The sequence below is a fragment of the Xanthomonas sp. NCPPB 3570 genome (assembly GCF_056725115.1).
Map to the genome: position 1 here is coordinate 4,220,383 of NZ_CM161513.1, position 56,586 is coordinate 4,276,968.

General features: G+C 68.1%; 51 protein-coding genes and 1 riboswitch (2 of these 52 cut by a window edge). Of the genes, 22 read left to right on the forward strand and 29 right to left on the reverse strand.

All coding sequences use genetic code 11. The features are described from left to right. Positions 1-1,399 carry the 3' portion of a mannose-1-phosphate guanylyltransferase/mannose-6-phosphate isomerase gene (locus AC1PLR_RS18115; RefSeq protein ID WP_019799262.1) on the forward strand. The gene continues 5 nt to the left of window position 1, outside the view, so 1,399 of the gene's 1,404 nt are visible here — the last part of the coding sequence; its start codon lies off the left edge, out of view; the stop codon is at positions 1,397-1,399. Positions 1,400-1,483: 84 nt separating this feature from the next. Here the strand turns inward: AC1PLR_RS18115 and rfbD are convergent, their stop codons facing one another. Genes rfbD through rfbB form a run of 4 tightly spaced genes read right to left on the reverse strand, consistent with a single transcriptional unit; the run spans position 1,484 to position 4,950 of the window. Then, positions 1,484-2,398, reverse strand: coding sequence for a dTDP-4-dehydrorhamnose reductase (gene rfbD, locus AC1PLR_RS18120; RefSeq protein WP_481101876.1), 915 nt, complete (start codon positions 2,396-2,398; stop codon positions 1,484-1,486). Then, positions 2,395-2,952: a dTDP-4-dehydrorhamnose 3,5-epimerase gene (gene rfbC, locus AC1PLR_RS18125; protein ID WP_481101877.1), complete on the reverse strand. Its 558-nt coding sequence runs from the start codon at positions 2,950-2,952 to the stop codon at positions 2,395-2,397. Before rfbC ends, rfbD begins: the two co-directional genes overlap by 4 nt. Beyond that, on the reverse strand, positions 2,949-3,836 hold the full coding sequence (rfbA, locus tag AC1PLR_RS18130; protein ID WP_481099058.1) for a glucose-1-phosphate thymidylyltransferase RfbA: 888 nt from the start codon (positions 3,834-3,836) through the stop codon (positions 2,949-2,951). The genes rfbC and rfbA overlap by 4 nt, the downstream gene beginning before the upstream one ends. A gap of 58 nt (positions 3,837-3,894) precedes the next feature. After that, positions 3,895-4,950, reverse strand: a complete 1,056-nt coding sequence (gene rfbB, locus AC1PLR_RS18135) for a dTDP-glucose 4,6-dehydratase (RefSeq protein ID WP_481099059.1) — start codon at positions 4,948-4,950, stop codon at positions 3,895-3,897. A 226-nt stretch (positions 4,951-5,176) separates the two neighbouring features. Between rfbB and AC1PLR_RS18140 the strand changes: the two genes are divergently transcribed. The 10 genes from AC1PLR_RS18140 to AC1PLR_RS18185 all read left to right on the forward strand — a co-directional run bounded on the left by AC1PLR_RS18140 (position 5,177) and on the right by AC1PLR_RS18185 (position 15,598). Next, positions 5,177-5,923: an electron transfer flavoprotein subunit beta/FixA family protein gene (locus AC1PLR_RS18140; RefSeq protein WP_010340209.1), complete on the forward strand. Its 747-nt coding sequence runs from the start codon at positions 5,177-5,179 to the stop codon at positions 5,921-5,923. Continuing rightward, a complete protein-coding gene (locus tag AC1PLR_RS18145; protein ID WP_481101878.1) occupies positions 5,923-6,864 on the forward strand; it encodes an electron transfer flavoprotein subunit alpha/FixB family protein in 942 nt (313 codons plus the stop codon). Before AC1PLR_RS18140 ends, AC1PLR_RS18145 begins: the two co-directional genes overlap by 1 nt. 19 nt (positions 6,865-6,883) lie before the next feature. Next, positions 6,884-7,861 carry a lysylphosphatidylglycerol synthase transmembrane domain-containing protein gene (locus tag AC1PLR_RS18150; RefSeq protein ID WP_481101879.1) on the forward strand — a complete coding sequence of 326 codons (978 nt, stop codon included), beginning with the start codon at positions 6,884-6,886 and terminating at the stop codon, positions 7,859-7,861. 106 nt (positions 7,862-7,967) lie between these two features. Further along, complete coding sequence (locus tag AC1PLR_RS18155; RefSeq protein WP_481103635.1) at positions 7,968-9,356, forward strand: UbiA family prenyltransferase; 1,389 nt, start codon at positions 7,968-7,970, stop codon at positions 9,354-9,356. Then, on the forward strand, positions 9,356-10,663 hold the full coding sequence (locus AC1PLR_RS18160) for an FAD-binding oxidoreductase (protein WP_481099061.1): 1,308 nt from the start codon (positions 9,356-9,358) through the stop codon (positions 10,661-10,663). The genes AC1PLR_RS18155 and AC1PLR_RS18160 overlap by 1 nt, the downstream gene beginning before the upstream one ends. Before the next feature lie 2 nt (positions 10,664-10,665). Further along, positions 10,666-11,394 (forward strand): SDR family oxidoreductase, encoded by a 729-nt coding sequence (locus AC1PLR_RS18165; RefSeq protein ID WP_209230761.1) that lies wholly within the window; start codon positions 10,666-10,668, stop codon positions 11,392-11,394. 1 nt (position 11,395) lies between these two features. Then, the gene (locus AC1PLR_RS18170) at positions 11,396-12,340 is read left to right on the forward strand and encodes an NAD-dependent epimerase/dehydratase family protein (protein WP_420007975.1); all 945 of its coding nucleotides are present in this window, start codon (positions 11,396-11,398) and stop codon (positions 12,338-12,340) included. A gap of 22 nt (positions 12,341-12,362) precedes the next feature. Continuing rightward, entirely contained in the window at positions 12,363-13,658 is a 1,296-nt protein-coding gene (locus tag AC1PLR_RS18175) for an NAD(P)/FAD-dependent oxidoreductase (RefSeq protein WP_481101880.1), read from the forward strand. After that, entirely contained in the window at positions 13,655-14,047 is a 393-nt protein-coding gene (locus AC1PLR_RS18180; RefSeq protein ID WP_481101881.1) for a GtrA family protein, read from the forward strand. Before AC1PLR_RS18175 ends, AC1PLR_RS18180 begins: the two co-directional genes overlap by 4 nt. Before the next feature lie 150 nt (positions 14,048-14,197). After that, a complete protein-coding gene (locus AC1PLR_RS18185) occupies positions 14,198-15,598 on the forward strand; it encodes a hypothetical protein (protein WP_481101882.1) in 1,401 nt (466 codons plus the stop codon). 244 nt (positions 15,599-15,842) lie between these two features. On the opposite strand, the gene AC1PLR_RS18190 is transcribed toward AC1PLR_RS18185, so the two are convergent. The 13 genes from AC1PLR_RS18190 to AC1PLR_RS18250 form a co-directional block, all read right to left on the reverse strand. After that, complete coding sequence (locus AC1PLR_RS18190) at positions 15,843-16,370, reverse strand: hypothetical protein (RefSeq protein ID WP_481101883.1); 528 nt, start codon at positions 16,368-16,370, stop codon at positions 15,843-15,845. Positions 16,371-16,393: 23 nt separating this feature from the next. Then, positions 16,394-17,995: a hypothetical protein gene (locus AC1PLR_RS18195; RefSeq protein WP_481101884.1), complete on the reverse strand. Its 1,602-nt coding sequence runs from the start codon at positions 17,993-17,995 to the stop codon at positions 16,394-16,396. A 77-nt stretch (positions 17,996-18,072) separates the two neighbouring features. Further along, positions 18,073-19,047: a CgeB family protein gene (locus AC1PLR_RS18200; protein ID WP_420007981.1), complete on the reverse strand. Its 975-nt coding sequence runs from the start codon at positions 19,045-19,047 to the stop codon at positions 18,073-18,075. After that, complete coding sequence (locus AC1PLR_RS18205; protein ID WP_481101885.1) at positions 19,044-21,554, reverse strand: glycosyltransferase family protein; 2,511 nt, start codon at positions 21,552-21,554, stop codon at positions 19,044-19,046. Before AC1PLR_RS18205 ends, AC1PLR_RS18200 begins: the two co-directional genes overlap by 4 nt. A 56-nt stretch (positions 21,555-21,610) precedes the next feature. After that, positions 21,611-22,711: a class I SAM-dependent methyltransferase gene (locus AC1PLR_RS18210; protein WP_481101886.1), complete on the reverse strand. Its 1,101-nt coding sequence runs from the start codon at positions 22,709-22,711 to the stop codon at positions 21,611-21,613. A gap of 61 nt (positions 22,712-22,772) precedes the next feature. Further along, entirely contained in the window at positions 22,773-23,333 is a 561-nt protein-coding gene (locus AC1PLR_RS18215; protein ID WP_481101887.1) for a CatB-related O-acetyltransferase, read from the reverse strand. Then, positions 23,330-24,667 carry an ABC transporter ATP-binding protein gene (locus AC1PLR_RS18220; protein WP_209032469.1) on the reverse strand — a complete coding sequence of 446 codons (1,338 nt, stop codon included), beginning with the start codon at positions 24,665-24,667 and terminating at the stop codon, positions 23,330-23,332. Before AC1PLR_RS18220 ends, AC1PLR_RS18215 begins: the two co-directional genes overlap by 4 nt. A gap of 39 nt (positions 24,668-24,706) precedes the next feature. Then, positions 24,707-25,525, reverse strand: coding sequence for an ABC transporter permease (locus AC1PLR_RS18225; RefSeq protein ID WP_420007986.1), 819 nt, complete (start codon positions 25,523-25,525; stop codon positions 24,707-24,709). Positions 25,526-25,549: 24 nt separating this feature from the next. After that, positions 25,550-26,749, reverse strand: a complete 1,200-nt coding sequence (locus AC1PLR_RS18230; RefSeq protein WP_481101888.1) for a cystathionine gamma-synthase — start codon at positions 26,747-26,749, stop codon at positions 25,550-25,552. A gap of 82 nt (positions 26,750-26,831) precedes the next feature. Beyond that, positions 26,832-28,202 (reverse strand): pyridoxal-phosphate dependent enzyme, encoded by a 1,371-nt coding sequence (locus AC1PLR_RS18235; RefSeq protein ID WP_010340227.1) that lies wholly within the window; start codon positions 28,200-28,202, stop codon positions 26,832-26,834. Between the two features lie 192 nt (positions 28,203-28,394). Further along, positions 28,395-28,613, reverse strand: a complete 219-nt coding sequence (locus AC1PLR_RS18240) for an HP1242/YdcH family protein (RefSeq protein WP_010340228.1) — start codon at positions 28,611-28,613, stop codon at positions 28,395-28,397. Between the two features lie 333 nt (positions 28,614-28,946). Then, positions 28,947-29,819 carry an OmpA family protein gene (locus AC1PLR_RS18245; protein WP_481103636.1) on the reverse strand — a complete coding sequence of 291 codons (873 nt, stop codon included), beginning with the start codon at positions 29,817-29,819 and terminating at the stop codon, positions 28,947-28,949. Between the two features lie 17 nt (positions 29,820-29,836). After that, on the reverse strand, positions 29,837-30,229 hold the full coding sequence (locus AC1PLR_RS18250) for a DUF4398 domain-containing protein (protein ID WP_010340230.1): 393 nt from the start codon (positions 30,227-30,229) through the stop codon (positions 29,837-29,839). 99 nt (positions 30,230-30,328) lie between these two features. Between AC1PLR_RS18250 and AC1PLR_RS18255 the strand changes: the two genes are divergently transcribed. Next, entirely contained in the window at positions 30,329-31,468 is a 1,140-nt protein-coding gene (locus AC1PLR_RS18255; RefSeq protein ID WP_209247609.1) for a PilT/PilU family type 4a pilus ATPase, read from the forward strand. A 499-nt stretch (positions 31,469-31,967) separates the two neighbouring features. On the opposite strand, the gene AC1PLR_RS18260 is transcribed toward AC1PLR_RS18255, so the two are convergent. From AC1PLR_RS18260 to AC1PLR_RS18270, 3 genes are all read right to left on the reverse strand, one after another. Then, positions 31,968-32,939, reverse strand: coding sequence for an IS110 family RNA-guided transposase (locus AC1PLR_RS18260; RefSeq protein ID WP_481101059.1), 972 nt, complete (start codon positions 32,937-32,939; stop codon positions 31,968-31,970). A gap of 431 nt (positions 32,940-33,370) precedes the next feature. Then, complete coding sequence (gene maiA / locus AC1PLR_RS18265) at positions 33,371-34,027, reverse strand: maleylacetoacetate isomerase (RefSeq protein ID WP_010343831.1); 657 nt, start codon at positions 34,025-34,027, stop codon at positions 33,371-33,373. An 89-nt stretch (positions 34,028-34,116) separates the two neighbouring features. Continuing rightward, complete coding sequence (locus AC1PLR_RS18270; protein ID WP_481101889.1) at positions 34,117-35,106, reverse strand: fumarylacetoacetate hydrolase family protein; 990 nt, start codon at positions 35,104-35,106, stop codon at positions 34,117-34,119. A 345-nt stretch (positions 35,107-35,451) separates the two neighbouring features. On the opposite strand from AC1PLR_RS18270, the gene AC1PLR_RS18275 reads away from it, so the two are divergent. The 3 genes from AC1PLR_RS18275 to AC1PLR_RS18285 all read left to right on the forward strand — a co-directional run bounded on the left by AC1PLR_RS18275 (position 35,452) and on the right by AC1PLR_RS18285 (position 38,011). Next, positions 35,452-36,816 (forward strand): DEAD/DEAH box helicase, encoded by a 1,365-nt coding sequence (locus AC1PLR_RS18275; protein ID WP_104609550.1) that lies wholly within the window; start codon positions 35,452-35,454, stop codon positions 36,814-36,816. A gap of 176 nt (positions 36,817-36,992) precedes the next feature. Next, positions 36,993-37,352 (forward strand): 6-carboxytetrahydropterin synthase QueD, encoded by a 360-nt coding sequence (gene queD, locus AC1PLR_RS18280; protein ID WP_355501418.1) that lies wholly within the window; start codon positions 36,993-36,995, stop codon positions 37,350-37,352. Between the two features lie 281 nt (positions 37,353-37,633). Beyond that, on the forward strand, positions 37,634-38,011 hold the full coding sequence (locus tag AC1PLR_RS18285) for a phasin family protein (protein ID WP_481103637.1): 378 nt from the start codon (positions 37,634-37,636) through the stop codon (positions 38,009-38,011). A gap of 269 nt (positions 38,012-38,280) precedes the next feature. Here AC1PLR_RS18285 and bioD read toward each other — a convergent pair whose 3' ends face one another. After that, positions 38,281-38,970, reverse strand: a complete 690-nt coding sequence (gene bioD / locus AC1PLR_RS18290; RefSeq protein ID WP_481101890.1) for a dethiobiotin synthase — start codon at positions 38,968-38,970, stop codon at positions 38,281-38,283. 120 nt (positions 38,971-39,090) lie between these two features. On the opposite strand from bioD, the gene AC1PLR_RS18295 reads away from it, so the two are divergent. The 3 genes from AC1PLR_RS18295 (at position 39,091) to btuB (ending at position 42,227) form a co-directional block, all read left to right on the forward strand. After that, positions 39,091-39,573, forward strand: a complete 483-nt coding sequence (locus tag AC1PLR_RS18295) for a GAF domain-containing protein (RefSeq protein WP_160948164.1) — start codon at positions 39,091-39,093, stop codon at positions 39,571-39,573. Beyond that, a complete protein-coding gene (locus AC1PLR_RS18300; RefSeq protein ID WP_481101891.1) occupies positions 39,570-39,998 on the forward strand; it encodes a TfoX/Sxy family protein in 429 nt (142 codons plus the stop codon). The genes AC1PLR_RS18295 and AC1PLR_RS18300 overlap by 4 nt, the downstream gene beginning before the upstream one ends. A 25-nt stretch (positions 39,999-40,023) precedes the next feature. Then, positions 40,024-40,241: riboswitch (cobalamin riboswitch) on the forward strand. Positions 40,242-40,355: 114 nt separating this feature from the next. Next, the gene (gene btuB / locus AC1PLR_RS18305; protein WP_481101892.1) at positions 40,356-42,227 is read left to right on the forward strand and encodes a TonB-dependent vitamin B12 receptor; all 1,872 of its coding nucleotides are present in this window, start codon (positions 40,356-40,358) and stop codon (positions 42,225-42,227) included. A gap of 185 nt (positions 42,228-42,412) precedes the next feature. Here btuB and gph read toward each other — a convergent pair whose 3' ends face one another. Next, complete coding sequence (gene gph, locus AC1PLR_RS18310) at positions 42,413-43,066, reverse strand: phosphoglycolate phosphatase (protein ID WP_481101893.1); 654 nt, start codon at positions 43,064-43,066, stop codon at positions 42,413-42,415. Between the two features lie 302 nt (positions 43,067-43,368). Next, positions 43,369-44,439 carry a DNA polymerase IV gene (gene dinB, locus AC1PLR_RS18315; RefSeq protein ID WP_010343821.1) on the reverse strand — a complete coding sequence of 357 codons (1,071 nt, stop codon included), beginning with the start codon at positions 44,437-44,439 and terminating at the stop codon, positions 43,369-43,371. 200 nt (positions 44,440-44,639) lie between these two features. Here dinB and fabA point away from each other — a divergent pair, with 200 nt between their 5' ends. Next, positions 44,640-45,155: a 3-hydroxyacyl-[acyl-carrier-protein] dehydratase FabA gene (gene fabA / locus AC1PLR_RS18320; RefSeq protein ID WP_481101894.1), complete on the forward strand. Its 516-nt coding sequence runs from the start codon at positions 44,640-44,642 to the stop codon at positions 45,153-45,155. Then, complete coding sequence (fabB, locus tag AC1PLR_RS18325) at positions 45,155-46,363, forward strand: beta-ketoacyl-ACP synthase I (protein WP_481070268.1); 1,209 nt, start codon at positions 45,155-45,157, stop codon at positions 46,361-46,363. Before fabA ends, fabB begins: the two co-directional genes overlap by 1 nt. Before the next feature lie 46 nt (positions 46,364-46,409). Here fabB and AC1PLR_RS18330 read toward each other — a convergent pair whose 3' ends face one another. The 6 genes from AC1PLR_RS18330 to AC1PLR_RS18355 all read right to left on the reverse strand — a co-directional run bounded on the left by AC1PLR_RS18330 (position 46,410) and on the right by AC1PLR_RS18355 (position 54,130). Beyond that, positions 46,410-47,300 (reverse strand): SH3 domain-containing protein, encoded by an 891-nt coding sequence (locus tag AC1PLR_RS18330; RefSeq protein WP_481101895.1) that lies wholly within the window; start codon positions 47,298-47,300, stop codon positions 46,410-46,412. 397 nt (positions 47,301-47,697) lie between these two features. Then, positions 47,698-49,722, reverse strand: a complete 2,025-nt coding sequence (locus tag AC1PLR_RS18335; RefSeq protein ID WP_481101896.1) for a M3 family metallopeptidase — start codon at positions 49,720-49,722, stop codon at positions 47,698-47,700. Between the two features lie 61 nt (positions 49,723-49,783). Next, positions 49,784-50,887, reverse strand: coding sequence for a PLP-dependent cysteine synthase family protein (locus AC1PLR_RS18340; RefSeq protein WP_481101897.1), 1,104 nt, complete (start codon positions 50,885-50,887; stop codon positions 49,784-49,786). 120 nt (positions 50,888-51,007) lie between these two features. Then, on the reverse strand, positions 51,008-51,220 hold the full coding sequence (locus tag AC1PLR_RS18345) for a heavy-metal-associated domain-containing protein (RefSeq protein ID WP_481101898.1): 213 nt from the start codon (positions 51,218-51,220) through the stop codon (positions 51,008-51,010). Positions 51,221-51,254: 34 nt separating this feature from the next. Then, positions 51,255-53,693: a heavy metal translocating P-type ATPase gene (locus tag AC1PLR_RS18350; protein WP_481101899.1), complete on the reverse strand. Its 2,439-nt coding sequence runs from the start codon at positions 53,691-53,693 to the stop codon at positions 51,255-51,257. Beyond that, entirely contained in the window at positions 53,690-54,130 is a 441-nt protein-coding gene (locus AC1PLR_RS18355) for a heavy metal-responsive transcriptional regulator (protein ID WP_481101900.1), read from the reverse strand. Before AC1PLR_RS18355 ends, AC1PLR_RS18350 begins: the two co-directional genes overlap by 4 nt. A gap of 116 nt (positions 54,131-54,246) precedes the next feature. Between AC1PLR_RS18355 and AC1PLR_RS18360 the strand changes: the two genes are divergently transcribed. Both AC1PLR_RS18360 and AC1PLR_RS18365 read left to right on the forward strand, forming a co-directional pair. After that, complete coding sequence (locus AC1PLR_RS18360; protein ID WP_481101901.1) at positions 54,247-54,654, forward strand: CopL family metal-binding regulatory protein; 408 nt, start codon at positions 54,247-54,249, stop codon at positions 54,652-54,654. Between the two features lie 119 nt (positions 54,655-54,773). Then, positions 54,774-56,586, forward strand: the 5' portion of a protein-coding gene (locus AC1PLR_RS18365) for a copper resistance system multicopper oxidase (RefSeq protein WP_481101902.1). Its footprint extends 5 nt past the window's final position; 1,813 of the gene's 1,818 nt are visible here — the first part of the coding sequence; the start codon lies at positions 54,774-54,776; its stop codon lies off the right edge, out of view.

A 56,586-nucleotide genomic window follows, 5' to 3' on the forward strand; every position in this document is an offset into this window, starting at 1 on the left:
CGACGTCCTTCCCATCATCCTGTCCGGCGGTTCCGGCACGCGGCTGTGGCCGCTGTCGCGCGAGTCGTATCCGAAACAGTTCCTGCCGCTGGTCGGCGAGCAGAGCATGCTGCAGGCCACCTGGCAGCGCGCGGCACCCGTGGCCGCGCACGCGCCGATCGTGGTCGCCAACGAGGAGCACCGCTTCGTCGCGGCCGAGCAGTTGCAGCAGATCGGCGTGAAGCCGCATGCGATCCTGCTCGAACCCAAGGGCCGCAACACCGCGCCGGCGATCGCCGTGGCGGCGCTGGAGGCCTCGCGCGACGGCGCAGATCCGCTGTTGCTGGTCCTGCCCTCCGACCACGTGATCGGCGACGAAGCCGCTTTCCAGGCCGCGGTGCGCGTGGCCGCCGTCGCGGCCGAGCAAGGCAAGCTGGTGACGTTCGGCATCAAGCCGACCGCACCGGAAACCGGCTACGGCTACATCAAGGCCGCTGCCGGCGACGGGGCGCACGCGGTCGAGCGCTTCGTCGAAAAGCCCGACCTGGCCACCGCGAAAAGCTACCTGGCCTCTGGCGAGTACTACTGGAACAGCGGCATGTTCCTGTTCCGCGCCTCGCGCTACCTGGAGGAACTGCGCAAGTTCCAGCCCGCCATCGCCGATGCCTGCACCAAGGCCTGGCAATCGGCCAAGCGCGATGCCGACTTCACCCGTCTGGACAAGGAGGCCTTCGCCGCCAGTCCCTCCGACTCCATCGACTACGCGGTGATGGAAAAGACCGCCGACGCGGTGGTGGTGCCGCTGGACGCGAAGTGGAGCGATGTCGGTTCATGGTCGGCGCTACTGGACGTGTCGCCGCAGGACGCCAACGGCAACGCCCACCACGGCGACGTGATCGAGATCGATTGCCGCAACACCTATGCCTATGGCTCGCGCCTGATCGCGATGGTGGGCCTGCAGGACGTGGTGGTGGTGGAGACCGACGACGCGGTACTGGTCGGCCATCGCGAACGCATCCAGGAAGTGAAGGACATCGTCGGCAGGATCAAGGCCGACGGGCGTTCCGAAGCCACCTGGCACCGTAAGGTGTACCGCCCGTGGGGCGCCTACGACTCGATCGACAACGGCCAGCGCTTCCAGGTCAAGCGCATCACGGTCAAGCCCGGCGCCACGCTGAGCCTGCAGATGCATCACCACCGCGCCGAGCACTGGATCGTGGTCAGCGGCACCGCCGAGGTCACCCGTGGCGACGAGGTGCTGCTGCTCACCGAGAACCAGAGTACCTACATCCCGCTCGGCGTGACGCATCGTTTGAAGAACCCGGGCAAGTTGCCGCTGGAGCTGATCGAAGTGCAGTCGGGCAGCTACCTGGGCGAAGACGACATCGTGCGCTTCGAGGACACCTACGGTCGCACCTGAGTTCGGCGCACGCCGCAAACGCAAAGAGCCGGGCAGTGCCCGGCTCTTTGTTTTTCGGCCGCGTGGTTTTACCGTGTGCGGCGGTCAGGCGGCCTGCGCTGCCGCGGCGAGTTCGCCGATGACCTGGCGCAGACCATCGCGCCACTGTGGCAGTTCCAGCGCGAAATCGCGCTGCAGGCGCGACACGTCCAGGCGCGAATACGCCGGGCGCTTGGCTGGGGTCGGATACTCCGCCGTGGTGATCGGCAGCACGCGTGGCGCGCGCGGCAACAAACCCGCCGCCACCGCCTCGGCGAAGATCGCCTCGGCGAAGCCGTGCCAGGTGGTCTCGCCGGCCGCGGTCAGGTGCCAGGTGCCGGACGGCAGCGTCGCGCGCTGTGCCAGCACGCGCGCGGTGACATCGGCGATCAGCGCCGCCGGCGTCGGCGTGCCGACTTGGTCGGCGACCACCTTGAGTTCGTCGCGGTCGGCGCCGACCCGCAACATGGTGCGCAGGAAATTGTGCCCGTGCGCGGCGTAGACCCAGGCAGTGCGGAAGATCAGGTGCTGCGCCCCGGAGGCGCGGATCGCCTCTTCGCCAGCGAGCTTGGTGGCGCCGTACACACCCAGCGGCGCGGTCGGCGCGTCCTCCGGATAAGGCTGCGTGCCCTGGCCATCGAACACATAGTCGGTAGAGTAATGCACCAGCGGCACGCCGTGCGCCGCGCACCAGGCGGCGATCGCCGCCGGCGATTCGGCATTGGCGCGGTGCGCCGCTTCGGCGTCCTGTTCGGCACGATCGACCGCAGTATAGGCCACGGCGTTGACCACCGCCGTCGGCCGCAGCCGGTCCAGCAGTTCGCCCAGGGTTTGCGGCTGGTCGAAATCGGCGCGCTCGCAGGCGCTGCCGTCGGGCAACTGGCCGCTGCGCGTGGTCGCCACCACCGGCCCCTGCTCGGCCAGCGCGCGCAGCAGTTCCTGCCCGACCTGGCCGTTGCCGCCGAAGACCAGCACGCTCATGGCTGGTAGACCGGCAGGCGCTCGACCGGGATATCGGCCAGGAACGGCGCGACCGCGTCCTTGGCCGACAGCACCGGCTCGGAGATCGGCCAGTCCACGCCGATCGCGGCATCGTCCCAGCGCACGCCAGCGTCGGCTTCCTTGACGTACACGTCGGTGCACAGATAGCTGAACACCGCGCGCTCCGACAACACGGCAAACCCGTGCGCGAAACCTTCCGGAATCCAGAACTGCTTCTTGTTCTCCGCGCTCAGCACCACCGCGGCCCAGCGGCCGAAGTGCGGCGAGCCATGACGGATGTCGACGGCGACGTCGTACACCTCGCCTTCCAGCACGCTGACCAGCTTGCCCTGCGGCCGTGGCCACTGATAGTGCAGGCCGCGCAGCACGCCCTTGGCCGAGGTGGAGACATTGCTCTGCACGAACTTGGTCGGCAAGCCATGCTCACCGAAGCGCTCGGCGTTCCAGGTCTCGAAGAAATAGCCACGCGCGTCGCCGAACACCGCCGGCTCGATCACCACGCAGCCAGGCAGATTGGTTTCAATCACTTTCACGGAACGGATCCTCGTACAGCCAGTTCATGCAGGTAGGTGCCATAGGCGTTCTTGCGCAGCGGAGCGGCAAGTGTCTCCAGCTGCGCCGCGTCGATCCATCCTTGCCCGAAGGCGATCTCTTCCGGGCAGCACACCTGCAGGCCCTGCCGCGACTGGATGGTCTCGATGAAATTGGAGGCCTCGTGCAGCGACTGGTGGGTGCCGGTGTCCAGCCACGCGTAACCGCGGCCCAGCGCTTCCAGGTGCAACTGGCCCGCTTCCAGGTAACGGCGGTTGAGATCGGTGATCTCCAGTTCACCGCGCGGCGAGGGCTTCAGCTCCGCCGCATGATCGCTGGCCTGGCCATCGTAGAAATACAGGCCGGTGACCGCATAGTTGGAGCGCGGCTTGGCCGGCTTCTCCTCGATGTCGATGACCTTGCCGGAGGCGTCGAACTCGGCCACGCCGTAGCGCTCGGGGTCGTTGACCCAGTAGCCGAACACGGTGGCGCCCTGTTCCCGCGCATCGGCGCGGCGCAGGGTCTCGGTCAGGCCATGGCCGTGGAAGATGTTGTCGCCCAGCACCAGGCAGCTCGGCTTGCCGGCGACGAAGTCGCGGCCGATCAGGTAGGCCTGGGCCAACCCGTCCGGGCTCGGCTGCACGGCGTACTGGATGTCCATGCCCCACTGTGCGCCATCGCCCAGCAGTGCCTGGAACAGCGCCTGCTCGTGCGGGGTGTTGATGATCAGCACCTCGCGGATGCCGGCCAGCATCAGCACGCTGAGCGGGTAGTAGATCATCGGCTTGTCGTACACCGGCAGCAGCTGCTTGCTGACGCCCTTGGTGATCGGGTACAGCCGCGTGCCGGAGCCGCCAGCGAGGATGATGCCCTTGCGTTGTGTCATGAGGTCTTTCCTATGGACGTGCGCACGTGGAGGTGCGGACGCATGCGAGGGACGCGGGTTATGCCGCAGTGCCGATCCGTTCCAGCCGGTAGCTGCCGTCGAGCACGCCCTGCACCCAGTCCTGGTGGCTCAGGTACCAGTCCACGGTGAGCGCGATGCCCTGTTCGAAGGTGTATTGCGGTTCCCAGCCCAGCTCGTTCTTCAGCTTGGACGCATCGATGGCGTAGCGGCGGTCGTGGCCGGGCCGATCGGCGACGTAGGTGATCTGGCTGGCGCGCGGCTTGCCGTCCTCGCGCGGACGCCGCGCGTCCAGCAGCGCGCAGATCGCCTGCACCACCTCGATGTTCTGCTTCTCCGAGTTGCCGCCGACGTTGTAGGTCTCGCCCACCTTGCCCTTGGCCAGCACGGTGCGGATCGCCTCGCAGTGGTCGCCGACGAACAGCCAGTCGCGCACCTGCTTGCCATCGCCGTACACCGGCAGCGGCTCGCCGGCCAGCGCCTTGGCGATCACCAGCGGAATGAGCTTTTCCGGGAAGTGGTACGGGCCGTAGTTGTTGGAGCAGTTGGTGGTCAGCACCGGCAGGCCGTAGGTGTGGTGGAACGCGCGCACCAGGTGGTCGGACGCGGCCTTGGACGCCGAATACGGCGAATTGGGCGCATACGGGGTGGTTTCGCTGAACTTGCCGGTCTCGCCGAGCGTGCCGTAGACCTCGTCGGTGGACACGTGCAGGAAGCGGAACGCGTCGCGGCGGCCGTCCGGCAGCGCCTTCCAGTGATCGCGCACCGACTCCAGCAAGCCGAGGGTGCCGACCACATTGGTCTGGATGAAGGCGCCGGGGCCATCGATCGAGCGGTCCACGTGGCTTTCGGCGGCGAAATTGACCACCGCGTCGGGCTGGTGCTCGGCGAGCAGGCGGCTGACCAGGTCGCGGTCGCCGATGTCCCCGTGCACGAACACGTGATCGGGGTTGCCCTCCAGCGACGCCAGCGTGTTCAGGTTCCCGGCATAGGTGAGTGCGTCCAGGTTGATCACGCGTACGCCGCGCGCCACTGCCTCGAGCACGAAATTGCCGCCGATGAAACCGGCACCGCCGGTCACGAGCCAAGTCGCCACTGTGTATCTCTCCTGATTGGGCGCCGTCGGCGCCTAATGTCCAAACCACACAGGATATACGCTTTATATGAACCGGTCGTGGTCGCCGCGGGCGGCGATCGCATCCGCCGAAGGTGCCCACCATACGCCCTCGCATGGTCCCTCGCGCCCGGTTAGAATCCTCCGACTGCCCCGTGCCAGCCGCCGCGGCCGGGCCTTCCCGCACTGCTGAAGGATCTCGTACACGATGAAAATCCTCGTCGCCTACAAGCGCGTGGTGGACTACAACGTCCGCATCCAGGTCAAGCCGGACGGCTCCGGCGTGGTCACCGAGGGCGTCAAGCTCTCCGCCAATCCGTTCGACGAAATCGCCCTGGAAGAGGCGCTGCGCCTGCGCGACGCCGGCATCGCCAGCGAGGTGGTGGTCGCCACCATCGCCCCGGCCGACGCCGCCGCGCACCTGCGCAATGGTCTGGCGATGGGCGCCAACCGCGCCATCCACGTGGTCGCCGACGCCGCGATCCAGCCGCTGACCGCCGCGCGCACCCTGCTCAAGCTGGTCGAGCAGGAGCAGCCGGACCTGGTGATCCTGGGCAAGCAGGCGATCGACGACGACGCCAACCAGACCGGGCAGATGCTGGCCACGCTGTGGGGCCGTCCGCAGGCGACCTTCGCCGGCAAGCTGGTGGTGGCCGACGGCAAGGCCACGGTGACCCGCGAGGTCGACGCCGGCCTGGAGACCCTGGAAGTGGACCTGCCGGCGGTGGTCACCACCGACCTGCGCCTGAACGAGCCGCGCTTCATCAAGCTACCGGACATCATGAAGGCCAAGAGCAAGCCGCTGCAGACGCTGGCCTTCGCCGACCTGGGCGTGGAGGCCAACGACAGCCTCACCACCACCCACTACGCCCCGCCGGCCAAGCGCAGCCGCGGCGTGATGGTCAAGGATGCCGCCGAACTGGTGGCCGCACTCAAGCAGAAGGGGTTGCTGTAATGGCCAAGATCCTCGTCGTCGCCGAACATCTCAACGGGCAGCTCAACGCCGCCACCGCCAAGTGCGTCAGCGCCGCGCAGGCGCTGTCGCCTGAGGCCATCGACATCGTGGTGCTGGCCGCCGATCCGGCCGCGGTGGCCGCCCAGGCCGCGCAGATCGCCGGCGTCGCCCGTGTCCTCACCGTCGCCAATCCCGCCAACGAGCACGCCATCGCGCAGGTGCTGGGCCCGCAGATCGCCGCCCTGGCGAAGGGCTACACCCATGTGTTCGGCCCCTCCACCACCTTCGGCAAGGACCTGATGCCGGTGGTGGCCGCCCTGCTCGGCGTCAACCAGATCTCCGACCTGATGGCGGTGGACGGCGACTATGCATTCAAGCGCCCGATCTACGCCGGCAACGCCATCATCAGCGTGCAGGCCCCGGCCGACCAGATCGTGGTCGCCACCGTGCGCAGCGCCTCGTGGCCGGAAGCGGCGCAAGGCGGCAGCGCGGCGGTGGAAGCGGCCAACGTCGACGCGACGCTGCCGAGCCACACCCGCTTCGTCGGCCTGGCCGCGGGCAAGTCCGACCGTCCCGACCTGCAGAGCGCCAAGCGCGTGGTCTCCGGCGGCCGTGGCGTCGGCTCGGCGGAGAACTTCCAGATCGTCTACCAGCTCGCCGACAAGCTTGGCGCCGCGGTTGGCGCCTCGCGCGCGGCGGTCGACGCCGGCTACGTGCCCAACGAACTGCAGGTTGGCCAGACCGGCAAGATCATCGCGCCGGAGCTGTACGTGGCGGTCGGCATTTCCGGCGCCATCCAGCACCTGACCGGCATCAAGGACGCCGGCACCATCGTCGCAATCAACAAGGACGCGGAGTCGCCGATCTTCGAGATCGCCGACATCGGCCTGGTCGGCGACCTGTTCACGGTGCTGCCGGAACTGGAAAAGGCGCTGGGCTGAGTCGCGCGGAGACCCGGGGATGATGCCGCACGGCGCCGACGGCGTGCCCGCGCCGCGCCACCGTGCGGATCATCTGGCGCTGTTCGTCGTGCTGCTGTGCGGCGGCTACCTGGCCGCCCTGTGGTGGGTGGACCGCGGCAACGGCACGTTCGCCCGGCTGGGCACGATCTGGCCGTTGCTGGCAGTGGCGGTGCTGCCGGTCTCGGCCAGCTACCTGTTCCGCTTCTGGCGCTGGCGCTGGCTGCTGCAAAGGCAAGGCCACGCCGTGCCGTTCTGGCTGGGCTGGGCCGCGTACCTGGCCGGTTTCGCATTGACCGCCACCCCGGGCAAGGCCGGGGAATTGCTGCGCATCCGCTATTTCGCCCGCATGGGCGTACCGGCGGGACGGACGCTGGCGGTGTTCGTGTTCGAGCGCGCCTCCGACCTGCTGGTGATCCTGGCGCTGTCGCTGCTGGCCGCACCGGTCTTCCCCACGCTGGGCACGCTCGCCGCGGTGGTGCTGGGCTTCGTCGCCCTGCTGTTCGGCGCCGCCGCCTGGCCGGCCCTGCTGGCCTGGTTGGACAGCGTGGGCCGGCGACTGCCCGGTCGCTGGCTGCGGAGCGCCGCGCAATTTGCGGTGTTCGCCGCTACGGAACTGCGCGCCTGCCTCGGAACGGCACAGATGCTGCGCAGCCTGATCGCCGGCACCGGCGCCTGGGGCCTGACCTCGGCGGTCTTCGTCGGGCTGTGCAGCGGCCTTGGCCTTGACCTGGACTCGCTGGTCGCGTTCGGCATCTACCCGCTGGCGATGCTGATCGGCGCGCTGTCCTTCGTCCCGGGTGGGGTCGGCACCACAGAACTGGCGATCGTGCTGATGCTGGACCGGCTGGGTGTCGCCACCGCCGATGCGATCGCGGTCGCGGTGGCCGCGCGGCTGGTCACGCTCTGGTACGCGGTCGCCGTGGGCGCCCTGGCGATGGGTGCCACCGAATTCCTGCAGCGGCGCCAGCTTGCCTGAACCGCTGGTTATAATGCGGCCCCGCTATGCATCACCAGGCCGCAGCATGTCTTCCCCCCCCAGTTCTCCCGCCGACCGCCCGGCTGTCTCAGGGCGCGCGCTTTGCGTGGATCTGGACGGCACGCTGCTGAATTCGGACATCCTCTACGAGTCCCTGCTGGCCCTGCTGGCGCGCAACCCGCTGTACGTGTTCCTGCTGCCGCTGTGGCTGCTGCGCGGCAAGGCCGCGCTGAAGCGCGAACTGGCCGCCCGGGTCACCCTCCCGGCCGAGACCCTGCCCTACAACGAGCACGTGCTGGAGCTGCTGCGTACGACCACGCAGCGCCCGCGTGTGCTGTGCACCGCCTCCGACCAATTGCTGGTCGCGCCGATCGCCGCACACCTGGGCCTGTTCGAAGAGGTCATCGCCAGCGACGGCCAGCGCAACCTGTCCGGCCGCAACAAGGCCGAGGTGCTGGTGCAGCGGTTCGGCGAAGGCAATTTCGACTATGCCGGCAACGGCCGCGTGGACCTGCACGTGTGGGACAAGGCCGGCGGCGCCTGGGTGGTCAACAACGGCAACGGCTTGCGCGCGGCCGCCGCGCAGCGCACCACCGTGCGCGGGCACTGGCCGGCGCCGCCGCGCGCCCGCGCCTGGCTCAAGGCGCTGCGCCTGCACCAGTGGCTGAAGAACCTGCTGGTGTTCGTGCCGCTACTCACCGCACACCGCTTCCTGGAGGGCGAATCGGTGCTGCAGTCGGTGATCGCCATGGTGGCGTTCGGACTGTGCGCCTCCGGCGTCTACGTGCTCAACGACCTGCTCGACCTCACGCCCGACCGCCAGCATCCGCGCAAGCGCAAGCGGCCGTTCGCCGCCGGCCGGCTGCCGCTGCTGCAGGGCCTGTTCGCCGCACCCGCGCTGACCGTGGCCGGACTGGCGCTGTCGCTGGCCTGCAACCTGCACTTCACCCTGGTATTGCTGGCCTACTACGTGATGACGCTGGCGTACTCGCTGCGGCTCAAGCGCATCGTGATGATCGACGTAGTGCTGCTGGCGGCGCTGTATACCGTGCGCATCATCGGCGGCGCGGTGGCCATCGACCTGGAACTGTCGTTCTGGCTGTTGGCGTTCTCGATGTTCATCTTCCTCTCGCTGGCGCTGCTCAAGCGCTACACCGAACTGCACGCGATGCTGGGCAGCGGCAAGACCAAGGCCAGCGGGCGCGCCTATTCGGTGGAAGACCTGGTGCTGCTGCAGTCGATGGGCGCGGCGGCCGGCTACATCGCGGTGCTGGTGATGGCGCTGTACATCAACAGCCCGGCGAGCATGTCGTTGTATCGCCACCCGCAAATACTCTGGCTGATCTGCCCGGTGCTGCTGTACTGGGTCAGCCGGGTCTGGATCGTGGCGCACCGCGGCGACATGCACGACGACCCGATCGTGTTCGCCGCCACCGACCGGGTCAGCCAGGTGGTCGTGGTGTTGTGCGGGCTGTTCGCGCTGAGCGCCATCTGATGGCCGATGCCGGGCAGTCCTGGGGACGCTATCCGCACGCGACGCAGACGCTGCTGCCGATCGCCGACCGGGCGGCGGCCCTGCCGGCCTTCGCCGGCAACGCGCTGCCGCGCGGAAACGGCCGCAGCTACGGCGACAGTTGCCTCAATCCCGACGGCACCCTGCTGTGCGCGCGCGGCCTGGACCGCTTCATCGGTTTCGACCCGGCGTCCGGCCTGCTGCGCTGCGAGGCCGGGGTCACGCTCGCCGAGATCATCGACCTGGTCCTGCCGCAGGGCTGGTTCCTGCCGGTGACCCCAGGCACCCGCTACGTCACCGTGGCCGGCGCCATCGCCAACGACGTGCACGGCAAGAACCATCATCGCACCGGCAACTTCGGCCACCACGTGCGCGCCTTCGAGCTGCTGCGCAGCGACGGCAGCCGCCGCCTGTGCACGCCCGACGCCGATGCCGACGGCTGGTTCGCGGCCACGGTCGGCGGACTCGGCCTGACCGGGCTGATCACCTGGGCGGAGATCCAGTTGCGCCGCGTGCCGGGGCCGGCGCTGGAGACGGAAAACATCCGCTTCGGCTCGCTCGACGAATTCTTTGCGTTGTCCGCGGCCTCGGCCGACAGCCACGAGTACAGCGTCGCCTGGATCGACTGCCTGGCCAGCGGCCGCGCCCGCGGCCGCGGCCATTTCACCCGCGCCGATCACTGCGCCGGCCTGCCCGAGGAACGCCCGGCCTCGCCCGGCAAGGGCCTGGCGATGCCGCTGACCCCGCCCGTCTCGCTGGTCAACAAGCTGTCGCTGCGGCCGTTCAACGCGCTGTACTACTGGCGCCAGCCCGCGCGCAGCAAGCGCCGGCTGAGTCACCTGCTGCCGTTCTTCTATCCGCTGGACGGCATCCGCCACTGGAACCGCATGTACGGCCCGCGCGGCTTCCTGCAGTACCAGTGCGTGTTGCCGCCAGCCACCGCACGCGACGGCGTGGACGCGCTGCTGGCCGAAATCGCCCGCAGCGGCAGCGGCTCCTTCCTGGCGGTGCTGAAGGAATTCGGCGACGTGCCTGCACGCGGCATGCTGTCCTTCCCGCGTCCGGGCACCACCCTGGCGCTGGATTTCCCCAACGATGGCGCCGACGTGCTGCGCCTGCTGGAGCGGCTGGACCGGATTGTCGACGCCGCTGGCGGCGCTCTGTACCCTGCCAAGGACGCGCGCATGTCCGCCGCCTCGTTCCAGCGCGCCTACGCCCGCTGGCAGGACTTCAGCCGCTATCTCGATCCCCGCTTTTCTTCCGGCTTCTGGCGCCGGGTCACGGAGTGAACATGCAACGCGTCCTCATCATCGGCGCCACCTCGGCCATCGCCGAGGCCACCGCCCGGCACTACGCTGCGCGCGGCGCGGCCCTCCACCTGCTCGGCCGCCAGGCCGCGCGCCTGGACGCGATCGCGTCGGACCTGTCGGCGCGCGGCGGCAAGGCCAGCGTCGGCGTGCTCGACGTCAACGACAGCGCCGGCCATGCGGCGGCCTTCGATGCCGCCTGGGCCGCGCTGGGTGGCGTGGACGTGGTACTGATCGCCCACGGCACGCTGCCCGACCAGGCCGCGTGCGACGCCTCGGTCGAACTTTCGATGCGCGAGTTCGCCACCAACGGCACCTCGACCATCGCGCTGTGCGCCGCGCTGGTGCCGCGCCTGCGCGCGGGTGCGACGCTGGCCGTGATCTCCTCGGTGGCCGGCGACCGCGGCCGCGCCAGCAATTACCTGTACGGCAGCGCCAAGGCCGCGGTCAGCGCCTACCTGAGCGGCCTCGGCCAGCGCCTGCGCCCGGAAGGCATCAATGTGCTCACGATCAAGCCGGGTTTCGTCGATACGCCGATGACCGCCGCCTTCAAGAAGGGTGCGCTGTGGGCCAAGCCCGACCAAATCGCCAAGGGCATCCTGCGCGCGGTCGACGGCCGCCGCGCGGTCGCCTACCTGCCCGGTTTCTGGTGGGCGATCATGTTCGTCATCAAATCCATTCCCGAATTCGTCTTCCGCAGGATCAAGCTCTGACATGACCGACAAACACGCCAAGATCGTCATCACCGGCGCCGCGGGCCTGGTCGGCCAGAACCTGATCGTCGAACTGGAGCAGCAGGGCTACACCCAGTTGGTGGCGATCGACAAGCATGCACACAACCTGCAGATCCTGCGCGAACTGCATCCGGCCGTGCGCGTGGTGGAGGCGGATCTGGCCGAGCCTGGCGAGTGGGCGCGCGAATTCGAGGGCGCGGCCTGCGTGGCCCAGTTGCACGCGCAGATCACCGGCAAGACCACCGACCTGTTCACCCGCAACAACCTGACAGCGACCGCACACGTGCTCGATGCCTGCCGCGCGGCGAAGGTGCCGTACCTGGTGCACATCAGCTCCTCGGTGGTGAACTCGGTGGCCAAGGACGACTACACCAACACCAAGCGCGCGCAGGAAGAGATGGTGGTCGCCAGCGGCCTGCGCCACTGCGTGCTGCGCCCGACCCTGATGTTCGGCTGGTTCGATCCCAAGCATCTGGGCTGGCTGTCGCGCTTCATGGCCAAGACGCCGGTGTTCCCGATTCCGGGCGATGGCCGGTTCATGCGCCAGCCGCTGTACGAACGCGACTTCTGCCGCTGCATCGCCAAGTGCATCGAGCGCGAACCCGACGGCGATGTCTACGACATCGTCGGCGACACCCGCGTGGACTACGTCGACATCATCAAGACGATCAAGCGGGTCAAGAAACTGCACACCCTGATCGTGCATATCCCGATCGGCTTCTTCGCCTTCCTGCTGCGCGTATATTCGCTCTTCAGCTCCAAGCCGCCGTTCACCGCCGACCAGTTGAAGGCGCTGAGCGCCGGCGACGACTTCAAGGGCGTCGATACCGAAGCGGTGTTCGGCGTGCGCCAGACCCCGTTCGAAGACGCGATCCGCGAAAGCTATACCGACCCGCGCTACAGCCACATCGTGCTCAAGCGCTGACCCGTCATACGAGACCAGAACCATGAGTACATTCGCGATCGTCGGCAGCGGCCCCATGGGCCTGATGGCTGCCATGGAACTGCTGAAGAAGGGCCACCAGGTCGACGTCTACGAGCGCGACGACCGCATCGGCGGCATGTCCGCGGACTTCGACTTCGACGGCCTGCGCATCGAGCGCTATTACCACTTCATCTGCAAGACCGACTTTCCGCTGTTCAAGCTGCTCGAGGACCTGAAGCTGTCCGACCGCCTGCACTGGACCGACACCAAGATGGGGTATTACTACCAGGGCAAGCTGCACAAGTGGGGCACGCCGTTCGCGCTGCTCGGCTTCCCGCACCTGGGGCTGGTCGACAAGATCCGTTACGCCCTGCACGTCATGCACACCAAGGGCATCAGTGACTGGACCGCGCTGGACAAGGAGAACGCGCGCGACTGGATCACCCGCTGGATCGGCCCCAAGGCCTACAAGGTGATGTGGGAAAAGGCGTTCGCACTGAAGTTCTTCGAATACCAGAACGACCTGTCCGCGTCATGGATCGGTACCCGCATCAAGCGCGTGGCGCTGTCGCGACGCAATCTGTTCAACGAAAGCATGGGCTATCTGGAGGGCGGCTCGGCCGTGCTGCTGGAACGCATGGCGGCGGAAGTGACGCGCCTGGGCGGACGCATCCTGCTGTCGCAGCCGATCGAGGAAGTCGCCTCGGTCGACGGCAAGGTCACCGGCATCCGCACCCGCGACGGCCATCATGCCTATGACGGCGTGGTGTCGACGGCCCCGATCCAGTACGTGCCCGGCATGGTGCCCGGCCTGCCCAAGACCTTCGCCGACCAGGTCGCCGCGATCGAGAACATCCCGGTCGCCTGCGTGATCCTGAAGCTGTCCAAGCCGGTCAGCGAGAACTTCTGGATGAACATCAGCGACGAGCGGATCGCCATCCCCGGCCTGATCGAGTACAGCAACCTCAATCCCGGCAAGGGTCCGGGCGAGCACATCGTGTATGCGCCCTACTACATGCCCAAGACCCACCCGAAGTGGCAGTGGAGCAACCAGCAACTGATCGACGAGGTCATCAGCTACCTGCCGATGATCAATCCGGACTTCAAGCCGGAGTGGATCCGCGCAACCCATTGCCATCGCTACGAATATGCGCAGACCATCTGCCCGCCTGGCTTCCAGGACATGCTGCCGCCGATGAAGACGCCGCTGAGCGGTTTCTACATGGCGGACACGGCGTACTACTACCCGGAAGATCGCTCGATCAACGAGAGCATCGACGTCGGCAGGCGCCTGGCCGAGGTCGCAGCGAGCGCATGATCAGCAAGCGGTTCTTCTTCTTCCTGTTGTCCGGCGGCATCGCTGCCGCCGCCAACTTCGGCTCGCGCATCCTCTTCAGCCTCTGGTTTCCGTATGCGACGGCGATCGTCCTGGCCTATCTGGTCGGCATGACCACGGCCTTCATCCTGATGCGCAAGCTGGCGTTCAAGGAAACCTCCAACACCCAGCGCACGCAGATCGCCTGGTTCGTCGTGGTCAACGCCGTCGCCCTGCTGCAGACCCTGGCGATCAGCCTGTTGCTGGCGAAATGGGTGTTCCCCTGGCTCGGCATCCGCTATCTGGACGAAACGATCGCCCATGCGATCGGCGTCGCCGTGCCTGTGGTCACCAGCTACCTCGGCCACAAGTACCTGTCGTTCAAGAACTGATCCGCTTCCCGCCTTGCGCCGCCGCACGGCGGATGACTTCGACCACTGCGCTACCACGACGCGAGCAACGGCGACATGCCCACAGCCTCCCAACCGCACTCACCCAGCCTCACGCAATGCGTCAGAAGGTTTCTTCTTCCGTGGCTGGCATTGACGCTCTTCCTGGGAGCTTTCTACCATTGGTCCGGGCTGAACATTCAGACGTTCAGGGCAGAATCCGGCCTGTTCATCGCCTGGGCCTACAGCGGCGATCTCGCCCACTTTTTGGACGCGCACATCTATTCGTCCTACAGCGGGCACTACACACCGCTGTATTTCGCCGCTGAACTGCTGCAGGCTAGGCTGTTCAGCACCAACGAGCATCTGTGGTTCTGGCGGCAGATGCTGCTGCTTGGTCTGCTGGGTACCGCACTGGCGTCGCTCACGCGCACGACGCTGGCGGCATTGGGCAATCGTCGCGGCGTTGCGCAGGTCGCCGGCTATCTGCTCGCCGCGGTGTTCCTGCTGCAGCCGGCGATCGCGGAAATGGTGACCTGGCCGTTCATGGCCGCACAGTTCCTCTGCATGGCGTGTGCGGCGACAGGGCTGCGCTATCTGATCCGCGCCAGCGCCTTCCAGGACGAGCGCGCCTTGTTCTGGGCGATGGCCTGGAGCTATGCCTCGATGCATTTCCTCGGCGTCGGCTTCGTCGTCAGCATCACCACCCTGCTCAGCTGCTGCGTGCTGATGTGGAGCCAACGGCTCGCGCCCCGGCACTGGCGCACCATCTGCATCTTCGCCGTGCTGACGGCGCTGCATGGCGTCATGATGACCCGCGGCGTGCCGACACAGGAACTGGCGATACCGCCGTCGACGCTGGTGAAACGGTTCGGTGCGCTGTACATGGGACTGGTGCACGGTGGACTGCAGTCGCTGTGGGCCAGCGGGCGCTTCCGCTGGCCGGACGTGGAAGCGTTCCCGGTCGATGCCGTCTATGGTCTTGCCCTGCTCGCGGCACTACTCGCCGCCGCGATCGCCATGGCCCAGCGTAGCCGCACGCAATCGCGGCCGTCCCTGATGCTGGCCAGCATCGTGGTCGGCTTCCCCGCCCTCGCGCTGGCACTGTTCAGTGCGCTCCCCGTGCTGCGGACCAAGGGCACCCTGGATCCGCACAGCCTGGATGGTTACCTGTTCGGCACGCGCTATCTGATCTTCGCCACCTTCTTCGCCTACCTGCCGATCAGCGCACTTGTTGGCATGGTTGCGCGCAAGCTGGGGAAACCGATGCTGGTGCCGCTGCTGATCCTGTCGCTTGGGTCGGCCGCCGGCACGGCTGCCTTCATTCGCATCACCATTCCGCAGATATGGCCTTACTTGCTTACGTCCTCCGATGTGCTGTGGGCCAACGTGGTCAAGGAAGCCGCGACGCAGCAAAAGGCGCAGGGCTATGTGAAGGACCGCCCACTGAGCGAACTCGACCATGAGTTCAATCCGCCGATGCACATGTTCACGCCGTTGATCGAGCGCGACCTCGGCTGCAGGAAGTGCATCCACATCGAGAGCACCCCCTGACCGCTGCGCCGGGCGCTGCTGCAGCGTCCGGCGCGCAATGCCGCATCTGCTGACGCTTCAGCGATCAGCGCGTCGACGGCGCAGACAGAGCAAAGCAGCACGCGGCGCCTGCGCGCCTTTGAAGCGGGAATAGTGAGCGAGGCCGTGGCTGTGACTGCGGCCGTGCAATGTCACCTGATCGCAGCGAAGCCAGTGACCACCGAGCGCACCACACGCCGTGCGGGTGCGCCCATGGCGCAGCAAATCAACGCTGATACAGCATCAGATTGAGCACCTTGCTTTCAGGATTGCCGTTGATCGTCAACGACTCCTTGCCCTGGGCGGGGTAGACCCAGACGACCAGCTTGTCGTCGCCGGACTCGCGTGCCAGTTCGTAGCGCACCACGCCACCGCTTTGCTGCAGCGCGAACTCGGATTCCAACGTGACCGGCAGATAGTCGTTGTCCTTGGAGCCGGCAAGCTCCGCTCTTCCGATCGTGCAGCGCTCGTCCTGACAGAGCTTCAGGGCAATCCTGCCCTGGGCGGCACCACCGCTGTTGCCGATCTGCACCGCCGCCCGCTTGACGTGCAGGGTGGCCGGAGGCGCGAAGGTGCCGGCAAGCACCTGTCGATCGTTCAACGGAATCGCCGCATTGGAGGAGTCGTCCATCGGCACGCGAACGGAGACATCGCCTGCCGCCAGGTACTTCTCGCACTCGCTGGCGGGATACTGTCGGCACCCGGCCAATACCCACAGGACGGAGGCCATGGCCAGCAGGGGACGCACGCGCATTTCGCTTCTCCTCGATTTCCGCTTCAGGCCGACGGCAACAGCGCGTCGGCCCTGGCCCACAGCAGGCCAAGATTGATCAACAGCTGAAGGACGACGCATGCCCATGCGATCCGCCTGCTCATGCGATCCTGCATGAACTTCATCGCGAACACGCACAGCACGATGCCGATGGCCTGCAGGCCATGCACCGCAGGAATCGCCGGCGCGCTGAATACGCCCACCAACAGCGCGCTGGGCAACACCACGAAGGCGAAGAGTTCCTTGGGCCGGCGACTGCCATAGCTCCATGCGCCTGCATAGGCCTGTGCGCTCAGCAACACGCCCATGGCGCCGGTGATCGAGATCAGCATGTCCTGGAAGAGCTGATTGGGCACCATCGGATAGGTGCCCAGATACAGCGGCAGGAACGTCCGCGCTGCGTTGGCGACACGCACCCAGAGCAGATCGCCCAGGCTCGCCGAACTCAATAGGTTCTGCGCCACCAGGTCCGACGGAATCTGCAGGTACCATCGCGTCCACAGCCACCAGGGCAGTACGCAGGCGACCAGGGCCACGCCGTAGGCGAGCACGTTACGCACGCACTGCGGCTTGAATCCGTCGCGCAGCAGGATGTACAGCCCGAAGCATCCGGCAAAGACGATCGCGTAGGGATGGGACCAGTACGCCATGCCCGCCAGCACACCGGCGGCGAAGGCGGAGCGGCGCGACAGCAATGCGTAGGCACCGAGGATCAGGAAGAAGCCGCCCAGGGATTTCGGCCAGGTGAACAGGGTCTGCGCGATGAAGTACGGGCTGCTGACGACCAGCAGTAATCCGGCCAACACATACGCGCCGCGCAGTCCGGCCCGCATGAGCAGCAGTGCCGCGCCGAGCAGCAACGTGCTGTTCAACACGATGCCGACCGCCAGGAACTGCCGGAATGCATCGTCGTCGCCCAGGCTTCCGACGTCCGGCCAATCCTGGCCGACGTACTTGAACCTTGGCAGCGCGTGGACCTGCTTGGCCGGTGGATCCAGCACGGCTCGGAACGGCACGTTCACCAACGACATCAGAATGGGGCGGTTGGACAGCTCCTGCCCGGGCATGAGCGGCCGCTCGAACGCGAACTGGATGTCCCGCAGCAGGAACTCGCTGGACAGGAACGGCAGGTAGTTGTCCGCCGGAAATGCCCCCATCATCACCTGCACCTTGACGTGCAGATGATGGTTCTTGATCACGTACGGCCCGTCCGGCAACTCGCCGGGAAAGCGGATCGGCATCGACACGATCGCCATGCACGACAACGCCATGCCGATCCATGCGGCGAAACCAAGAACGGTCAGCCGCCAACGCCCGGCGAGCAACTTGCCGAGCACGCCGTGGCGATACCACTGCCAGCAGGAAAGCGCGTACAGCAGCGCGAACCCGATGCAGGCATTGAGCCGGTTGTCGCTGGGAAGCGAGACGACGAAGACGCCAAGCGCGCCATGCCCGACCACGCCCACAGCGACGGAGTACGCCAGCAGCTCCAGGCCGTGCAGCCGTCGACCAGCTTCGCTGAGCGACAGCAACCCTGCCCCCACGCCGAGCAACGACAACGCCACCGCGACGCAAAGCGCCAGGCTTCCCCACAACTCCACTGCCACGTTACCGACTCCTCACGTACGCGAACCACGTTTCCCGTTGCCGAGGCTCGGCCATCGGCCGAGTCCCGGCCTCCCCGTCAACGGCCGGCCTGCCACTCCTGCACATGCTGCAGCATCGTCTGCGCGCGGTGCAGATAGGTATGTTCGCGCAGCGTGCGCTGCTGGGCGGCCGCAGCGATCGCCAGGCAGCGGGTACGATCGCCCACCATGGCCTCTATGCACTCGCGGAACTCGCGCACGGAGTTGTAGAGCAGGACCTCGGTGCCGGGCGCATAGTAATCGACGATCTCCAGGCTCTCGACGAAGAACAACTGGGTCGTGCCCGCCATCGCGGCTTCAAACGTGCGCGGGCCCGGCGTGGAGGGGTCCAGCTTGAAGCGGTCGTTGGCGTAATGGTAGTCGCGCCCCATGTTGAGCGTGATCCAGGCGCGCGCATACCGATCCGAGAGTTCGTTGTTGGGCAGGCGCTGGTTGCGGCAGAACGGCAACTCCGACTCCGGCCAGCCGTCGCCCAGCACCACCGCGGCGTGTTCCTGCAACGGCTTTGCCAGATCGCGCAGCAACTTGATCCGGTTGCCGAAGGCCACGCCGCAGAAAAAGATGTTGACGTCCTTGGTCGCCGAGATCGGACGCCAGTGCGCGCGTTCGCTCGCTGCCAGCGGCAGGTGGAACGCGCGCGGGTGGTCGTAGTGCTCGGCGCACCACTTGTCGTTGCTGAAGACAAGATCGGCAACATCCTTGATCTTGTAGCTGAAATCGAACTCGTAAGGGTCGTCGTGCAGCCAGAACACCAGCGTTGCGCCGGTCTGCGCGCAGTAGCGCTTGATGCCGCTGTAATCGGCATCGTCGGGCATGCACGAACCGAAGCACACCACCAACTCCGGCCTGGCCGACCACGCCTTGGTCGCCGCGTGCTCGAGCGGCACGTTCACCACCGATTCGATCCCGCGCAACTGCCAGAAACCTTCGGCCACGTAGCTGCGCAGCACCACGTTGCGATTCTGATTGTCCGGCGAGGCGCCGCAGACCAGGACGCGAGAGGGCATGCTCATTTCGCAGCTCCAGAGAGGCGGCGCACGACTTCGGAGGCAAGCCTGCGCGCCGTGTTCACCGCGCCGTTCTTCCTGAAATACCGGTACAGCCGGCGCACCCTTCCCGGCTCTGGCGTCGGCACCAACTGCGCAACATCGTTCACCACGACGGTCGCGCCGCGTGGCTGGATTGTCCATTCCCGATCCATCAGCAACACACCGATCTCCTTGAGCGTTTGCCCACGCGGTGGTGCCCCGGCGTCACGCGCGCGCCATGGCGGCAACTGTGCCAACAGGCCGCGATAGAGTCCGCTGAGCCACTGCATATGTTCCTGGTGACCGACGCCGAGGCCGGCATGCACGTTCGCACGCACGCGTTCGACCTCCGCGCGGTCGGCAATCAGCCTCCGTACCAGCGAGACGATCGCGCCCGATTCTCCCATCGGCAGCTTGAACCCGTTGACGCCATCGACCACTCGCTCGCCCAGCGCGCCCGTGTCCGAGACGATCGGCACCAACCCCGCGCTCCACGCCTCGGACAGGCTGATGCAGTAGGTCTCGGGCCAGATGGAGAAGTGCATCGACATCGAGAAGCCAGCCAGTATCTGCGGCAAGCTGCCCGGGCGGTACGCGCCATACACCCGCAGATTCGGGATCTTCAGGATATTGAAGATGTCGCTGTACGGCTCGGAAAGTCGCCCGATCACCGTGAATTCGACATTGTCCGTCCGCAACTGGTTGAAGGCATGGACCAACTGGTCGCCGCCCTTGTTCTTGGTGAAGTTGCCGACGATGGCGATCCGCAGCGGCGCGTCCGGCATTTCCGGCGGGTGCTGCGGCACCTTCGCACGCTCGTCGCCACGCGGCATCGGCACGCCCATGACCCGCAGCTTCTCGCTTCCCTCCAGCAACGGATACATCGTCCTGAACAGCGCTGCCACGCCCTCGGTATTGGCATGGAGTGCGTCCATCGCCAACAACATGCGGCCGAAAAAGGCCCTGCGCTTGGCCTGGCTGCCGGCTCCAAGGCCCTGCGCCGCGTTCAAGCACACATCGCAGGTCTCCGCCGGCAGCGCCGGGATGTTGCAGTACACCCCACGGTAGTCCAGCAGGTTGAAGCGCGAGCAGACCACGTAGTAGTCATGCAGGCTCAACACCGCGGGAATTCCGAGCGCCGACGGAATGAAGCCCAGCGATGGCACATGGCCGATCAGATGCTGGAAATGCACCAGATCGATCCGGAACTTCTCCAGCAACCTGGAGAACACCTGCTCGCGTTCCGGGCAGGACAGCAGCGAGTCATCGAGCGTCGAAGCGCAGTCGAAGCTCTGGACCACCTGCATCGCTTCGTTGTACACCACGTAGCGCATGCCGACCGGCGTCACCGTGCGATCGGGAACGTAGAAGAACAGTTCGAAGTCGTCCTTGATCGCCTGGCGCACGGAGTCCTGGTAGACCTCCACGCCGCCGTAGGGCTCCACGCCGAGAATATTGTGCGACACCATCATGATGCGCCGGCGCGCCTTGGGCGCGGGCTGCAGCGAGGGCGCCGGCGCCACGGTCAACGCCTCCAGTTCCGCGAACAGGGTCTGCACCCGATTGGCGTACAGGTGCTCGGTGCGGGCGCGCTGCTGCGCCGCGCGGGCGATCGCCAGGCGTTCCTGCGGATAGGCCAGATAGTGCTCCAGCTTCTGGATGCACTCCTGCACGCTCGAAAACCCGACGTATTCCTTGCCTTCGGTGAAGAAGTCGTCCACCCGGATGTCGGGGATGGAGGTATCCACCAACTGGAAGCCGCCCGCCAACGCCACTTCGAAGAAACGCGGCCCCGGCGTCTGCGCAACCGGATCGTTGCCCGAAGAAGAGAACGCACGATGCAGGGTCAGCACCGAACGGCTGCGATTGGAAAATTTCGCGAACTCGGTGTTCGGCGTGCGCCAGTCGTACTCGCTGAGTTCCATGCCCAGCTTGGGCGCGGGGATGTACGGGTTGGCAGGCAAGGCCAACTTCAGGCGAATCTCGGGAATCGCCGCCTGCAGCTTGGCGAGAAACTCCGACCGGTTCGGCCAGGCCGTGCCCGCAAAGAACAGGTCGTAGAAATAGTGACCGTCGTCGGACTCGGGCACCGCATGGAAATGGAAGCGCTCGTCCGCGGCGAAGGGCAGATGCCGCCCCTTGGCACCGTAGCCAGCGACACTGCCGGCATCGTTCGTGAACACCAGATCGAACAGATCTGAATTCTTCACGTTGATGCTGCGCTCGTAAGGATCCTCCGTGACCCAGAGGACGGCGCGGCCGCAGACATCCACCAGGCGCTCGACCACCGAGCGGTCCAGCTCCTCGCCATCGAACGCTAGCAGCAGGTTGCATCCGTGTCGTTGCGCCTGCGCGATGGCCGAGCCGTAGTCGGCCTTGACCATGCACTCGACACCGCCATGTTGTTCGAGCGCCCTGGCGATGGCCAAGCAGATGTAATGGTTGGGATTACTCCGCTTGGTGTCGAGGAGCAGGACGCGCCATGGCTTCATCAAAAATTCCGGGTACTGAGATCCGTGCGCGCGGACCGATTACCACAATATTAACATCATTGCGCACCCGTGAACATTCGCTTCACCCTCCGCAACGGCGCCATCAAACGCCAACTGAACGAGGCGCGCATCCGTTCCAGCGCCACCTCGTGCTGCTGCTTCTCGGCCTGAATCCGATGGATGTCCGCCTCCTTGGCCGCGAGCATCTCGGTGAGCTGCACCAGTTCTTCCTGCAGGCGCCCCATCAGCACCGGGACTTCCGCCACCTTCGCCGACAGCTCGGCACCGTGCGCCACTTCGCTGCGATACGCGGCAGCCTGTTCGTCCAGCTTTGACTGCAAGGCGGCGTGCGTTTCGCGCACGCCCGCGAGCTCGGCGGACAGCTCGCCCTTCGCTGCTTCGCTCTCGTTCAACAACCCTGCCAGCCTGCCCTGCTCCCGCGCCAGGGTCCCGATATCCAGCTTGGTCGAGATCAGCTGTCCCACATGCTCGAACATGCGATTCACCAGCACCGGCGCGCCATCCACTTCGGTGAACGCACATAGCTGGCGCAGCGCTTCGGGCTGCTCCTCGCCCACCAGCAGCACGCCCAGGCCATGGGTGTGGGTGAATTCGAACGACGGATAGCGCTGGCGGATCTCCGCCCAGTAGCGCCACACGCCGAAATCGCGCTCCCTGACGTTGATGTCGTGGAACAGCACCACGGCGCGCTTGGACAGCTTGCTCGCCCAGGTCTCGAAATCGTTGCGGACCGCGTCGTAGGTATGCAGCCCGTCGATGTGCAAAAGGTCCACGCTGCCGTCTTCGAAATACTCGACGGCTTCCTCGAAGCGCATGCGCATCAAGCGCGAAAAATCGGCGTAATTGCGCTGGTGATAGTCCAGCAACGTAAAGAACACTTCATCGCCGTAGACACCCGCGTGCTCGTCGCCTTCCCACGTATCGACGGCGTAGCACTTGGCCTGGACCGCGCAGCCCTGAATCGCCTGACAGAACGCCAGATAGGACGCACCGCGATGCGTTCCCAGCTCAACCAGGATTCCCGGACGCATTTCCTCGACCAACCATCCCGCGAACGGAATATGCCCCAGCCAGGCACTCTCCGGAGTGCATTGCGGGTGCAGGAACATCGTATTGTTAATTGGAAAATTGATCACGATTGTGCTCCGTACACGACATTCCCGAAGGGAGATGCACACTGCGCGTCATGCGGACGCGCTACTGGAACTGCGCGATGAAGGCACCGATATCGTCCTTGCATAGCAGATGTTGGCAAGCGTGGATCTTTTCGATCGGCCAATCCCACCAGCGGATGGCGAGAAGCGCTTCGATCTGCTCCTCGGAAAAGCGCTTCCTGACGACCTTGGCGGGATTGCCGGCGACGATCGCGTAAGGCGGAACGTCCTTGGCGACCACCGCACCGGCGCCAACGATGGCACCATCGCCGATGCTGACGCCGGACATCACCATCGCGCCGTGTCCCAGCCAGACGTCGTTGCCGATGCGGGTCGGTCCCTTGCTGGCCGGAAGACCGTCGCGCTTGGCGAGCGGATCGCCAAAGGCGATCCGCAGGGGGAACGTCGTCACCCAGTCGCTGCGGTGCTCGCCGCCACCGAAGATGACCACCTCGTCGGCGATCGAGCAGAACGCGCCGATGGCGATGGATTCGTCCTCGGCCCAGACCTTCAGCGCAGGATTGCCGTAGGTGAAGCGTCCCACGCTGATGCGCGGATCGTCGCTACTGAGCAGCGCGATCCTGCTTTGGTAGGTATCGTTCATTGGGATTCCGCAATCTTCATCTGCACCCGCTCGAACGGAATGCCGACCAGTCCGTAGCGCAGGGTGGGGGAAGACACCTTGAGGATCACCGCATCGTGCAGCCAGTGGTGCTGCGTGTTGGTCAGGGGATCGCCCTCGGCGACCGAGACGGTCATGGAGTAGTCGCCGTTCGGCAGCAATGGCAGGTGGAAGACGAACTCGGCTTCCAGCTGATTGCCCGCGGCGACGTCCAGCGGCGGCTGCACATGGGTGAAGGTGTGCTCGCCGAACAAGGATTGCCCCAGGCTGTCCTTGACGAAAAAGCCCAGGATGGGACTCTTCATGTCGCGATGCACCTGGGCGACGATGCGCAGCGCGACATGCTCGCCACCGAAGAAATAGGGCCGGCCGGGATCGTCGAGGTTGGTGAGCGCCACCGACGCAATGCTGGCGGCGCCCGACTGCCAGCCATCGGAGTGGGCGATGTTGTCGAACAGCTCGAGCTTGATCTCCTCCACCGGCTTGGCCACCGGACGCGGCCCGATGGCCTTGCCCTCGCGCTGATCGAGCGCCTGCAGCTTCACCTCGTCGCCGTAGCTTTCCTGCGCGCAATACTCGATGTAGGCCTGGGTGGTTTCCTGGGCCGAGGCGTGCATGCGCATGACCCCCTTGTCCAGCCACACCGCCGACTGGCAGAAGCTCAGGACCGAGCCGGTATCGTGACTGACGAACAGCAGCGTGCCGCGCTCGCGGAAGGCACGCAGGAAGCGCATGCACTTCTGCACGAACACCGCATCGCCGACCGCCAGCGCCTCGTCGACCACCATGATGTCGGCGTCCACGTGCGCGATCACCGCGAACGCCAGGCGCACGTACATGCCGCTGGAATAGACCTTGACCGGCTGATCGACGAAATCGCCGATATCGGCGAATGCCAGGATGCGGTCCAGGCGCGCCTCGATTTCCGCATGGGTCAAACCCAGGATGGACGCGCTCATGAACACGTTCTCGCGCCCGGTGAACTCGGGATTGAAGCCCGCGCCCAGCTCCAGCAGCGCCGCCACGCGCCCGTTCACCTGGATCGAGCCCGAGGTCGGCGCCAGCGTGCCGCAGATCATCTGCAACAGGGTCGACTTGCCCGAACCGTTGCGGCCGATGATGCCCACGGTATCGCCGCGGCGCACCTCGAAGGACACGTCCTGCAACGCCCAGAACTCCTTGAAGTACTTGCGCGAGGCGAGGCCCAGCGAACGCCCGACCCGCGGGAACAGCGCCTGCTTGATGCGATCGTGCGGCTTGTCGTAGACCTGATAGCACTTGGAGGCGCCAGAGACGCGAATCGCCAATTCCGACATGATGGACCTTTGAATCGAAGCGGATGCTTCAGCGAGCGATTAGACGACGTCCGCGAAACCGCGGCGTACCAGTTGGAACCAGTAGTAGCCCACGTACGCGACCACGAGGCTGCCGATGGAGTACTTGAGCAAACCCATCCAGTCCGGCGGCAGCCCCCACATCAGCACGTTCCGGGACTGCTCGATGATGAAGGTCAGCGGATTGAGATAGATCCACTTGCGCATGCCTTCCGGCAGCGAGGTGATCGGATACAGCGCCGGACTCATGAACAGCAGCACCGTCGCCAGCAGGCCGGTGATCTGGCCGATGTCGCGGTAGTACACACCCAGCGCGGCGAAGAACCAGGTCACTCCCGAGGCGACCATGACCAACGGTGCGACCACCAGCGGGAAGTAGAGCACCGTCAGCGGCAACCGATGCAGCAGCAGGAACTGCGCGATGAGCAACACCGCCAGGGTGATGACCATATGGAACAGCGACGACGCGACCGCCGACCAGGTCAGGATCTCCAGCGGGAACACCACCTTCTTGACGTAGCTGGCATTGGCCAGCACCAACATCGGCGCACGGCTGATGCACTCGGACAGGAAGCCATGCACCATGATGCCGGCGAACAGGATGATCGCGAACTCGGCACGGTTCGTTTCGACGGAACCGCCCCAGCGCGCATTGAACACGTAGGAAAAGACGAAGGTGTAGACGGCCAGCATCAACAGCGGATTGAAGAACGACCAGGCCAGGCCGGCGATGGAACCGCGGTAGCGGCCCAGCACCTCGCGCTTGGCGAGCTGGTAGATCAGCTTGCGGTGCTGCGCGAAGCTGCGCAGCGCCGATGCCGGCGAAAGAGAATTGCTCATCAGGAAGTCGCCTCGTGGAACAGGTCAGGTGTGACGCACGGGCGCAAGCGCCTGCTCGAGGTCATGGCGCAAATCCCCCACATCCTCCACCCCCACGCTCAGCCGCACCAGCGCATCGCTGATGCCGAGCTGGTCGCGCCGCGCGACCGGCACCGAGGCATGGGTCATGACCGCAGGATGGTTGACCAGGCTTTCGACGCCGCCCAGGGATTCGGCCAGGGTGAACAGGCGGGTGCGCTCGCAGAAGCGCTTGGCCGCGTCGAAGCCGCCCTTGAGCACGATCGAGACGATGCCGCCGTAGCCGGCCATCTGCCGGCCGGCCAGTTCGTGCTGCGGGTGCGAGGGCAGGCCCGGGTAGATCACCTTCTCCACCGCCGGGTGCGTCTCCAGCCACTGCGCCAGCGCCAGGGCGTTGTCGCAGTGCGCGCGCATGCGCAGTGGCAGGGTCTTCAGGCCGCGCAGGGCCAGGAAGCTGTCGAACGGGCCCTGCACGCCGCCCACCGAGTTCTGCAGGAAGGCCAGTTGCTCGGCAAGTTCGGCATTGTCGCCGACCACGGCCATGCCGCCGACCATGTCCGAGTGACCGTTGAGGTACTTGGTCGCCGAATGCACCACGATGTCCGCGCCCAGGGCCAGCGGCCGCTGCAGCAGCGGCGAGGCGAAGGTGTTGTCGACCACCACCAGCAGACCGTGCTTGCGCGCGATCGCGGCGATCGCCGCGATATCGACGATCTTCAGCATCGGATTGGTCGGGGTCTCGATCCACACCATCTTCGTGGTCGGGCGGATCGCCGCCTCGAACGCGGCCGGGTCGGTCAGGTCGACGAAACCGAACTCCAGCGCGGCGGTGCGCTTGCGCACCCGCTCGAACAGCCGGTAGCTGCCGCCGTACAGGTCGTCCATGGCGATCACGTGGCTGCCGCTGTCCAGCAGCTCGATCACCGTGGCGGTGGCGGCCATGCCGGAGGCGAAGGCGAAGCCGCGGCTGCCGCCTTCCAGGGCCGCCACGCAGCGCTCGTAGGCGAAGCGGGTCGGGTTGTGAGTGCGCGAGTACTCGAAGCCCTGGTGCTCGCCGGGGCTGGACTGGGCGTAGGTGGAGGTCGCGTAGATCGGCGGCATCACCGCGCCGGTGGACGGGTCCGGGTGCTGTCCGCCATGGATGGCCAGGGTCGCCAGCGCCAGCGCGGGGCCGTCGCCATGGGGGTTCGACGTGTTGTCCGTCATGAAGGGTTACCGGAAAAGGGGCGTGATTCTAGCAGCGCGGTCTGAACGGCCCCATGCAGCGGGGCCGCGCCGACCGCAGGGATTACTGCACCCGGCGGCGCAGGTAGTTGAGCAGGTCGATCCGGGTGATCAGGCCCAGGAAGGCGCCCTCGTTCATCACGATGGCGACCTGGCCGCGGTCGAACACCGGCAGCAGGGCCTCGATCGGCGATTTGACGTCGAGCCGGTCGAGCTTGCTGACCATCGCCGTGGCCACGGGGTCGCGGAACCGCGCTTCGTCGCCATATACATGCAACAAGACGTCGCTTTCGTCGACGATCCCGACCAGTTGATCGCCTTCCATCACCGGCAGCTGCGACACGTCGTACAGCTTCATGCGCTGGTAGGCGGTGGTCAGCAGGTCCTTGGGGCCCACCACCACGGTGTCGCGCTGGCTGTACGGGCGCAGGATCAGGTCGCGCAGGTCGCCGTGCTGCGGGCGCTCCAGGAAGCCGTTGTCCAGCATCCAGTAGTCGTTGTACATCTTCGACAGGTACTTGTTGCCGGTATCGCAGACGAACACCAGCACCCGCTTGGGTTCGGTCTGCGCGCGGCAATACTTCAGTGCCGCCGCCAGCAGGGTGCCGGTGGAGGAACCGCCGAGGATGCCCTCCTTGGCCAGCAGCTCGCGCGCGGTGTGGAAGCTCTCGGCATCGCTGATCGAATAGGCCTTCTTGACCCGGCTGAAATCGGAGATCGCCGGCAGGAAGTCCTCGCCGATGCCCTCCACCAGCCAGCTGCCGGACTTCTCGCTGACCGTGCCCTGCTCGATGTACTCGGTCAGGATCGAGCCGACCGGGTCGGCCAGCACCAGTTCGGTGTGCGGCGAGGCGGCGGCGAAGGCGCGCGACAGGCCGGTCATGGTGCCGGAGCTGCCGCAGCCGAACACGATCGCGTCCAGCCGGCCGTCCATCTGCCGCAGGATCTCCGGGCCGGTGCCGAACTCGTGCGCGGCCGGGTTGTCGGGGTTGCCGAACTGGTTGATGAAGTAGGCCCCCGGGGTCTCGGCAGCGATGCGCGCGGCCAGGTCCTGGTAGTACTCGGGGTGGCCCTTGGCCACGTCGGAGCGGGTCAGCACCACCTCGGCGCCCATCGCCTTGAGGTTGAAGATCTTCTCCCGGCTCATCTTGTCCGGGACCACCAGGATCAGCTTGTAGCCCTTCTGCTGGGCGACCAGGGCCAGGCCGATGCCGGTGTTGCCGGCGGTGCCCTCGACCAGCACCGCACCGGGCTTGAGGTCGCCGCGGCGCTCGGCCGCCTCGATCATCGACAGGCCGATGCGGTCCTTGATCGAACCGCCGGGATTGGCGCTTTCCAGCTTCAGGTACAGCTCGCACACACCGGTGTCGAGCTTGCTGGCCTTGACGATGGGGGTGTCGCCGATCAGGTCGAGTACGGAGGAGTGAATGGCCATCGGGTCCGAATGCGTCGCGCCGCGGCAGCGGCTGGACCGGGCATTATCCGCGCTCGGGGAGGGAAAGTCAGAGAATGCGCGTGGCGCAGACGAAAAAAGCCGCGATCGCGGCCTTCGACAGGGGGATGACGCGGACGGTGGCAAGCCGACGAGGAGGCCAGCCACCGCCCGCGACAAGGGGAAATGATACGGTCAGTGCGGCTTCTGCTCGTAAAGGCGCAGCAGCTTTTCCTTGGCGGCGAGCTTTTCGCGCTTCATCTGCGCCAGGGTGACATCGTCGATCGGCAGCACGCCGAGCTCGGCGTCCATGCACTTCTTGTCCAAGGTCTTGTGGCGCTGGTAGAGCTGCTTGAACTCCGGATCGGACTTGATCAACGCGTCGATTTCGGTCTGCGGTTGCCCTTCGAACATAGGAATAGCCTCCTTCAGCTGGAAACAAGAACGCCCCGGCCGCTGCGGCACGGGGCGTTGCCTGGGAGCGGAAGCGCGCGAGCCGCCGGCTGCACCGCCACAACACCTGGAACCGCGGTTCCTGCGACGTCGGATTGCGGTGCGCGCCACTGCGTCATCGGCTCGAACTCCTCCGTTGGCACCAGGCGGCGGGAGTGCCGCCTGGACTACCGACCCTACGCTTCCCTACCGTCGCGGACAAGAGAAGCAGGCCCGCTTTGCCGCATTCAGTTGCTCGGCGCTCAGGCCCAGGGAAAAACCCCGTTAAACGCCCGGGCGCAGGGCACGACGCACTTAGGGCGCGATCACAACTTCGGCCGAACGGGCCTTGGTCGACGCCCCCTTCTTGCCCACCGCCTGCATCCGGTTGGCGGGCACGCCGCCGCTGACCAGCGCCGCGCGCAAGGCATCGGCGCGCTTCTGGGCCACGCCGGCGTCGGTGTCGTAGGCCTCGATCCGCACCTTGCCCTTGCTGATCTGCAGGTATTGCGACAGGGCCTTGGCTTGGTTCGTGGCGTCGCCCGACAGCGCCGCCTTGCCGGCGCCGAAGGCCGCGCCGGAGAAGGTGAAGACCTCCCCGCGGGTCTCGAAGCGCGAGGCCGGCAGCTTGGTGCCGGCGACCAGTTCGGCCTCCTCGCGCGCCAGCTTGGCCGCCTTCTGCTGCGCGGCGCTGAGCTTGGCGGTCTGCTGTCCGGCCACGCTGGCCAGGGCCGCATCGGCATCCGCGCGCGCCGCCTGTTCGGCCTCGGCGGCCTGGCGCAGGTTCTCGGCTTCCTCGGCCTGGATCTGCGCCTGCACGCGCAGGCGCTCGGCTTCCTGACGAGCCCGCGCGGCCTCGCGGCGGCTGGCCTCGATCAGCAGGTCGCTGCGGGTCTTTTCCAACTGATCGACCTGGCGCCGGGCGATTTCGGCGCGGGCCATGGTCTCGGCGATCTCGACCCGACGCTCGGCCAGGTAGCGCGCCTCGTCGCGCTCCTTGCGCTTGGCGTTGGCGAAGTTGGCCACCGCCTGCTGCGCCTGCAGGCGTTCGTAGGCGGCAACATCGGCGTTCAGCGGATCGGCCTGCAGCGCCACCAGGCGCTGGTTGAGCACGGCCAGTTCCGGGTCGTCGGCGGCCATCGCGCCCGGCGGCGCCAGCAGCAACGCCAGCAGGGCCAGGCGGCGCATTCCATACAGGGCGCGGCTCATGGACGGCCCTCCCCGGTGCCCAGGGTCTGTTGCAGCTGGGCCACCTCGGCCTGGCGCTGCTTCAGTTGCGCATTGGCCACCGCCTCCTCGCTGCGCGCGCGCGCCAGGTCGGCATCGGCGGCCACGCGCAGCGCCAGCTGCGGCGCGGTCTTGCGCTGGCGGCGGTCGAGTTCGGCCTGCTGCGCCTGCTCCAGGCCCTGGCGGGCGCTGGCCAGCAGGTCCGGCGCGTACTGGTCGGCATCGGCCTGGATCGCACGCTGCACCGCCTGCTGCGCGGCCAACAACTCCGGCGAGGCCACCTGGGCGAACGCGGCCGGCGCGGCGAACAACGCCAATGCGCAGGCCATCACATACTGCTGACAACGGAAGTGTGCGAAGCTAGTTTTCATCTAGGGGGGCCGTGGACGGAGACGTCGATCACGGCCATTGTCGGAAGCCTGTGGCGCGCTTGCAACGGGCGATTGCGGATTGTTGGGGAACCATTGCGCATGGATATCGGCTATTTCCTGAAGCTGATGACCGAAAAGAACGCCTCGGACATGTTCCTGACCACAGGAGCACCGGTCTATATCAAGATCGAAGGCAAGCTGTACCCGCTCGGCGCCACCGGCCTGCCGCCGGGCATGGTCAAGAAGATCGCCTACTCGTTGATGGACGAGGGCCAGGTGCCGCAGTTCGAGCGGGAGCTGGAATTGAACATGGCCATCGCCCTGCAGGACGCCGGGCGCTTCCGCGTCAACGTGTTCAAGCAGCGCGGCGAGGTCGGCATGGTGATCCGCGCGATCCGCAGCAAGATCCCCAGCATCGAGGAACTGCACCTGCCGCAGGTGCTCAAGGACGTGATCATGACCCCGCGCGGGCTGGTCCTGGTGGTTGGCTCGACCGGCTCGGGCAAGTCCACCTCGCTGGCGTCGATGATCGACTACCGCAACAGCACCACCACCGGGCACATCCTCACCATCGAGGACCCGATCGAATACCTGCACAAGCACAAGCTGTCCATCGTCAACCAGCGCGAGGTGGGCCTGGACACCCACGCCTTCCACAACGCGCTGAAGAACGCGATGCGCGAGGCGCCGGACGTAATCCTGATCGGCGAGATCCTGGACGCGGAGACCATGGAGGCGGCCATCGCCTTCGCCGAGACCGGGCACCTGTGCCTGGCCACCCTGCACTCCAACAATGCCGACCAGACCATCGAGCGCATCCTCAACTTCTTCCCCGAGAGCGCGCACAAGAACGTGCTGATGAACCTGTCGCTGAACCTGCGCGCGGTGATCTCGCAGCGCCTGGTCAAGGACAACACCGGCCGCCGCCGGCCGGCCTCGGAAGTGCTGCTGAACACCCCGATGATCCGCGACCTGCTGCGGCGCGGCCAGGTCCACGAGATCAAGCAGGCGATGGAGGAGTCGCTGGAAGACGGCATGGAGACCTTCGACCAGTGCCTGTTCCGCATGGTCAAGCAGGGCCAGATCGAGCAGGAGGAAGCGCTGCGCGCGGCCGACTCGCGCGACGGCCTGGCGCTGAAGTTCCGCCTGTCCGAAGGCGGCAGCGGCGAACACGACCCCTACGCCGACTACGACAGCGGCCCCAGCGCCGCGCCGCGCATCACCCACGGCTTCGTCTGAGCGCATCGCCGCAAGCAATGCGGCGCCTATGCAGGAATGGGCGCGTAGGAGCGGCTTCAGCCGCGACCGGGCGTTCGCAGATGCCTGGTCGCGCCGGTCCCGTAGCGACGGCGGCAACGGCGGACCGGAGGGTCCGTCGGCGGTTGCCGCGGGGCCGCCTTTGCCGGGGCAAACGCCACTTCCACGCATCTGCGCGTCGGGACTGAAGTCCCTCCCACAGTGCACCCAGCGAGTTCGCCGCAAGCGCCTGTGGAAGCGACCTCGTAGGAGCGGCTTCAGCCGCGACCGGGCGTTCGCAGACGCCCGTCGCGCTGTCCCGCAGCGTCGGCGGCAACGGCGGACCGGGGATCCAGCGGCGGTCGCCGCGGGGGGTGCCCCTGCCGAGGCAAACGCCACTTCCACGCATCTGCGCGTCGGGACTGAAGTCCCTCCCACAGTGCACCCAGTGAGTTCGCCGCAAGCGCGTGTGGGAGCGACTTCGTAGATACCGTCTTCCCCTCTAACAGGCAAGGGCCTTTTGAGGGAGGAAGGGCGTGCGGGATTTGAGCACGCCGTAGGCGATATGCAGCAGCTTGCGCATGGCGGCGCAGATGATCTGCTTGTTGGCCTTGCCGCGTTCGCGCAGGCGTTGTTTGAGCGCGCGCACGACCGGGTTGTGGGTCATGGCGACCAAGGCCGGCAGGAACAGGCCGGCGCGCAGGCGTGGGGAGCCGGTGCGGGAGATGCAGACCTGGCCCTGGCGCTTACCCGACTCCTGCAGCCGTGGATTCAACCCGGCAAAGGCAGTCACCGCCGAGGCGTGAGAGAAGCGCTCCACGTTGCCAAGCTCCGCCAGCAACAACGCTGCGCTCCTGTGGGCAATCCCGTCGATGCTGACCAGCAGCTCGCGCTGCCCGCGCAGGGTCGGATCCTGGTCGATTTGGTCGTCAATGGCCCGTTCGATCTGGGCGATGCTCGCCTGGAGCTGGCTGATGATCTCCAGCAGCGAGTCGCGCACCACCGGCGCGGCGACATCCAGGCGATTGCGCTCCATCTGCAGCATCTGCAGCAGGTCGTCCCGGCGGCGCACCAGCGCCTTGAGATGCTTGAGGGCCGGCGGATCGGGCTGCCACGGCCGCAATTGCGACGCATGGCGCAGGCCATAGCTGGCGATCAGCTTGGCGTCGCTCCGGTCGGTCTTGACCCGAGTCAGCTGGCTGCGCGCATACAGCGCCGTCTGCGCCGGGTTGAGGACACACACCCGGTAGCCCAAGGCGTGCACGAACTCGGCCAGCGCCTCGTGGTAGGTGCCGGTGGCTTCCATCACGATCCAGCTGTCCGCCTGCGCGTGGGTCTGCAGCCACGTGCGTAGGGTCTGGAACCCCGTGGGATCGTTCGCAAGCTTGGCTTTGGTGCGGTACTTGCCGTTGGCCAGATCGATGGCCAGATCGAAACTGTGTTTGGCGACGTCGATACCGACGACTGGGGACATGGGGAATTCCTCCATCGTAGGGTGAACACGATCACCGCTGCGCCCGGTCCTGCCTTGTGGATGCGAGTTCACGCCAGCGGCGGACTCTGGATACCGTACGGACACCGATGGGCCAGCATGCGCAATGCGGGAGCCAATCTACAATGCAAGCTCGTGGCTTTAGGAGCGACTGGGCTTCCCGCACTGCTCCGATGATCAGTCGGAAGACATAACGCCGCGGGGGCCTCATGTCCAGATACAAGGAGCGGCTTCAGCCGCGACCGGGCGTTCGCAGACGCCTGGTCGCGCTGGTCCCGCAGCGTCGGCGGCAACGGCGAACCGGGGGTCCAGTGGCGGTCGCCGCGGGGCGGCAGGCATGGCGGCAGCTTCGATCTGTCGCGCATGCCGACAGACCGGTCGCGGCTGAAGCCGCTCCTACGACACAGTGAAATTCACTGCGCGTCGGGCTGGTGTTCCGGGCGTGCCGCGTCGAAGGCCGGCAGCGCCAGGCAGGCGCGTTCGATCCGCTCCAGGGTCGGATAGGCCTGCAGGTCCACGCCGAAGCGGCGCGCGTTGTACAGCTGCGGCACCAGGCAGCAATCGGCCAGGCCCGGCTGCTCGCCGTGGCAGAAACTGCCGGTGTCCGGCGACTCGGCCAGCAATTGCTCCAGCGCGTCGAAGCCGACCTGCATCCAGTGCCGCATCCACTCCTCGCGCTCGGGCTGTGGCACGTTCCAGGCGCTCTCGAAGAACTGCGCCACGCGCAGGTTGTTGAGCGGGTGGATGTCGCAGGCGATCAGTTGCGCCAGGCCGCGCACGCGGGCGCGGTCGATCGGCGCGTCCGGCAGCAGCGGCGGCTCCGGCCAGCGCTCGTCCAGGTACTCCAGGATCGCCAGCGACTGGCGGATCGGCTGGCCGTCGTGGCACAGGGTCGGCACCAGTTCCTGCGGGTTCAGCCGCGCATACTCCGGCGAGTGCTGCTGGCCGCCGTCGCGCACCAGATGCACCGGCAGCGACTGGTACGCCAGCCCCTTCAACTCCAGCCCGATGCGCACCCGATACGCGGCGCTGGAGCGCCAGTAGGTGTAGAGCTGCAGTGCCTCGTCCATGCCCGCCTCCGTCTGCGCAATCGACAACGATACCGGTGGACACCTGGGCTGCGGCGCCGCCGGTCGCCCCGGCACCGCCGCCGGCCGGGTCAGGGCAGCGGCGCCTGCTCGATGCGCTGCTCGATCGCGCCGAAGATGCTCACTCCGTCACGGTCCAGCATTTCGATCCGCACCACGTCGCCGAAGGACATGTACGGCGTGCTCGGCTTGCCGTCGCGCAGGGTTTCCACGGTGCGCTGCTCGGCGAAGCAGGAGGCGCCGCGCGCGGTGTCCTGGTTGGCGATGGTGCCCGAACCGACCACCGCGCCGGCCGCCAGCGGGCGGGTCTTGGCCGCGTGCGCGACCAGCTGCGCGAAATCGAACTGCATGTCCTCGCCGGCTTCCGGCGCGCCGAACCAGGTGCCGTTGATGTGGGTCAGCAGCGGCAGGTGCACCTTGTTGCCCTGCCAGGCCTCGCCCAGTTCGTCGGGAGTGACGAACACCGGCGACAGCGCCGAACGCGGCTTGGACTGCACGAAGCCGAAGCCCTTGGCCAGTTCCGGCGGGATCAGGTTGCGCAGCGACACGTCGTTGACCAGGCCGATCAACTGGATGTGCGCGGCGGCCTGCGCCGGCGTCACCGCCATCGGCACGTCGTCGGTGACCACCACGATCTCGGCCTCCAGGTCGATGCCGTAGTCCTCGCTGACCACCTTGACCGCATCGCGCGGGCCGTAGAAGCCGGCGCTGACCGCCTGGTACATCAGCGGGTCGGTGTAGAAGCTCTCCGGCACCTCGGCGCCGCGCGCGCGGCGCACGCGTTCGACGTGCGGCAGGTAGGCGCTGCCATCGAGGAATTCGTAGGCGCGCGGCAGCGGTGCCGCCAGGGCCGCCATGTCCAGGTCGAACTGGCCGTCGGCGCTGCCGTCGTTGAGCGACTCGGACAGGGCGTTCAGGCGCGGGGCGAGGTTGCTCCAGTCCTCCAGCGCGCGCTGCAGGGTCGGCGCGATGCCGGTGGCGCGCACCGCGCGGGTCAGATCGCGGGACACGACGATCAGGGTGCCGTCGCGACCGCCTTCCTTCAGGGAACCTAGCTTCATGTCCGTCCAGTGCTGGGGGCTGAGCCGGCGATTGTACGGCCAGACGGCGGCTTGGTTTCAACTGAAACGGACCTGCATTTTGTGCAGCGCGCCAATTCAGGTACACTGCCCCGGTCTGCATGCGGCCGTCCGTTTCCCTCAGGGACCGCCGGCGAGGCCAGGATCGCAACGATCCGACTCGCCCGCCCCGCCCGACGCCTTTCGTGGTGCCGACGAACCCCAGCCTCGCGCTGCGGGTTGATCCACCCTCTCGCAGCGCGGTTCACGGGAACGCTCCGAGCCTCACCTACTTGCGCCTGCGCGCCGGGTCCGTCCCGGCGTCGGCGCGTTATCCGGAGCATTCTCATGTCGTTCGAATCCCTGGGCCTTGCGCCCTTCCTGCTGCGCGCGCTGGCCGAGCAGGGCTACGAAACCCCCACCCCGATCCAGGCGCAGGCCATCCCCGTCGCGCTGGAAGGCCATGACCTGATGGCCGGTGCGCAGACCGGCACCGGCAAGACCGCCGCGTTCGGCCTGCCGCTGCTGCAGCACCTGGGCACCTCGCCGCAGACCGTGGGCGCCGGCCCGCGCAAGCCGCGCGCCCTGGTGCTGACCCCGACCCGCGAACTGGCCACCCAGGTCCACGACAGCCTGCGCGGCTACAGCAAGTACCTGCGCATCCCCAGCGCCACCATCTACGGCGGCGTGGGCATGGGCAACCAGCTCGACGCGCTGCGCCGTGGCGTGGACCTGCTGATCGCCTGCCCGGGCCGCCTGCTCGACCACCTCGAGCGCCGCAGCGTGGACCTGTCCGGCATCGAGATCCTGGTGCTGGACGAGGCCGACCGCATGCTCGACATGGGCTTCCTGCCGTCGATCAAGCGCATCCTCGCCAAGCTGCCGCGGCAGAACCGCCAGACCCTGCTGTTCTCGGCCACCTTCGAGGAAGGCATCAAGCAGCTGGCCCGCGAGTTCATGCGCGACCCGCAGGAAATCCAGGCGACCCCGAGCAACACCGTGGCCGACACCATCGCCCACCGCGTGCACCCGGTGGACGGCGCGCGCAAGCGCGAACTGCTGCTGCACCTGCTGGCCGCCGACTCGCGCAAGCAGACCCTGGTGTTCGCCCGCACCAAGCACGGCGCCGACAAGCTGACCACGTTCCTGGACAAGTCCGGGATCAAGGCCGCGGCGATCCACGGCAACAAGAGCCAGGGCCAGCGCCTGCGCGCACTCGGCGACTTCAAGGCCGGCCGGATCACCGTGCTGGTGGCCACCGACATCGCCGCGCGCGGCATCGACATCGACCAGTTGCCCAAGGTCATCAACTACGACCTGCCGATGGTCGCCGAGGACTACGTGCACCGCATCGGCCGCACCGGCCGCAACGGCGCGCAGGGCGAGGCGGTGTCGCTGGTGGCGCAGGACGAGGCCAAGCTGCTGCGCGCGATCGCACGCCTGCTCAAGCGCGACATGGACATCCGCGACGTGCCCGGTTTCGAACCGGTCACGCCGATCCGCTGGGGCAACAACAACCCGCCGGACGAGCGTCCGGGCGGCCAGCGCCCGCCGCGCCGCGGCAGCCATGCCCGCCGCGGGCACGGCGATGCGCCGGCGCATGCGCACGCCGGCAGCAAGAAGCCCGGCGGCAACCACGCCGACGGCGCGCGCCGTCAGGGCCAGGGTCGCCGCCAAGGCAACGGCGGCAACCGCCCTGCCGCGCCGCGCTGAGCCATCGGCGGCCGAGCGCCTCGCACGCACCCAGGCCGCCCTTCGGGGCGGCCTTTTTTGTCCGCTCTGCCCGGACATCACGCGCCTGTCGCCAGCCCTGCAGCACGCCACGTCGTGCGTTTCGCGCGCCCCGCACCGCGCCATGCCGCTCCACCCCTGACCGTACAATGCCACCCATGGATATCTTCAAAGTTTTCACCCTCGAAGCCGCGCACCGCCTGCCCAACGTGCCGCCCGGCCACAAGTGCGCGCGCCTGCACGGGCACTCGTTCCGCATCGAATTGCACGTCAGCGGCGAACCCGGCGCCGAGAGCGGCTGGGTCATGGATTTCGGCGACATCAAGGCGGCGTTCCGCCCGCTCTACGACCAGCTCGACCACCACTACCTCAACGACATCGAAGGCCTGGACAACCCGACCAGCGAACGCCTGGCGATGTGGATCTGGGACCGGCTCAAGCCGGCGCTGCCGCTGCTGAGCGAAGTGGTGGTGCACGAGACCTGCACTTCTGGGTGCCGGTATCGCGGGCCGGGTTGAAGAAAGCCGGGAATGGAGAGTGGGGAATCGGGAATCGTAAGAGCGGCACTGCGACGACCGAGAGCCTCCAGTGACGGCCCGCCTGTTCCTCGTCGCGCGCAGTTGGCGCCCGCCGGAGGCGCGGAGGCGCCCAGCGCGGGGCTGGTGGAATTTTGGCAAGCCATTGATCAGAAAGGTAGTTTGAACGAATCCTGAGCGGCTTCAGAAAATTTTGTTGCATCGCAGCAGAATGGGCGTATGTTGCACTGCAACAGCAGTCGGCATTCCAACGGAGTTGCATGATGTCCGCTCAATTCAACGACCAGTTCAGCAGCTACACCCAGCAGTTCGCCGCTGCCGCGGCGCGTGCCAACCGCCTGGCGCTGGAGAGCGCCGAGAGCGTGTTCGGCGTGCAGTTGAAGACCTTCGAGAAGAACGTGTCGGCCACCACCGGCTTCCTCGGCGAACTGACCGAGGCGCGCGACCTGGGCACCGTGCAGGCGCTGTGGCCGAAGGGCCTGCAGGTCGCCCGCGACAACTTCGAGCGGCTGGCCACGGCCAACCAGGAAGTGTTCGGCCTGGGCCTGAAGACCTCCGAGGCCATCGGCCAGCTCGCCAAGCACCAGTTCGAGGCGGCGACCGAACAGGCCGCGCCCAAGGCCAAGCCCGCCGCGAAGTAACACCCGATTCGACGTCGCTGCGGTCCGCCGCCCGACGCACCCTCGGTCTGCATGGGTCCCTCCCCCCGTGCAACCCCAAGGCCCGGTAGATCCCTCCCTCTACCGGGCCTTTTTTATGGGCGGGATTCGGGCGTTGGGATTGGGGATTCGCCGATTTCGCGCGTTTCGGCGTTCCTGGCTTTCTTTGAGGAAAAAGCTGCCGCACCGATGCTTCATCGGTGAGGCGTCGGGACTGAAGTCCCTCCCACAACATCCGCCCCCGCAGTAAATCAGCCGGGCGACAGTCCCGCCCACGGCTGCAACTCCGCCGCCAACTGCTCGGCCTGCGGTTGCGGACGGTACGGCAGGCGCCCCCAGCACGGCATCGGCAGGCGCGTGCGCAGCATCGCCATGTTGTCGTCGATGCGCTCCATCGCCGGATCGATCTCGTTGCCGATCCAGCCGATGCACTGCAGGCCATCGGCGGCGATCGCCGCGGCACTGAGCCGGGCGTGGTTGAGGCAGCCCAGGCGCAGGCCGACCACCAGCACCACCGGCAGCCGCAGCGCGCGCGCCAGATCGGCCTGGTCCAGGGTCGCCGACAGCGGCGCCGCCCAGCCGCCGACGCCTTCCACCACCACCACGTCGGCCTGCGCGCGCAGACGTTCGAACGCGGCCGCGATCGGCGCCAGCTCCAGCTGCACGCCGGCATCGGCGGCGGCCAGTTCCGGCGCCAGCGGCAACGGCAGCGCGTACGGGTTGAGATCGTCATAGCGCGGGCGTGGGGTGCTGGCCTCCTGCAGGGCCAGTGCATCCTCGTTGCGCCAGCCCTCGGCCTCGCGGGTGCAGCCGCTGGCCACCGGCTTCATGCCCACCGCGCGCTGGCCGCGCGCACGCAAGGCATGCAGCAGCGCGGTGCTGGCGATGGTCTTGCCGATGCCGGTATCGGTGCCGGTGACGTAGAAGGCGGGAACAGCCATGCGAGCGAAACCCTGTCGGTTGGCCGGCGGGACGCGCGGCGGCGCGCAGGATAGCCGGGCCCGCCGCGCGCGTCAGCCGCCGCGGTGCCGGCGGAGGCAGCGCGCTGCTAGACTCGCGCGATGTTCGCCTCGTCATCGCTCACCGGCAGCAAGCCGGAACAGTACGCCCAGTTGCTCGACCAGGCCCGCGCCCTGGTCGCCGGGGAGCCCGACCGCATCGCCAATGCCGCCAATCTGGCGGCGCTGGTGTATCACGCGCTGCCGCGGCTGAACTGGGTGGGTTTCTACCTCTACGACGGCAAGGAACTGGTGGTGGGGCCGTTCCAGGGCCTGCCGGCCTGCGTGCGCATTCCGCTGCACAAGGGCGTGTGCGGCGCGGCCGCCAGCAGCGGCCAGACCCAGCGCATCGACGACGTGGAGGCGTTCCCGGGGCATATCGCCTGCGATGCGGCCTCGCGTTCGGAACTGGTGGTGCCGCTGCTGCGCGACAGCGCGCTGGTCGGCGTGTTCGACCTGGACAGCCCCGACCTGGCCCGCTTCGACGCCGACGATCAGCGCGGCCTGGAAGCGATCGCCCAGGTCTTCGTCGACAGCCTGCGATGAGCACCACCAAGCTGCGCAACATCGGCCCCAAGAGCGCGGCGTGGCTGCGCCAGGTCGGCGTGCGCACGCAGCAGGACCTGGAGGCGGCCGGTGCGGTCGGCGCCTTCGTCAAGGTCAAGCGCGCCGGCTTCAAGCCCAGCCTCAACCTGCTGTATTCGCTGGAAGGCGCGCTCAGCGGCTGCCACTGGCAGGAATTGTCCGAGGCGCGGCGCGCGCAGTTGCTGGGCGAGCTGGAAACCGCAACGGCGGCGCTGCCGGCGCAGCGCGGCCTGCCGGTCGCCGGGCCGGTGGCGACCACCCATTTCGACCGCGACGACACGCACGGCAACGATGACGCCGACGGCGCCTACGCGCAGGACCCGCACGACACGCCGGTGAGCGACCATCACGGCGACGACGACGGCCACGGCGCACACGCAGACTGAGCCGCGCGGGCAGCGGCGATCGCGTACAATCGCGCCGCTTCAAGGTGACCCGCCGGCTCCGGCCAGCGGGTTGAAACGGGAAGCCGGTGCGTCTTGCGACAAGGCCGGCGCTGCCCCCGCAACGGTAAGCGATCCGCGCTGACGACCTGCGCCACTGTGCCCTGGGCATGGGAAGGCGTCGCAGCCGGGAGGTCCGCCTCCCTGATCGCCAGCCCGGAGACCGGCCTTGCAGTTCACTGGTTGCGATGCGGAGGGCGTCGCGGCGTGCCGCGCCGTGTCCGGCGCCGTCCGCTTGCACCTTCCGTTCGCGACTCCCTTGCCGTCACAGCGCGCAGCCGCGCGCCGGAGTTGCCACCCATGTCGTCCCGCCCGCTTTCGGTCGCGATCGCGTCCGCCCTGTCCCTGCCCGCGCTGGCCCACGCCGCCGATGCCGCCACCGACCTCGACCAGGTCCTGGTCACCGCCACCCGCACCCAGATTTCCGTGGAGGACAGCGTGGTGCCGGCGCAGGTCATCGACCGCGCCGAGATCGAGCGCAGCCAGGCCACGTCGCTGGCGCAGCTGCTGCAGGGCCGCGCCGGCATCGGCGTCTCCAACCAGGGCGGCCTGGGCAAGCTGACCACGCTGAACCTGCGCGGCAGCGAATCGGACCACGTGCTGGTGCTGGTGGACGGCGTGCGCATCGGCTCGGCCAGCGCCGGCCTGGCTGCGTTCCAGGACCTGCCGCTGAGCCAGATCGAGCGCATCGAGATCGTGCGCGGCCCGCGCTCGAGCCTGTACGGCTCCGACGCGATCGGCGGCGTCATCCAGATCTTCACCCGCCGCGGCGGCCAGGGCTTCCAGCAGAACCTGAGCCTGGGCGGCGGCAGCCATGGCCTGCGCGAGGCCGGCGCCGGCTTCAGCAACCGCGGCGAGCGCGGCTGGCTGGCCGTGCAGGGCGGCTACCAGAAGACCGACGGCATCAATGCCTGCAACGGCTCGGCCACGCTGTTCGCCGGCTGCTTCGTCGACCAGCCTGACCGCGACGGCTACCGCAACGTCTCGCTGAGCGCGCGCGGCGGCTACGCGCTGACCGACACCCTGCGCGTCGAAGGCCAGGCGCTGAACATCGACAGCCGCAACGAATACGACGGCGATCCGCTGTTCGCCGGCAACGAGGCCGACAACACCCAGCAGGTGTTCAGCGGCAAGCTCGACTGGACGCCCTCCGATCGCCTGCACCTGGCCGCGCAACTGGGCCGCAACGTCGACGACGCCGACAGCTACTACCGTGCGCCGGGCGCACGCACCCGCAGCTTCATCAGCACCTTCGACAGCCGCCGCGACACCGCCGCGCTGCAGGGCGACATCAGCCTGGCCGAAGGCCACCTGCTCAGCGTCGGCAGCGACTGGCAGCGCGAGCACGTCACCAGCACCACCGCCTTCGACGTCGACAGCCGCGACAACACCGGGGTGTTCGCCGAGTACCAGGGCCGCTTCGGCGCGCAGCAGGTGCAGGCCAGCGTGCGCAGCGACGACAACGAACAGTTCGGCGAGCACACCACCGGCAGCCTCGGCTGGGGCCTGGCACTGGCGCATGGCCTCAAGCTCACCGCCAGCGTCGGCACCGGCTTCAAGGCGCCGACCTTCAACGACCTGTACTACCCGTTCGCCGGCAACCCGGCGTTGAAGCCGGAGCGCTCCAAGAGCGGCAACCTCGGCATTGCGCAGTACGCCGACAGCTGGAACTGGACCTTCAACGCCTACGAGACCCGGGTCAAGGACCTGATCTCCTACGACGCAATCAGCTTCCTGCCGGTCAACGTGGACGAGGCGCGCATCCGCGGCGCCGAACTGACCGGCTATGCGCTGCTGGCCGGCTGGGAGCTGTCGGCGCAGCTGAGCCACACCGATCCGCGCAACCGCAGCGACGGCGACAATCGCGACAACTGGCTGGCGCGCCGCGCGCAGAACACCGCGCGGCTGGACGTGGACCGCGGCATCGGCCCGGTCAAGCTCGGCGTCACCGTGTTCGGCAGCGGCCACCGCTTCGACGACGCGGCCAACCGCGTGCGCCTGGCCGGCTACGGCACCGTCGACCTGCGCGCGGAGTACGCGTTCACCCCGGACTGGACGCTGCAGGCCAAGGCCAGCAACGTGTTCGATCGCGACTACCAGACGGTGAACTGGTACAACCAGCCGGGCCGCGAATACGCGCTGACCCTGCGCTACGCGCCGGCGGCGCGCTGACGCCATGCGTCGCGCTGCGCCGGAAGGCGTGGCGCGACGCGACAGCTCAGACATCACACGCGTCTTTTTCGTAGGAGCGGCTTCAGCCGCGATGGGCTTTATCGGGAAAGCCCATCGCGGCTGAAGCCGCTCCTACAACGACATTCCGATCTTCGCGTGGCACCGCGGCGCTGCGCTGCCATCGCTCAGCGCAACTGCAGCAGCTCACGCAGATCATCCATCAGCAGCACCACATCGGCGGTGGCCAGATCCAGGTCGCGCGGATAGCCGTAGCGCACCAGCGCCACCGGCATGCCGGCGGCGTGCCCGGCCTGCAGGTCGGTCCCCGAATCGCCGACCATCAGACAGCGCGCCGGCGGCTGCGCGAACTGCTGAGCCAGGTGCAGCAACGGCGCCGGGCTGGGCTTGCGCTCGGGCAGGCTGTCGCCGCCGAGCACGGCAGAAAACCGGTCGGCCACGCCCAGATGGCGCAGCAGCGGCGGCACCATCGCCGACGGCTTGTTGGTGCACAGCGCCAGCGTCACCCCAGCCGCGTGCAACTGCGTCAGCGCTTCGGCCGCACCGGGGTACAGCCGCGGACTGCGCAACAGGCACTCGGCGTAGTGGCGCATGAAGGTCGGCATCACCGTATCGAGCGGCGTGGCGTCGCCGGCATGCCGCCAGGCGGCCTCGACCAGCTTGCGCACGCCCTCGCCGATCCAGCCGAGCACGGTTGCCTCCGGCACGCGCGGCAGGCCGAAGTCGACCAGGGTGCGGTTCAGTGCCTCGGCGATGTCGGCGCCGCTGTCGACCAGGGTGCCGTCGAGATCGAACACCACCACTGCATACGGAAACATCATGTCGTGCCAGGACAGGGGAAGAAGTGTGCATTGTAGGTGGCGCACGGGCGGTACGCGGTCGCGGCAAGGCCGATCAGCATGGCCAGACGATGAAGTCCGTGTTTCCAATCCTTGCACGCACATGTGGGAGGGACTTCAGTCCCGACGCGGGATGGGCAAAGGCCACGTTCCCGGTTCACTCGCGTCTCCCTTGGCGTTCAATCCACGCACGGCGAGGATGCGGCTGCCAACTTGGCATCCTCCACGACGGCGACAACCCGTTTCAATCCACGTACCAAGCAGAACCGCCGTGCGTGATCACCTCAACCGAACAAGCGCCCCTGCGCCTGTGCGGGTGTGGGCTCGTGAAAGCCGGACAGGCCCACGCCGACCAGGCGGTAGCGGGTGGATGCCGGCAGGTCCACGCGCGCGCGCAGCGCCAGGGCGATGTCGATCAAGGTCTGCAGCGACTCCGGCGGCTGCTCGGGGGTGAAGCTGCGGGTGAGGATGCGGAACTGCGCGGTCTTCAGCTTCAGCACCACCGTGCGCGCGATGCGTTCGGTGCGGCGGGTGGCGTTCCAAGTCTTCTCCGCCAGTTGCCGGATCGCCGGCTCCAGCGCGTCCAGCGCCAGGTCTTCGGCGAAGGTGTCCTCGGAGGAGATCGACTGCACCGGCTGATCCGACTCCACCGGGCGTTCGTCGATGCCGCGCGCGCGTTGATACAGGCGCAGGCCGAAGCTGCCGAAGCGCGCTTCCAGTTCGGCCTCGCTGCGCGCGCGCAGGTCGCCCACGGTGGCGATGCCCAGTTCCGCCAGCTTGGCCTCCATCACCTTGCCCACGCCGGGCACCTTGTTCACCGGCAACGGGGTCAGGAAGGCCTCCACGCGATGCGGGCGGATCACGAACTGGCCGTCGGGCTTGCGCCAGTCCGAGGCGATCTTGGCCAAGAACTTGTTCGGCGCGATCCCGGCCGAGGCGGTCAGTTCGGTTTCGGCGCGGATCTGCGCGCGGATGGTCTGGGCGATCTCGGTGGCGGTGCGCAATTCGCCCTTTGGCGCGGTGACGTCCAGATAGGCCTCGTCCAGCGACAGCGGCTCGATCATGTCGGTGTGGCGCTGGAATATCTCGCGCACCTGCCGCGACACCGCCTTGTAGCGGGCGAAATCCGGCGGCACGAAGATCGCGTCCGGGCACAGCCGCTCGGCGCGCAGCGCCGGCATCGCCGAGCGCACGCCGAACACGCGCGCCTCGTAGGAGGCGGCGCACACCACCGAGCGCATGCCGCGCCAGGCCACCACCACCGGCTTGCCGCGCAGCGCCGGATCGTCACGCTGCTCCACGGACGCGTAGAACGCATCCATGTCGACGTGAATGATCTTGCGCATCGACCCCATACCCTACGCCTGCGAACGGTGTGCGCATGATAAGCCCGGCACTGCGCACGGACTGAGAATGCGCGCCTTGATCCGGCGCAGTGCGCGCGCCACCGCCGCTGCCGACACTACGCGTGCGTACGGATAAAACGTTTGATTGAACGCGCAAGGCTCATGCACTCTTGCGCGCCTCGACTGTCTCGCCTGGAAATCTTCCGCTCATGAGTCGTCTGTCTTCCTATTCGCGCGAGCAATTGCTCGCCAGCGCACGCGGCGAGTTGTTCGGCGCCGACGCCGGGCGCCTGCCCAACGATCCGATGCTGATGTTCGACCGCATCGTCGCCATCGACGAGACCGGCGGCGCGCACGGCAAGGGCGTGATCCGCGCCGAGCTGGATATCCGCCCGGACCTGTGGTTCTTCGGCTGCCATTTCATCGGCGATCCGGTGATGCCCGGCTGCCTAGGCCTGGATGCGATGTGGCAGCTGACCGGCTTCTTCCTGACCTGGCTGGGCGCGCCCGGCCGTGGCCGTGCGCTGGGCGTGGGCGAGGTGAAGTTCACCGGGCAGGTGCTGCCCACCGCCAAGCAGGTGGTGTACGAGATCGACATCAGCCGGGTGATCAACCGCAAGCTGGTGATGGCGGTGGCCGACGGCCGCATGTCGGTGGACGGGCGCGAGATCTATACCGCCAAGGACATGCGCGTGGGCCTGTTCACGTCGACGGAGGCGTTCTGATGCGGCGCGTGGTCATTACCGGAATGGGCATCACGTCGTGTCTGGGCAACGATCTGGACAGCGTGGCGCGCGCTTTGCGCGAAGGTCAGTCCGGCATCCGCCACAACCCGCAGGCGGTGGACGCCGGCCTGCGCAGCCAGGTCGGCGGCGATGTGCAACTGGACCTGGACGCGGCGATCGACCGCAAGCTCAAGCGCTTCATGGGCGATGCCTCGGCCTACGCCTACCTGGCGCTGCGCGATGCGCTGGCCGATGCCGGCCTGGACGAGGCGGCGATCAGCGATCCGCGCATCGGCCTGATCGCCGGCTCCGGTGGCGGCTCCAGCCACTGGCAGGTGGAAGCGGCGGACCTGCTGCGCAACCGCGGCGTGCGCAAGGTCGGCCCGTACATGGTGCCGCGCACGATGTGTTCGGCGGTCTCGGCCAGCCTGGCCACCGCGTTCAAGATCAAGGGCGTGAGCTACTCGCTGTCGGCGGCCTGCGCGACCTCGGCGCACTGCATCGGCGCGGCGGCGGACCTGATCCGCCACGGCCAGCAGGACGTGATGTTCGCCGGCGGCGGCGAAGAGCTCGACTGGACCATGAGCCTGATGTTCGACGCGATGGGCGCGCTGTCCACCGGCTTCAACGACACGCCGGCGGTGGCGTCGCGGCCCTACGACGCCGCGCGCGACGGCTTCGTCATCGCCGGCGGCGGCGGCATGCTGGTGCTGGAGGACTACGAGCACGCGGTGGCGCGCGGCGCGCGCATCCACGCCGAACTGGTCGGCTACGGCGTGACCTCCGATGGCGCCGACATGGTGGCACCGTCCGGCGAAGGCGCGGTGCGCTGCATGCACATGGCGCTGCAGGGCGTGGACGCGCCGATCGACTATCTCAACACCCACGGCACCTCGACGCCGCTGGGCGATGTCACCGAGCTGGATGCGGTGCGCGCGGTGTTCGGCGATGCGGTGCCGCCGCTGTCTTCGACCAAGGCGCTGTCCGGGCATTCGCTGGGCGCGGCGAGCGTGCACGAGGCGATCTACTGCCTGCTGATGCTGCGCGACGGCTTCATCGCCGGCTCGGCCAATATCGACACGCTGGATCCGCGCGCCGAGGGCTTCCCGATCGTGCGCGAAAGCCGCGACGCGGACTTGCGCACGGTGATGTCCAACAGCTTCGGCTTCGGCGGCACCAACGCTGCGCTGGTGTTCGCCAAGGCCTGATTCGGGCCATGCCTGCATGGTGCCGGCAGCGGCAGCGTGCCGCGCATCAGCGCTCCAGCTGCCTGACGTCGCGACGCCCGGCGTCGTCGTCCTTGTGCGCTTCCGGCTTGGCCGGTGGCGCTGAGGGCGGAGGCGGTGGAGGTGGCGAGGTCGGCTTCGGCGGATGCCGCTCGACCCACTGGATCGTCGCCGGCGACGGCGGCCACTTCGGCGATGCCGAGGGCGCAGACGCAGGCGGCGGCACCGGCTGCAGCCCCAGCGATTCGCGCTGGCGGCGGTCGTCTTCCTGCCGCTGCAGTTCCTTCGACAGTTCCTTGTTGTAGCGGGGATTGAGCGCGTCCGGCGGCGGGATCTGGTACATCCGCTCGCCCGGCGGCGTCCATGCCGGCGTGGCGCTCACGGCCTCGGAGGCAGACGCGATTGGTGGCGGCGCCCGCCATTGCGGCGCCAACTGGCGCTGCAACGGGGCCGGAATCTGCGCCGGGCCGGCCGCGGCCGCTGCGCTTTCCAGCGGTCGATAGCGCGCGCGTTCACGCGCCCACGGCTGACCGCGATAGTGCGTGTCCCAATAGCGATCCAGCGCAAAGCCGACGGTGGGCACGCCGGGTGCGATGCCCTGTTCCTGTGCGCTGAAATCGATCGCGCCGGCCGGCAACCAGCCGCGTTTCTCGCGCCAACTGACATCGCACCAGGCCCAGTCGCGAGTGCAGCCATGCACCCGCAGCGCGTCGTCGGTGACCGGCGTGGCCACGCGCGGATACTCCGGTGCCGGGCCAGCGCGCAGGCTGGCGCCGATGCGCACCGTGCCACTGCCGTCCTGCGCCAGCGCCGGCGCGGCCATGCTCAACAGCAGCGGCGTCCACCACCCTGCTCGCTTCATGCGGTCCTCCTTGTGCAGTGCGGCGGTTTCCTGCGCCGCGGTCGCGGCAGCGAACATCGCTGTGTCGCTGTGCCTGTTCTAGCACGGAGGAGCCGGGATTCGGGATTCGGGATTCGGGATTGGGGATTGGGGATTGGGGATTGGGGACTGGGGACTGGGGATTCGGGATGACCAGACTGCGGCTGTTGAAAGCCGGGAATTTGGAATCGGGACGGCAGCGTGTCCGCGGAGCACAACCGCTGCAAAGCGATCCAGTGCGCCGATAAAAAGCAGCTGCTTTTGTGAGAGGGGCTTCAGCCCCGACGGGCTTTCCCGGGAAAGCCCGTCGGGGCTGAAGCCCCTCCCACAGTGCAATCGCAACCACTACGCCTGCGCAGGAAAATCTCGAATCCCGGCTCTCAATGGCCGCAGGCTGGTCATCCCGAATCCCGAATCCCGAATCCCCAATCCCGGCTTATCCGGCCATGCCGCTGTGCCGCAGCAGCGCTTCCAACTCCGGCGCACGACCGCGGAAGGCGGTGAAGTTCTCCAGCGCCGGGCGGCTGCCGCCGCGCGAGAGGATTTCGCGCAGGAAGCGCGCGCCGGTGGTGGCCAACTGGTCAGGCGCTTCCTCGAATGCGGCATACGCGTCGGCGCTAAGCACCTCGGCCCACTTGTAGCTGTAATAGCCGGCCGCATAGCCGCCGGCGAAGATGTGGTTGAACTGGTGCGGGAAGCGGTTCCACGACGGCGGCCGGTTCACCGCCACGGCGTCGCGCACGCGCTCGAGCAACTGCAGCACGCTGTCGGACTGCGCATCGAAGCTGTGGTGCAGTTGCATGTCGAACAGGGCGAACTCGAGCTGGCGCACGGTGAACATGCCGCTCTGGTAGTTCTTCGCCGCCAGCATCTTGTCGAACAGCGCGCGCGGCAGCGGCTCGCCACTGTCCACGTGCGCCGTCATCGCCTGCAGGCGCGGCCATTCCCAGCAGAAGTTCTCCATGAACTGGCTGGGCAATTCCACCGCGTCCCATTCCACGCCGTTGATGCCGGCCACGCCCAGTTCGCCGACCTGGGTCAGCAATTGGTGCAGGCCATGGCCCATCTCGTGGAACAGGGTGGTGACCTCGTTGTGGGTGAAGGTGGCCGGCTTGCCGTCGCTGCCGCGGCCGAAGTTGCACACCAGGTATACCAGCGGGGTCTGCACGCCGTCAGTGCGTTCGCGGCGGTTGCGGCAGTCGTCCATCCAGGCGCCGCCGCGCTTGCCTTCGCGTGCGTACAGATCCAGGTAGAACTGCCCGACCAGGCGCCCCTGCGCATCGCTGAGGCGGAAGAAGCGCACGTCCGGATGCCACACCGGCGCGCTGTCGGCCTCCACGCGCAAGCCGTACAGGTCGTGGATCAGGCCGAACAGGCCGTCCAGCACCTTGGGCTCGGTGAAGTAGCGCTTCACCTCCTGCTCGGAGAAGCTGTAGCGCGCCTGCTTGAGTTTTTCGCTGACGTAGGCCAGATCCCAGGCTTCCAGCGTGTCCAGGCCCAGGTGCTCGCGCGCGAACGCTTCCAGCTCGGCGCGGTCGCGCTGCGCGTAGGGCTTGGCGCGTGCGGCCAGGTCGTGCAGGAACGCCAGCACCTGTGCCGGATCCTGCGCCATTTTCGTCGCCAGCGAATACTCGGCGTAGCTGGCGAAACCGAGCAGAGCCGCCAGTTCGCCGCGCAGGGCGAGAATGCGGCCGATCGCCGCGCTGTTGTCCAGCGCCGCATCGCCGAACTCCGAGGCGCGGATCGCGTTGGCGCGGTACAGCGTCTCGCGCAGCGCACGGTCTTCGGCGTACATCTGCACCGGCAGGTAGCAGGGCATCTGCAGGGTCAGCTTCCAGCCCGTCTGGCCGTCGCGTTCGGCCGCCGCACGCGCAGCGGCGATGCTGTCCTCGGGCAGGCCGGCCAGGCGCGCCGGGTCGTCGATCAGCAGCGACCACGCGTCGGTGGCGTCGAGCACGTTCTGCGAGAACTTGGCCGACAGCGCCGACAGCTCTTCCTGGATCGCGGCGAAGCGCTGCTTGTCGGCCTCGCCCAGTTCGGCGCCGCCCAGGCGGAAATCGCGCAGCGCGTTGTCCAGCACCTTGCGCTTCGCCGGCGTCAGCGTGGCCGCCTCCGGCGATTGCGCCAGCGTGCGGTACTGGGCGAACAGCGCCAGGTTCTGGCCCAGCGCGCTGGAGAAGCGCGTCACCTTGGGCAGGTTGGCGTTGTAGGCCTCGCGCAGCGCCGGCGTGTTGACCACCGCCTGCAGATGGCCCACCTGGCCCCAGGCCCGCCACAGGCGCTCGGTGGCATCGTCCAGCGGCGTTACGAAGCTGTCCCAGCGCACCGGCGCCACCGTCTCGGCAGCGGCCACGGCGGCCTCGGCCTGCGCCAGCAGCGTGTCGATCGCCGGGCCGATGTGTTCGGGCTGGATCGCATCGAAGCGCGGCAGGCCGGAAAAATCGAGCAGGGGATTGGTCATCGCGGAACTCTCGGTAGCGGAGGAAGGACCGGCGCAGCCGGCCATGAACGACAGATGGCGGTCAGTCCAGCGCGGCACAAGGCAGTGGTGGCAGGCCGGCGCCGGCCACCGCCGCGGCCAGCTGCGCATCGGCCTGCTCCACGTCGATGCCCTGCTCGGCGTACCACTGCGGCCGGTAGTAGCTGTGCACGTAGCGCTCGCCGCTGTCGCACAGGATGGTGACGATGGCGCCGCTGCGGCCGTGTTCGCGCATGCGCGTGGCCGCCTGCAGCACGCCGACGAAGTTGGTGCCGGTGGAGCCGCCCACGCGCCGGCCCAGGCGCGCGCTGACGTAGCGCATCGCCGCCAGGCTCAGCGCGTCGGGCACCTTGACCATCGCATCGACACAGCTGGGGATGAAACTCGGCTCCACCCGCGGCCGGCCGATGCCTTCGATGCGCGAGCCGCCGGTGCTTTCCAGGCCGGCATAGTCGCGCCCGGCCAGCGCCTCGCGGTAGCCGTCGAAGAACAGCGACACTTCCGGATCGGCGCACAGGATGCGGGTGGGATGGCGCCGGTAGCGCACGTAGCGGCCGAGCGTGGCCGCGGTGCCGCCGGTGCCGGGGCTGCACACGATCCACGCCGGGATCGGATGCGGCTCCTCCTGCATCTGCCGGAAGATCGACTCGGCGATGTTGTTGTTGGCGCGCCAGTCGGTGGCGCGCTCGGCGTACAGGAACTGGTCCATGAAGTGGCCGCCGGTCTCGCGCGCCAGTTGCACCGAATCGGCGTGCAGGTCGCAGGCGCGCCCGACCAGGTGGCAGCGCCCGCCCTGGAACTCGATCGCGGCGATCTTCTCCGGCGAGGTGGTGGCCGGGATCACCGCGATGAACGGCAACCCCAGCAGGCGCGCGAAATACGCCTCGGACACCGCGGTGGAGCCGCTGGAGGCCTCGATCACCGGGCGCCCCTCGCGCAGCCAGCCGTTGGCCAGCGCGTACAGGAACAGCGAGCGCGCCAGGCGGTGCTTGAGGCTGCCGGTGGGATGGCTGGACTCGTCCTTGAAGTACAGGTCGATGCCGGGGAAACCGGGCAGGTCCAGCGGGATCAGGTGGGTATCGGCCGAGCGGTTGAAGTCGGCTTCGATCTTCTGGATGGCGGCGGCCACCCAAGCGCGATGGGTCATGGCGATGCGGGAGCGGAGAAACCGCGCCCACGATACACGCCCGGCCGTGCGCCCGGACCATGCGCGGCAGCGGCCGCCACGGCGGCGTTCACCCGGGAGGACACGGCGCCGGGGCGGCGCTCAGCCGGCGACCACGCTGAAGCCGGCGTCGGCGATCGCCTGCTCCAGCGCGGCCACGTCGATGCGCGCCGGGTCGTAGTCGATGCCGACGCGCCCGCCTTCCAGCACCACCGTGCTGGCGGTCACGCCCGGACAGGCGTCCAGCACCCGCTGCAACCGTGCGCTGCAGCCGCCGCAGCTCATACCGTGGACGAGGAGATCGAGATGGTGCATGTCAGGCTCCAGGGTCAGGAAATCGCATCCGCGCTCATTGCGGACGCCAGCGATTGAGCAGCAGCGCGTTGCCCAGCACCGACACCGAACTCAGTGCCATCGCCGCGCCGGCGATCACCGGGTTGAGCAGGCCGAACGCGGCCAGCGGGATGCCCAGGCCGTTGAAGACGAAGGCGAAGAACAGGTTCTGGCGGATCTTGCGCACCGTCGCCGCGGACAGGTCGATGGCGGCGGCGACGCCGGCCAGGTCGCCGTGCATCAGCACCACGTCGGCCGCCTCGATGGCGATGTCCGAGCCGCTGCCGATGGCGAAGCTGACGTCGGCCGCGGCCAGCGCCGGAGCGTCGTTGATGCCGTCGCCGACCATGCCCACGTGTGCGCCCGGCACGGCCTGCAGCCGGCGCACGTGCGCCGCCTTGTCCTGCGGCAGCACCTCGGCCTGCACCTGCTGGATGCCGAGCCGCACGGCCACCGCCTGCGCCGCGTGGCGGTTGTCGCCGCTGAGCATGGTCACCGCGATGCCGCGCGCCTGCAGCAACGCCACCGCCTCGGCGGCATCCTCGCGCAGCGGATCGGCGATGGCGATGTAGCCGCTCACCGCGCCATCCACCGCCACCCCGACCACGCTGTGGCCCTGCGCCTGTGCCGCCTCGGCCTGGCGGCGCAGCGCCGGGTCGGCCGGCGCAGCGACCAGGCCGTCGAGCCACGCCAGCGCGCCCAGCGCCACCTCGCGCCCGTCCACGCGGCCGCGCACGCCCTGCCCCGGCAGCGTCTGCACCGCCTCGGCCGACGGTGCCGGCACGGCCGCGCGCACGCCCAACTCTGCGGCGCGCTGCACGATGGCGCGCGCCAGCGGATGCGCCGAGCCGGTTTCCAGCGCCGCGGCCAGGCGCAGCAGCGGCGCGGTCTGGGCCGCGTCGACGACCAGCACCGCCGTCACCTGCGGCTGGCCCAGGGTCAGCGTGCCGGTCTTGTCGACCACCAGCGCGGTCAGCGCACGGGCGCGTTCCAGCACCTCGGCGTCGCGGATCAGGATGCCGGCGCGCGCGCCGACACCGGTGCCGACCATGATCGCGGTCGGCGTGGCCAGGCCCAGCGCGCACGGGCAGGCGATCACCAGCACCGCCACCGCGTGCACCAGCGCCCCGGCGAAGCTGCCGCCCAGCGCCCAGGTCGCCCCCAGGGTGATTGCGGCGATGGCCAGCACCGCCGGCACGAACACCGCAGCGATACGGTCGACCAGGCGCTGGATCGGCGCGCGCGAGCCTTGCGCGGCATCGACCATGCGCACGATCTGCGCCAGCAGGGTGTCCGCGCCAACGCCGGTGGCGCGCGCGCGCAGCAGGCCGAGCTGGTTGACCGTGGCCGCATGCAGGCGGCTGCCCGGCGCCTTGGCCACCGGCATGGCCTCGCCGGAGAGCATGGCTTCGTCCACGCTGGAATGACCCTCGAGCACCTCGCCGTCCACCGGCACGCGCTCGCCGGCGGCGACCACGAACACGTCGCCGACCGCCAGTTCCGCCACGTCCACCTCCACGATGGCGCCGTCGCGCTCGACCCGCGCAGTGGTCGGCGCCAGGTCGAGCAGCGCGCGCACCGCCGCGGTGGTGCGGCGCTTGGCGCGGGCCTCGAGCAGGCGCCCAAGCAGCACCAGGGTGATGACGCTGGTGCTGGCCTCGAAGTACACGTGCTGGCCGTGCAGGCCGGCCACGGTGACCACGGCGCTGTACAGATAGGCCATGCCGGTGCCCAGCGCGACCAGCACGTCCATGTTGGCGCTGCCGTTGCGCAGTGCGCGGTAGCCGGCGCGGTAGAAGCGCGCGCCGATCCAGCACTGCACCGGCGTCGCCAGCAGCAACTGCAGCCAGCGCGGCAGCGGTTCGGCGTGCGCGCCGCGCAGGGCGTCGCCATCCAGCATGCCGAGCATCTGCCCCCAGAACGGCAGGGTGAGCAGCACCGCCGCGGCGAACAGGCCCAGCTCGCGTCGCCAGGCGCGCCGCTCGCTGCGCTCGCGCTCGGCCAGCTGCGCCGGGTCCATGGCCTCGGCGACGCGCGCGCCGAACCCGGCGCGGGCGATCCGTGCGACCAGGTCCGCGGGCGCGACCGCACCAGGCACGATCTCCACCCGCGCCTTGGCCGAGGCCAGGTTGGCGTGGCCGGCGAGCACACCCGGGGTCTTCGCCAGCAACGCATCGATGGACGCCACGCAGGACGCACAGTGCAGGCCGCTGAGTTCCAGGGTCACAGTCTGGGTCGGCACCGAGTAGCCGGCGTGCTGGATGCGCTGCAGCAGCGTCGGCAGATCCACCTGCTGCGGATCGTAGTCCACCTGCACGCGCGCGCCGGCGTAGCTGGCCTGCGCCGCCACGCCTGGCAGACGCGTGAGCGCTTTTTCCACGCCCGCCGCGCAGGCGGCGCAGGTCATGCCCTGCACCGGCAGCGTCAGTGACGCGGTGGCCCGGTCTGCGCTCATCGCGGCGGCTCGCCAGCGGCATCGCCGCGGATGTCGCCCAGGATCGGGCAGGTGTCCGGCGCGCCGTGGCCGGGGCACTCCCCGACCAGGGCCGCCAGGGTGTCGCGCATCTCGGTCAGTTCGGCGATGCGCCGATCCAGCGCCTGCAGGCGCGCGCTGGCGCGCTGCTTGATGCCCTCCACGCCATGCACGCGATCGTCCTGCAACGCCAGCAACTCGCCGATCTCCTCCAGCGAGAAGCCCAGCTCCTTGGCGCGGCGGATGAAGCGCACCCGCTGCACTGCCGCGGCGTCGTACTCGCGGTAGCCGGAGGCACGGCGCGGGGCGGGGGGCAGCAGGCCCTGACGTTCGTAGTAACGCACGGTGTCGATGGCGACGTCGGCCTGGCGGGCGAGCGCGCCGATGGTGAAGCGGGCGGTGGCGGGATCGGATCGCATGCGCACACCCTACTCCCTGGACTCGGGTCCAGAGTCAAGCCTTGCCGCATGGCGGTCGCTTGCCGCGCACGCCGGCTTCGGTATCCTCTTCCATTCCCGACGTCACGCTGCCGCCTGTGCCGACTTCCGCCGTCCTGCTGCGCCTGCTGCTGTGCCTGAGCCTGCTGCTCAACGGCACCGCGGCCGCCATGGCGATGCCCGGAATGCCGGCGCACGGCAGCGCGACGTACGAAGCGGCTGCCATCGTCGCCAGCGCGGCACCGGCGCAAGCGGCGATGCCCTGTCACGACGCACCTCCACCGCCGCCGGCTGACCACGACGCGCACTGCCACGACCATGCCGGCAAGCACGGCGGCTGCGGCGGCATGGCCGGCTGCCAATGTCCGCACGCGCAACCGCTGCCGGCTTTGTTGGCGATGCCGCTGGCGCTGCCACGCTTGCCCCGCACCCTGATTGCCGCCGCTCCCCAGGCCGCGCACGGCGCGCCCGGCCTGCCGCGGCTGGAACGCCCTCCCAGCGCCTGAGCGCGCGCGGCCGCCTGCTGGGCGGTCTCCCGGCGGCAGCGCACAGGCGCTGCCGCGTCCGTGCCTGCAGCGCCCATCGGCGCTGCGCGGCGCATCGCATCCGCTGACGGACATCGCACATGAAACCATCTTCTTCCGGCCTGCCGGCGCTGCCGTCGCGGCGCCGCTTCGTCACCGGGCTGGCGCTGGGCGCCGCCGCCGGCCTCACCGGGCTGCCGCTGCGCTACGCCCAGGCCAGCGCACTGGCGCGCAACGGCGCCGCGCCCTACGTGCTGCACGGCACCGATCTGGACCTGAGCATCGGCAGCACACAGGTCAACTTCACCGGGCGCACGCGCCCCGCCATCGCCGTCAACGGCAGCGTGCCGGCGCCGCTGCTGCGCTGGCGCGAAGGCGATACCGTGACCATCCGCGTGGCCAATCGCCTGCCCGGCCACACCCAGACCTCGGTGCACTGGCACGGCCTGCTGCTGCCGGCCAACATGGATGGCGTGCCGGGCATGAGCTTCGACGGCATCTACCCGGGCGAGACCTACCAGTACCGCTTCGCCCTGCGCCAATCCGGCACCTACTGGTACCACAGCCATTCGCTGCACCAGGAGCAGGCCGGGCTGTACGGCGCCATCGTCATCGACCCGCGCGAGCCGCCGCCGTACCGCTACGACCGCGAACACGTGCTGCTGCTATCGGACTGGACCGACCTGGATCCGGCGGCGCTGTTCCGGCGGCTGAAGCACATGCCGTCCTACGACAACCTGTACCAGCGCACCGTCGGCGATTTCCTGCGCGACGCGCGCGAGGACGGGCTGCGCGCCACCCTCGCCGACCGCGGCATGTGGGGGCGCATGCGCATGACGCCGAGCGACCTGTCCGACGTCAACGGCAACACCTACACCTACCTGCTCAACGGCATGACCCCGGCCGGCAACTGGACCGGGCTGTTCCGCCCCGGCGAGAAAGTGCTGCTGCGCTTCATCAACGCCTCCAGCATGAGCTACTTCGACGTGCGCATCCCCGGGCTGAAGATGACCGTGGTCGCCGCCGACGGCCAGTACGTGCATCCGGTGAGCGTGGACGAGTTCCGCATCGCCGCGGCCGAAACCTTTGATGTGCTGGTCGAACCGAGCGGCCAGGACGCCTACACGGTGTTCGCGCAGGACATGGGCCGCACCGGCCACGCGCGCGGCACCCTGGCCGTGCGCGAAGGCCTGCAGGCGCCGGTGCCGGCAAACGATCCGCGCCCACTGCTGCGCATGCAGGACATGGGCCATGCGATGGCCGGGCACGCCGGCCTGGACCACGGCGCCGGCACCGCCATGCACGTTATGGAAGGCGGCTGCGGCGCGAGCATGCACATGCCCGGCATGCCGGGCATGAACCACGCCGCGCACGCGGCTGCCAGCACTGCCGCCGCGCCTGCGCATCCAGCCAGCGAACGCGGCAATCCGCTGGTGGACATGCAGTCCGCCGCCACTGCGCCGCGGCTGGACGACCCCGGCATCGGCCTGCGCGACAACGGCCGCCGCGTGCTGACCTATGCCGACCTGCACAGCCTGTTCGAGGACCCGGACGGACGCGAGCCGGGGCGCGAGATCCAGTTGCACCTGACCGGCAACATGGAGAAGTTCGCCTGGTCGTTCGACGGCATTCCCTTCGCCAGCGCCGAGCCGCTGCGGCTGAACTACGGCGAGCGCCTGCGCATCGTGCTGGTCAACGACACGATGATGCAGCACCCGATCCACCTGCACGGCATGTGGAGCGACGTGGAAGACGCCGCCGGCCGCTTCCAGGTGCGCAAGCACACCGTGGACATGCCGCCGGGCACGCGCCGCAGCTACCGCGTGCGCGCCGATGCACTAGGCCGCTGGGCCTACCACTGCCACCTGCTGTACCACATGGACGGCGGCATGATGCGCGAAGTGCGGGTGGACG

What these genes read in the sequence shown, in the direction of transcription:
- rfbD (WP_481101876.1), bottom strand. Translation starts at nt 2,398, where the DNA reads ATGAGCGTGCTGGTCTTCGGCGGCAACGGCCAGGTCGGGCAGGAACTG.
- rfbA (WP_481099058.1), bottom strand. Translation starts at nt 3,836, where the DNA reads ATGACACAACGCAAGGGCATCATCCTCGCTGGCGGCTCCGGCACGCGG.
- AC1PLR_RS18140 (WP_010340209.1), top strand. Translation starts at nt 5,177, where the DNA reads ATGAAAATCCTCGTCGCCTACAAGCGCGTGGTGGACTACAACGTCCGC.
- AC1PLR_RS18145 (WP_481101878.1), top strand. Translation starts at nt 5,923, where the DNA reads ATGGCCAAGATCCTCGTCGTCGCCGAACATCTCAACGGGCAGCTCAAC.
- AC1PLR_RS18150 (WP_481101879.1), top strand. Translation starts at nt 6,884, where the DNA reads ATGATGCCGCACGGCGCCGACGGCGTGCCCGCGCCGCGCCACCGTGCG.
- AC1PLR_RS18160 (WP_481099061.1), top strand. Translation starts at nt 9,356, where the DNA reads ATGGCCGATGCCGGGCAGTCCTGGGGACGCTATCCGCACGCGACGCAG.
- AC1PLR_RS18165 (WP_209230761.1), top strand. Translation starts at nt 10,666, where the DNA reads ATGCAACGCGTCCTCATCATCGGCGCCACCTCGGCCATCGCCGAGGCC.
- AC1PLR_RS18170 (WP_420007975.1), top strand. Translation starts at nt 11,396, where the DNA reads ATGACCGACAAACACGCCAAGATCGTCATCACCGGCGCCGCGGGCCTG.
- AC1PLR_RS18175 (WP_481101880.1), top strand. Translation starts at nt 12,363, where the DNA reads ATGAGTACATTCGCGATCGTCGGCAGCGGCCCCATGGGCCTGATGGCT.
- AC1PLR_RS18180 (WP_481101881.1), top strand. Translation starts at nt 13,655, where the DNA reads ATGATCAGCAAGCGGTTCTTCTTCTTCCTGTTGTCCGGCGGCATCGCT.
- AC1PLR_RS18190 (WP_481101883.1), bottom strand. Translation starts at nt 16,370, where the DNA reads ATGCGCGTGCGTCCCCTGCTGGCCATGGCCTCCGTCCTGTGGGTATTG.
- AC1PLR_RS18200 (WP_420007981.1), bottom strand. Translation starts at nt 19,047, where the DNA reads ATGAGCATGCCCTCTCGCGTCCTGGTCTGCGGCGCCTCGCCGGACAAT.
- AC1PLR_RS18205 (WP_481101885.1), bottom strand. Translation starts at nt 21,554, where the DNA reads ATGAAGCCATGGCGCGTCCTGCTCCTCGACACCAAGCGGAGTAATCCC.
- AC1PLR_RS18215 (WP_481101887.1), bottom strand. Translation starts at nt 23,333, where the DNA reads ATGAACGATACCTACCAAAGCAGGATCGCGCTGCTCAGTAGCGACGAT.
- AC1PLR_RS18220 (WP_209032469.1), bottom strand. Translation starts at nt 24,667, where the DNA reads ATGTCGGAATTGGCGATTCGCGTCTCTGGCGCCTCCAAGTGCTATCAG.
- AC1PLR_RS18225 (WP_420007986.1), bottom strand. Translation starts at nt 25,525, where the DNA reads ATGAGCAATTCTCTTTCGCCGGCATCGGCGCTGCGCAGCTTCGCGCAG.
- AC1PLR_RS18230 (WP_481101888.1), bottom strand. Translation starts at nt 26,749, where the DNA reads ATGACGGACAACACGTCGAACCCCCATGGCGACGGCCCCGCGCTGGCG.
- AC1PLR_RS18235 (WP_010340227.1), bottom strand. Translation starts at nt 28,202, where the DNA reads ATGGCCATTCACTCCTCCGTACTCGACCTGATCGGCGACACCCCCATC.
- AC1PLR_RS18240 (WP_010340228.1), bottom strand. Translation starts at nt 28,613, where the DNA reads ATGTTCGAAGGGCAACCGCAGACCGAAATCGACGCGTTGATCAAGTCC.
- AC1PLR_RS18245 (WP_481103636.1), bottom strand. Translation starts at nt 29,819, where the DNA reads ATGCGCCGCCTGGCCCTGCTGGCGTTGCTGCTGGCGCCGCCGGGCGCG.
- AC1PLR_RS18250 (WP_010340230.1), bottom strand. Translation starts at nt 30,229, where the DNA reads ATGAAAACTAGCTTCGCACACTTCCGTTGTCAGCAGTATGTGATGGCC.
- AC1PLR_RS18255 (WP_209247609.1), top strand. Translation starts at nt 30,329, where the DNA reads ATGGATATCGGCTATTTCCTGAAGCTGATGACCGAAAAGAACGCCTCG.
- AC1PLR_RS18260 (WP_481101059.1), bottom strand. Translation starts at nt 32,939, where the DNA reads ATGTCCCCAGTCGTCGGTATCGACGTCGCCAAACACAGTTTCGATCTG.
- maiA (WP_010343831.1), bottom strand. Translation starts at nt 34,027, where the DNA reads ATGGACGAGGCACTGCAGCTCTACACCTACTGGCGCTCCAGCGCCGCG.
- AC1PLR_RS18270 (WP_481101889.1), bottom strand. Translation starts at nt 35,106, where the DNA reads ATGAAGCTAGGTTCCCTGAAGGAAGGCGGTCGCGACGGCACCCTGATC.
- AC1PLR_RS18275 (WP_104609550.1), top strand. Translation starts at nt 35,452, where the DNA reads ATGTCGTTCGAATCCCTGGGCCTTGCGCCCTTCCTGCTGCGCGCGCTG.
- queD (WP_355501418.1), top strand. Translation starts at nt 36,993, where the DNA reads ATGGATATCTTCAAAGTTTTCACCCTCGAAGCCGCGCACCGCCTGCCC.
- AC1PLR_RS18285 (WP_481103637.1), top strand. Translation starts at nt 37,634, where the DNA reads ATGTCCGCTCAATTCAACGACCAGTTCAGCAGCTACACCCAGCAGTTC.
- bioD (WP_481101890.1), bottom strand. Translation starts at nt 38,970, where the DNA reads ATGGCTGTTCCCGCCTTCTACGTCACCGGCACCGATACCGGCATCGGC.
- AC1PLR_RS18295 (WP_160948164.1), top strand. Translation starts at nt 39,091, where the DNA reads ATGTTCGCCTCGTCATCGCTCACCGGCAGCAAGCCGGAACAGTACGCC.
- AC1PLR_RS18300 (WP_481101891.1), top strand. Translation starts at nt 39,570, where the DNA reads ATGAGCACCACCAAGCTGCGCAACATCGGCCCCAAGAGCGCGGCGTGG.
- btuB (WP_481101892.1), top strand. Translation starts at nt 40,356, where the DNA reads ATGTCGTCCCGCCCGCTTTCGGTCGCGATCGCGTCCGCCCTGTCCCTG.
- gph (WP_481101893.1), bottom strand. Translation starts at nt 43,066, where the DNA reads ATGATGTTTCCGTATGCAGTGGTGGTGTTCGATCTCGACGGCACCCTG.
- dinB (WP_010343821.1), bottom strand. Translation starts at nt 44,439, where the DNA reads ATGGGGTCGATGCGCAAGATCATTCACGTCGACATGGATGCGTTCTAC.
- fabA (WP_481101894.1), top strand. Translation starts at nt 44,640, where the DNA reads ATGAGTCGTCTGTCTTCCTATTCGCGCGAGCAATTGCTCGCCAGCGCA.
- fabB (WP_481070268.1), top strand. Translation starts at nt 45,155, where the DNA reads ATGCGGCGCGTGGTCATTACCGGAATGGGCATCACGTCGTGTCTGGGC.
- AC1PLR_RS18330 (WP_481101895.1), bottom strand. Translation starts at nt 47,300, where the DNA reads ATGTTCGCTGCCGCGACCGCGGCGCAGGAAACCGCCGCACTGCACAAG.
- AC1PLR_RS18335 (WP_481101896.1), bottom strand. Translation starts at nt 49,722, where the DNA reads ATGACCAATCCCCTGCTCGATTTTTCCGGCCTGCCGCGCTTCGATGCG.
- AC1PLR_RS18340 (WP_481101897.1), bottom strand. Translation starts at nt 50,887, where the DNA reads ATGACCCATCGCGCTTGGGTGGCCGCCGCCATCCAGAAGATCGAAGCC.
- AC1PLR_RS18345 (WP_481101898.1), bottom strand. Translation starts at nt 51,220, where the DNA reads ATGCACCATCTCGATCTCCTCGTCCACGGTATGAGCTGCGGCGGCTGC.
- AC1PLR_RS18350 (WP_481101899.1), bottom strand. Translation starts at nt 53,693, where the DNA reads ATGAGCGCAGACCGGGCCACCGCGTCACTGACGCTGCCGGTGCAGGGC.
- AC1PLR_RS18355 (WP_481101900.1), bottom strand. Translation starts at nt 54,130, where the DNA reads ATGCGATCCGATCCCGCCACCGCCCGCTTCACCATCGGCGCGCTCGCC.